Source organism: Microbacterium sp. STRO-2N (assembly GCF_057747775.1).
Map to the genome: position 1 here is coordinate 4,084,247 of NZ_CM173223.1, position 57,671 is coordinate 4,141,917.

A 57,671-nucleotide genomic window follows, 5' to 3' on the forward strand; every position below is an offset into this window, starting at 1 on the left:
ATGCTGGCGATCGGCATCTCCGGGATCCCGTTCATGGCGCGACTGGTGTACAACCTGGCGTCGTCGGTCTCGGGACGCGACTACGTCCGTGCGGCCCGGGTGGTGGGGGTGGGGCCCTTCGGCATCCTCGTCCGCCACATCCTGCCGAACATCGCCAACCCGCTCCTCGTCAACGCGGCGGCCACGGCGAGCGTCACGCTGCTCTCGTTCGCGGGGCTGTCGTTCCTGGGCCTGGGTGTCCAGCCTCCGGAGTACGACTGGGGCCGGCTTCTGCAGGACGGCATCACCCGGATCTACGTCAACCCGCTCGCCGCGATCGGGCCCGGCATCGCGGTGGTTCTCGCCGGCCTCGTGTTCACGTTCGTCAGCGAAGCGCTCGGCGACAACAGGGGCGCGGGATTCCGGGCGGTGGGAGCCCGCTCGGCGGGGGCGGCCCTGCCGCAGCGCGCGGCGTCGCGGGGCGCAGAGCCTGGCGCGCAGGGGGCCGGCGCACCGGTGGCCGGCACGGAGTCGGGGTCGGCACGCCCCGTCGCCGAGGTCCGCGACCTGCGAATCGCCTTCCCGACGCCGGAGGGTGGCACGGTCGAACGCGTGCACGGGGTCGACGTGCGTGTGAACCCCGGCGAGATCGTGGGGATCGTCGGCGAGTCCGGATCGGGCAAGTCGCTCACAGCCATGGCTCTCGCGGGCCTGCTCGGCGGGGATGCGCTCGTGACGGTGGCGGCCCACCGGTTCGACGGCGTGGACATGACCCGGCCGATCTCGGCCTCCGATCGCTCGAAGCTGGGCATCGAGCTCGGCATGGTGTTCCAGGATCCGTTGACCTCGCTCAACCCCGGCCTCACGGTGGGACGCCAGCTCACCGAGGTGCCGGAGGTGCACCTGGGGATGAGCCGGGTCGAAGCACGCGATCGGGCGACGGCGGCACTCGATGCGGTCGGGATCGAGCACGCGCGCACCCGGCTGTCACAGTATCCGCACCAGTTCAGCGGCGGAATGCGCCAACGCGCGATGATCGGCATGGCGCTCACCGGGCGTCCGAAGCTCATCATCGCCGACGAGCCGACGACCGCGCTCGACGTCACGGTGCAGCGTCAGGTCCTGGGCGTCCTGCGCGCGGCGCAGCGCGACACCGGCGCGGCGATCATCTTCATCTCACACGACATCGCGCTCGTCTCGGCGTTCTGCGACCGGGTGCTCGTGATGAAGGACGGGCGGATCGTCGAGGAGCTCGATGCGCAGCGCATCCGTGAGGATGCCGTGCACCCGTACTCGCGCGCGCTCGTCGCCTGTCTGCCCGACATGACGTCCGACCGGACCCAGCCCCTTCCCGTCATCCCACCCGAACTGGCGGCGGCCGCCCTCGCCGAGGAGGTGAGCGTGTGAACGCGCTCCAGATCGACCGACTCACCGTTCGCTACGGCCGTGCGACCGTCGTGGACGACGTGTCCATCGCCGTCCCGGAAGGACGCACGGTGGGGCTGGTCGGCGAATCGGGATCGGGCAAGAGCACGATCGCCGCGGCGGCTGTGGGTCTGGTGCACCCCGCTGCGGGCGAGATCCGGGTCGGCGGAGTCGTCGCGTCGGGACGCGGCGCCGCCGCCCGCGAGGCTCGGCGGCGTCTTCAGCTGGTCTTCCAGGATCCGTTCTCGGCGCTCGATCCACGGATGTCGGTGGGTGACTCGATAGCCGAGGCGCTGCGTGCGACCGGCCGGCCGTGGAGCCGCGCCGACAAGGTCGCGCGCGTGCGCGAGCTGCTGGGTCTCGTGCACCTCGACCCGGATCGGGCTGACGAGCTTCCCGCCGCGTTCTCGGGCGGGCAGCGCCAGCGCATCACGATCGCGCGCGCCCTCGCCGGTGAGCCGTCCGTGCTGATCGCCGACGAGGTGACCAGCGCGCTCGACGTGTCGGTGCAGGGCGCGATCCTGAATCTCCTGCGCGAGCTGCAGGACCGGCTCGGACTGTCGATGCTGTTCATCTCGCACAACCTGGCCGTCGTGCGCTACGTGAGCGACGAGGTCTGCGTCATGCGGCACGGGCGAATCGTCGAATCGGGGCGAACCGAAGAGCTGCTCGCCGCGCCGGCAGAGACCTACACGCGGGAACTGCTCGAGGCGGTTCCGGTGCTGGGCGTGCGGATGGTCACCGGGTGACGGCCGCATCGTCGGCGCGGGGTGACGGCGCCGGCGAAGACGGACTGTCGCGGTGCAGCGTCTCGGGGAGGAACGCGATGCCCACCAGCCCGATGACGCTCAGGCCCACGAGGTAGCCCGCGACCAGCCACGGTGTGCCGCCGCTCGCGGCAACGAGCGCTGTGGCCACGAGCGGGGCGGTGCCGCCCACGAGCGCCGCCGGGATCTCGCGTGAGATCGCGATGCCGCTCCAGCGCATGCGCGTGGGGAAGAGCTCGGCGAGCATCGCGGCGCTGACCCCGATCGTCGCGCCCTGGATCACGGCGAGACCGAGGATCAGCCCGGCGGCGACCAGGAGCGAGTTCTCGGTGTTGAAAAGGACGAACATGGGGAACGCGAACACGACGCCGAAGATCGCGGCGCCCAGGAGCACCGGCTTGCGGCCGATCCGGTCGGCGAGCCGGCCGAAGAGCAGAGTCGCGGGGATCGTGAGCAGCTCGGCGACGATGAGGGCGATGAGCGCGTGGGTCGGATTCACCGACAGGGTGCCGGTCGTGTACGAGAGCGAGAAGGTCTGCACGACATAGACCCACGGCAGGGCGAAGACGAACAGCGCCATCCCCGGGAGCAGGAACCGCCAGTGCGTGCGGACGGCCTCGGCGAGCGGCGCGCTGGCCACGGCGCCTGCGCGCTCGGCATTTTCGAACGCCGCCGTCTCCTTGACACGGAGCCGGAAGTACAGGGCGAACGCCACGATGACCACGCTCGCGATGAAGGGAACTCGCCAGCCCCACGACAGGAACTGGTCCGCCGGGAGCAGGCTGATGAGCGCGAACGCGGTCGTGGCCAGTGCCATGCCGACGTACACCGACGCGCCCGGGAAGCCCGCGATGAACGCCCGGTTCCGGTTGGGCGCCGACTCGCTGGCCATCGTCATGGCCCCTGCGAACTCTGCACCCGCGCCTGCGCCCTGGAACAGCCGCAGCACGATGAGCAGGATGGGCGCCCAGATGCCGATCGCCTCGGCCGTCGGGAGCAGGCCGATGAGCGTCGTCGCGGTGCCCATCATCAGCAGCGTCACCAGGAGGGTCGTCTTGCGGCCGACGCGGTCGCCGAAGTGGGCGAAGATCAGGCCGCCGATCGGGCGGGCACCGAAGCCCACCGCGAAGCCGGCGAATGCGCCGAGCAGACCGGCAAGCTCGCCGGCGCCCGGGAAGAAGAGCGGCGCGAAGACGAGCGCCGATGCGAGCCCGTACAGCGTGAAGTCGTACCACTCGATGACCGTTCCCACCGAGCTGCCGATCACCGCTCGCCGGCGTTGCTGCGAGCTGTCCAGTCCGGATCGGTCGATCTCGTCGACGCTGTCGTCGTGCATGACACTCCTTCGTGCGGGTTGGTGCTGGGTGGTGCGGGTGGTGCGGTGACTCAGCTCCGGCGACGCCGTGCGAGTCCGTGTGCCCGGTCAAAGCTACGGGCTCAGCGCCACGTGCCGGATGGACGATGACCACGCGGATGCCTGGGAGTGCTGGGTGATGACCACATACGTCGTCATCCGAGGGCGACGCCCGGCAGCCGCCGATTTCCCGGCGACCAGAAACACGGCGGAAACGTGTCCGACCTCCCGGTGTCGGAATCGGCCGTCGTGCGTGTGCTCCACACATTCCCGCGCCTTCAACATGGGACATCGGCCCATAGGCGGCGATTCCGCGGCTCCCGCACACTGACAGGCAACGAGCCGGTGGTGCGCATCGGCCGCGCGAGAAGCGGAGCATCATGGAGTCTTTCGAGGTGGCTGTCGTCGGCATGGGGGCACTCGGCAGTGCAGCCACGTACCAACTCGCGCGCCGGGGTGCGAAGGTGGTGGCCTTCGAGCAGTACGAGCTGGGCCACGTGCGAGGCGCCTCGCACGACACGTCGCGGATAGTCCGGACCTCGTACGGAGCCCCCGAGTACGTGCGGCTCGCGCAGTCCGCGTACCGCGACTGGGCCGATCTCGAGCGGGAGTCGGGCGAGCGGCTGCTCACGATCACCGGCGGTGTGATCTTCCTCCCGACCGACGGCCCCTACTCGGCCTCGGACTTCACCTCGGCGCTGAGCGAGTGCGGCGTCGAGCACGAACTGCTCAGTCCCGCTGAGGTGCAGGCGCGCTGGCCGCAGTTCCAGGTGCCCGAGAACGTCGAGACGGTTTACACCGCCGACACCGGCATCGCCCACGCGTCCCGGACCGTCGCGACCCTGCAGATGAGGGCCCGCGTGCACGGCGCCGACATCCGCGACCGCACGGCTGTGGAGTCGCTCACGCCGGACAGCGCCGGGGTGATCGTGCACACCTCTGGAGGCGACATCCGTGCCCGCAAGGTGATCCTGGCCACCGACGCGTGGACGAACACGCTCCTCGAGCCGCTGGACGCGGCCATCCCGCTGGATGTGATGCAGGAGCAGGTCACCTACTTCCGCCCGTCGGCGCCGCATGACTACGACCCCGCGCGGTTCCCGGTGTGGATCTGGGAGGACGACGAGTGCTACTACGGCTTCCCCACGTACGGCGAGCCGACCATCAAAGCCGCACGCGATGTCTCGGAGAACCGGATGACGCCCGCACTGCGGTCCTTCGTCCCCTCACCGGAGCTCACTGCACAGCTGTCCGGCTTCGTGACGGGGCTCATCCCCGGTGCCGGGTCCGAGCTGCGCACGATCACGTGCCAGTACGCGCTCACCAAGGACCGCCGCTTCGTGCTCAGTGCGCTGCCGCAGCACCCCGACATCATCGTCGGTCTCGCCGCCGGGCACGGCTTCAAGTTCACCCCGGCGCTCGGCCGCGTGCTCGCCGAGCTGGCGCTGGAGGGCGAATCCACCGATGACCTCAGCGAGTTCGGCGCCGTCGCAGCGATGGCCCAGTGAGGCGTCGCGGCGCCGGCCACCGCGTACGGACCCGCCCACAACCCGTCCCTGCTATGGAGGATTCGCCCATCATGCGACCGTTCCCGTGGGGCGCCGCACCGTTCAGGCGGCTTCACACGCTCAGTAGCGTGACCGCCATGTCACCGACGACACCCTCCGTTCTCGCCGCCCATGCGCGGGCGAGCGCGGACGAAGGTCGTCGCTCGCCGAGCGCTGGGGAGTGATCGGACGTGACCCGATACATCCTCTCTCGGCTGCTGTCGTCGCTGTTCGTCCTGTTCGTGCTGTCGGTGCTGGTGTTCTCGATGGTGCGTGTCATTCCGGGCGACCCGCTGGCCGCCTTCGCCGATCCCGCCAACCCCGACCCGGCGAAGCTCGCCGCCCTGCGCAGCGAGCTGGGTCTCGACCAGCCGTGGATCACGCAGTACTTCGTGTGGCTACTGGGGGTGGTTCAGGGCGATTTCGGCCGTGCGATCACCGTGCCGGGCGAGGTGTCGGACCTCATCGCGTCCCGGCTCCCGTTGAGCCTCACTCTCGCAGTCATGGCGACGGTGTTCGGCACGGTGATGGGCATCCCGGCCGGGGTCCTCGCCGCGACGCGGTGGCGGCGTCCTTCCGACCACGCGGTGCGCGGACTGTCGTTCATCCTCCTGGCGACGCCGCCGTTCGTCCTCGGCACAGTGCTCATCCTGATCAACTCACTGACGCTGCGCTTGCCGCTGGTCGGCTACTCGGGAGCGGCCTCGGATCCGCTGCGCGCATTCGGGGTGCTGCTTCTGCCCGCGCTGCTGATCGGGATCGTGCTCGCCGCGATCATCGCCAGGTACACGCGCGGAACGCTGCTGGACACACTGGGGCAGGATTTCGTCCGGACTGCCAGGGCCAAGGGCGCCTCGCCGGGTCGACTGGTCGTGCGTCACGCACTGCGCAACGCACTCATCCCGGTCGTCACCGTGATCGGCATCGAACTGGCAGCCCTTGTCGGCGGCACCGTGGTCATCGAGGCGGTGTTCTCCCTGCCCGGGATGGGCTCGCTTCTGCTCACCGGCATCCGCTCGTCGGACTACCCGATCATCCAGGCCACGGTGCTCCTCATCGGCGTCGTGTACGTGCTGATCAACTTGGTCGTCGACCTGCTCTATCCACTGATCGATCCCCGAGTGAGGGTGCACACACGATGACCGTGACAAGGGAGCTCACCCTCGCCAGGGCCGCGGGGAGCCGTCCACGCCGCCGGCGCCTCGGCCCGGCGTTCTGGAGCGGGGCCGGCATCCTCGGCGGCATCCTGATCCTCGCGGGCTGGATGACACTGTGGCCGCCGTACGACCCGTTCGTCGCGTCCGGCCAGCCCATGGCCGGCCCCAGTGCCGAGCACCTTCTGGGCACCGACAACCTCGGCCGCGACACGTTCACGCGTCTCGTGCTCGCCGCCCGGACCAGCCTCGTGATCTCGGGTGCCGCCGCCCTCCTCGGTGCGGTCATCGGCACGTTCTTCGGGCTGATCGCCGGTTTCGTCGGCGGCCGAGTGGATGCCGTCATCATGCGGATCGTCGACGCGATCCTGGCCCTTCCTGCCATCCTGGTCGCCCTGGTCGTCGGCGTCATCGTCGGCAACGGCGCGGGGCCGCTCATCCTCGCGCTGGGGCTGGTGTTCGCTCCCGGCTTCGCCCGGGTCATGCGCGCCCCCGTCATCGCGCTCCGAGAGCGGGACTTCGTCCTCGCCGCCACCCTCAGCGGCGTCCGTCCCACCCGGGTGATCGCCGAGCACCTGCTCCCGAACGTCCTCACGCCGCTGTGCGTGCAGTTCGCATCGGTCGCCTCGCAGGTCGTCTTGATCGAGGCGGCGCTCAGCTATCTCGGCCAGGGCGTGCAGGCGCCCGAGCCCTCCGCCGGCCGGATGATCAGCGAGTTCACCCGCTTCATGCAGGTGCAGCCGCTGCTCATCATCCTCCCCTCCATCGTGATCATCCTCCTGTCGGCCGCGTGGAACCTCCTCGCCGACGGGTTGCAGGACTACCTCGCTCCCCGACGCGAGCCGGCGTTCTCGCTGGGTCGTCACCGCTCTCGTCGCCGCGACTCTGCACCGGTATCCGACCGCACCACCACATCCACGAAGCACACACCAACGGAGAAGCAATCATGAACAGACGACACTGGGCGGGCGTGGCAGCGCTCGCCGTCGCGACCCTGACGATCGCCGGATGCACGTCCGGCGGCGCGACAGGCGCCGAGGAGGAGCCCGGTGAGCCGGTCGCAGGCGGCACGCTCACGTGGGGCGTGTCGGCGGAGCCCTCGGCGGGAGGCCTCGACCCGATGGTCGCGTCCGCCATCGCCGCCGAGGTCATCGACTCTATCGCCTACGACACCCTCCTCACCCGCGACGATGACGGCGACGTCGAGCCGGCTCTGGCCACCGAGTGGGAGCAGCCCGACGAACTGACCTGGGTGTTCCAGCTCCGCGATGACGTCACCTTCGCCGACGGCACGCCGTTCGACGCCGGCGACGTCGTGTACTCGTTCGAGACGCGAGCGGACGGCGGCTCCAACGCCACCTACCTCAGCAGCATGGAGAGCGTCGAGGCGACCGGCGACCACGAGGTGACGTTCCACTTCAGCCAGCCCGACGGCACGTTCCTCGACGCCGTCTCGGCCCGCCAGACCTTCTTCATCGTCAGCGAGGAGGCGTACGGGAACGCCACCGAGGAGGAACGTCAGACCCGCACCGTCGGCACCGGCGCATTCCAGGTGACGGACTGGGAGCAGGGCGTCTCCATCACGATGAAGAAGAACGAGGACTACTGGGGCGACGAGCCGTACCTCGACGAGATCGTGTTCGAGCTGTACCCCGACGAGAACACTCTCCTGGCCGCCGTGCAGCAGGGCAGCGTGCAGGCGGCGTCGTTCATCGACGGGAGCCTCGCCCAGCAGGCGGAGGCATCGGGCTTCACCCTCGGCGACGCCGCGTTCCGTCAAAATCTTGCGATCTACATCAATCCCGAGTCCGGCCCGCTCGCAGACGTCGACGTCCGTCGTGCGTTCTCGCTCGCCCTGGACCGCGAGGCCCTCGTCGAGACCGCGATGCTCAGCAACGCAGGCGTCTCCTTCGTTCCTCCGGCCGGCGACCCGGGTGCTCCCGATGCCGCCGACCTGCCGTACTACACGCGGGATGTCGACGAGGCGAAACGGCTCCTCGAACAAGCCGGCCAGCCCAACCCCGAGATCACCCTCAGCTACATGGGTGACGTCGCGGCGGCGCACCACCCGGTCTACGAGATGATGCAGCAGCAGCTCGCGGAGGCGGGTATCACGCTGAACCTGAAGGCCACCCCGCTGGCCGAGATCTCGCCGATCTTCACCACGGGCGAATCCTGGACCGATCTGGTCGCGATCCCGGGCAGCCCGAGGGCCTCGGCCGTGTTCTACCTCGAGCCGGTCCTGCTCGAAGGGGGCGTCTACAACCACTGGGACGGAAACCCGGATGCCGCCAAGGCGCGCGAGCTCCTGCAGCAGGCCAAGGCCGCGACCTCGCCCGAGGAGTACGCCGACCTCGTCGACCAGCTTGCCACCGAGGCCGCCGAGCAGGCGCTGGAGTTCGTCCCCGCCGCAGTTCCGGTGTACTTCGAAGTGTGGGACAGCAGCAAGCTGCACGGCTATGAGAGCGACGCGTTCTACTCGCGTTCCGCTCTCGACACCAGCTGGCTCTCGCAGTGACACGCGCCCGGGCGCTTCCCCTCGGGAGCGCCCGGGCGCTCATCCCGGCCCCACCAGACCGAAAGAGAGTCGCGCATGACCGATGACGCAGACGCCCTCCGCGTCGACGACCTGACCATCGCCTACGGCGCCGCGCCCCCGTCCGTCTCGGGTGTGTCGCTGCGTGTGCGCGAAGGGGAGATCGTCGGCGTCATCGGCGAGTCCGGCAGCGGCAAGTCCAGCGTCGCCCTGGCGATGATGGGCCTGCTGCCAGACTCGGCACGCATCACGGCCGCGAACATGGAGATCGCGGGCGTCGACATGAAGGGAGCCACCGAGCGCGACTGGGCCGAGGTGCGTGGCGTGAAGGCGTCGATGGTGTTCCAGGAGCCGATGTCGGCGCTCAACCCGTGCATGCGGATCGGCGCTCAGATCGCCGAAGTGCTGCAGATCCACGGCAAGGCGGACAAGGAGGGCGCGCGCGCCCGGGCACTGGAGATCCTCCGGCTCGTGCAGATGCCGGACGCCGAGAAGCGTCTGCACTACTACCCCCACCAGCTCTCCGGAGGTCAGCGTCAGCGCGTGGTCATCGCGATCGCCGTCGCCGCCGGGCCGTCGCTCCTCGTCGCGGACGAGCCGACCACAGCGCTCGACGTCACCGTGCAGGCCCAGATCCTCGACCTCATCAAGGGTCTGCGCGACGAGACCGGCATGGGCGTGCTGTTCATCAGCCACGACCTCGGGGTCATCGGCCAGCTGTGCGAGCGCGTCGCGGTGATGTACCGCGGCCGGGTCGTCGAGTCGGGGTGGGCGCGCCGGGTCCTCGAGGATCCGCAGCACCCGTACACGAGGGCATTGCTCGAGAGCATCCCGCGCCCATCTGTTCCGGTGCGTTCGCCGCTTGCCGTGATCCCGGCCGTCAACGACTTCGCCGAGATTCCCGCGGTCTTGGAGGACGTCGCATGAGCGACGATGTCCTGCGGGTGAAGAACATCACCCAGCGTTTCGGCCATGGCGACAATGCGATGACCGCGCTCGACGACGTGAGCCTGAACGTGCCGCGCGGCGAGACTCTCGGCCTCGTCGGAGAGTCCGGGTCGGGCAAGAGCACCCTCGCGCGCGCGATCCTGCTGATGCGCAGACCCACCGCGGGCACCATCGAGTTCGACGGTGCCGACGTCACGGGCCTGCGTGGCAGCGCGCTGCGCCGCCACCGGCGCCGCGTGCAGATGGTGTTCCAGGACCCGAACGACTCGCTCGATCCGCGCTTCACGGTGGGCCGCTCGATCGCCGAGCCCCTGGTCGCCGCCGGCATCGGTCAGAAGGAGCGTCGCCGACGGATCGCGGATTCACTCGATCGGGTCGGCCTGCCGACCGACGCGGGCGCACGCTACCCGCACGAGTTCTCGGGTGGCCAGCGTCAGCGCATCGCGATCGCCCGAGCGATGGCCGCGGACCCCGAGTTCGTGGTGCTCGACGAACCCACCTCGGCGCTGGACGTGTCGGTGCAGGCGCAGGTGCTGAATCTGCTCGTGCAACTGCAGAACGACACGGGCGTCACGTATCTGTTCATCACGCACAATCTCTCCGTCGTGCACCACATCGCCCATCGCGTCGCCGTGATGCACCGCGGCGAGGTCGTGGAGGAGGGAACCGGTGATCAGGTCATGAACGCGCCGCAGCATCCGTACACGCAGCGCCTGCTGGAGTCGATGCCGGTCCTCTATCGCACCTGAATCGCCACGCCGTCCAACCGAGGAGGATCAGCATGCGAGTGCAGAAGCGCGGCGACAACGCCCACGAGTGGGAGCTCTACGACGGTGCGGGAAGCATCGGCATCGAGTGGTACTTCAAGGAGACCACGGCGCTGCCCGTCTCGGTGATGCGGTATCAGCTGATGCCGGGCGCCGAGGAAGGCCAGCATCATCATCTGGCGGGCGACCCGGACAGCTGTTCCACAGACAGCTCCGACGAGATGTACGTCGTCACGCGTGGCGAGGTCGTGGTCACCTCTGGGACAGAGCGTCGGGTGCTGCATGCCGGCGATGCGTTCTACGCGCCGGAGGGCATGCGGCACGGCGTGCGCAACGATTCCGACATGGTCGCCGAGCTGATCCTCGTATTCGGCCCGCGCGGGCGCCACCCGTTCTCCCAATCGGGGACGGAGGGGTTCGACGCCGACGCCGCCCGCTGAGCGCGTCCGTCACCCGCGGCGGGCCTCCAGCCGCTCACGGAGCTCGTCGAGGCGGACAGCGATCCCGATGCGGAACATCCGCTCGTCATCGCGCCAGTCCGCGCCCAGTACGTGGTCCAGGCGATCCAGGCGCTGCAGGATCGTGTTGGTGTGGAAGTTCAGCGCCCGTGCGGTGCGCGTGGGGCTGGCGTTGTTGCGGACGAACGCCCGGAGCGTGCCGAGCAGGTCGGCGTTGCGTTCGGTGTCGTACTGCCGCACAGGGCCGATCGTGTCGCGGAGGAACGCAGCCAGCCCCTGCGAGTCGGAGTCGAGCACGGCGGAGTAGGGGAGGAAGTCATCCACGTGCGCGGTGAGGTCGGACAGATCGAGTGCGGCAAGCAGCCGTGCGGTCCGCATAGCCCCTTCGAACGACGCCGGCAGCGATCCCATCGTCGGGCGCGGCACCACGACGGTGACGGGATGCTGGATGGATGCCGCGATGTGGGCGCGAAGCTGCTCCGGTGCGATCTCACCCCCGCGGCTGGACTGAGCGGCGACGACGAAGCCGCGATACTCGCCGACGAGGGCGCGGTCGTCGAGCTGGCGTGCCAGCGCCCGTGCGGCGGACGTCTGCTGATCGCCGGGCACCGCCACGAGCAGCAGGGAATCGAGCTCCGCGAGGTCGACGCCGAGGCGCCGGGCCCGCCGGTCCACATCCGACCGCCGTTCCGGCACGTCGTCCAGGAGGTCCGCCATGAGCTCGCTGCGCACGCGGTGGTCGGCGCCCGCCGCGGCCTCCTGCTGCAGCTCGAGCAGGGCGCCGACCTGAGCCGCGCGCTCCACCGTCCGGAAGTCGACGGCGCCGAGCTCGAAGTCCCCGTCGCCGAGCAGCAGCGCGCCGAACTGCCGACTTCCTGCGGTGAGCGCCGCGACCGCGCGGACCCCAGGACCCGCGACCGCGACGCAGTGGCCGTGACGTCGGCTCTCCTCCAGTGCCGCGCGTACCGGTTCGTCGAGCGAGAGCATGACGGGCGGGAGCGGCAGACCCGCGGCGGCGATGATCCGCTCCTGCGCGTCGACGATCGCCACCGCCCGCCCGAGCGCGGAGGCGAGCGTCTCGGCCACCGGGGCGAACCCGCCGCCGGCGAGCACGGCCTGCACGAGCTCCTGGTGCACGGTGTTGGCCCGGTCGCGCTCGACCAGGTGCGCGGTGAGGCTCGCGAGCGTGCGCCTGCTGGCATCCTCGGACTCCTGCAGGTCTCGCAGCGTCTGGGTGGTCTGGAGGATGACGGACGCATGGTCGGCGAGCGCCGACAGCAGGGCGACCTCATCGGGGGAGAAGGTCTTCTCGGTCCGGTTCGCGACGAACAGCACGCCGAGCACGTCGTCGCTGGTGAGCATCGGCACCCCCAGCAGTGACACCAAGCCTTCGGCCGAGACCGCGTCGTCGATGCCGGCGTCGTGCCGTTCCTGCGCGTACCCGGTGTAGTCGGCCACCCAATGTGCTGTGCGGGACTCCACGACGACGCTCGCGAGCCCGCGGCCCGGCGGCACGCGGAGCGTCTGGAAGGACGCACTCACTGATCCGCTGGTCTCGCGGACGCGCAGCTCACGCGTGTCGGGATCGAACTCCGACAGGTAGGCGAGATCGACCCCCATCATCTCGTGGGCGCGCTGCACGAGCCGGGCGAGCACGGCGTCGCTGTCCCGCAGCTCCGCGAGCTCGCGGGCACTGGAGAACAGGGCCGACAGCTCGTGCTCCCGTCGCCGCAGCCGCGACAGCTCGCGCTGCGCCCGGCCGACGCGCTCGACCAGCGCTGCGGCATCCATCTCGGTCGCTCCCAGTCGAAGCAGCGCATCGCTGACACCGGTCGGACCGACCCGTTCAGGGTCGTATGCGGCATCCAGGAGCGCGGCGATGGGCTCGGTGTTCTCGGGCATCGGGTTCCGAGTCTAGGTCGCGCCGACGTGCTTCACGGTGTGCCATCCGCCTACAGAGGGGCCCTGGTGCTGAGTGTTCCACCCATCGTGGGGCACGCCCGCCGCTCCTAATGTCGTCCTTGACCGCAGCGCCGAGGACCCGGTGGCTGTTCCGAAGGAAGGTGGCCGATGCCGATCAACAGCCGAATCTCAGGTCTGCGCGACCACACCCCCGACGAGCGGCTCACCCTCGTCGCAGAGCGTGCCGGTCTCGACTCGGACGTGCTGGAGGCGCTGCGGCCCGACGCCGGACTCTCGCTCGCCCAGGCCGACCACATGATCGAGAACGTGGTGGGCCTGATCGGGATCCCCGTCGGCATCGCCACGAACTTCACCATCGACGGTCAGGACCGGCTGGTCCCGATGGCCACCGAGGAGCCGAGCGTCGTCGCCGCGGCCTCCAACGCCGCCCGGATGGCCCGCGGGCACGGCGGCTTCACCACCTCGTACACCGGCGACGTGATGATCGCGCAGATCCAGGTGCTCGACGCGGTCGAACCGCACGGCACCCGCTTCGCGCTGCTCGAGGCGCGCGACGAACTGCTCGCCCTCGCGAACGAGCAGGATCCGCTGCTCGTGTCGCTCGGCGGCGGCGCGTTCGACGTCTCCGTCCGGGTCCTGCGTACGCGGGCCGGTACGCAGGTGATCCTGCACCTGCACGTCGACGTGCGCGACGCCATGGGCGCGAACGCCGTGAACACGATGGCGGAGGCGATCGCCCCGCGCGTGGCCGAGCTCGCCGGCGCCCGCACCCTGCTGCGCATCCTGACCAACAAGGCCGAGCTGCGACTCACCCGTGCGCGCGCGGTGTTCGACGCCGAGCTGCTGGGCGGCGCGCAGGTCGTGGACGACATCGTCGCCGCCAGCGCCTTCGCCGAGGCAGACCCCTACCGCGCCGCGACGCACAACAAGGGCATCATGAACGGCATCACCGCCGTCGTCCTCGCCACCGGCAACGACACGCGCGCGGTGGAGGCGGGCTGCCATTCGCACGCCGCCCGCTCGGGCAGCTACGCCGCCCTGTCGCAGTTCGAGAAGGATGCCGACGGCAACGTCGTCGGCACGCTCGAGGTGCCTCTCGCCGTCGGTCTCGTCGGCGGCGCCACACGTGCGCACCCCACGGCACGGGCGGCGGTGACGCTGCTCGGAGTGCAGACGGCCCGCGAGCTCGCCGGCGCGATCGCCGCCGTCGGGCTCGCGCAGAACCTGGCCGCGTGCCGCGCGCTCGCCGCCGAGGGCATCCAGCGCGGGCACATGACGCTGCACGCCCGGACCATCGCCGCCAGCGCCGGCGCCGATGTGGACGAGATCGGGCCGGTCGCCGCGCGGATCGTCGCGGAGCGCCGGATCCGCGTCGAATACGCAAGGGAGGTTCTGGCCGAGCTGCGCGGGGACGGGGCGGGCGCATGACGCGCACCCCGCCCGGACCGCGCGTGCAGCGGGAGCCGGGGCTGCCTGCGCGAGTCACGGTGTTCGAGGTCGGCCCGCGGGACGGCCTCCAGGCCGAGACCGACATCATCCCCGCCGCCGTGAAGACGGAGCTGTGCCGCCGGCTCTACGCGGCCGGCACCCTCAACCTCGAGGTGACCAGCTTCGTGCCGCCGACATGGATTCCGCAGCTGGCGGACGCCGAGCAGGTGGTGGCCGCGCTCGACGTGCCGGACGGGGCTCGGGCCGTGGGTCTGGTGCCGAACCTCCGCGGGCTCCAGCGTGCCCTCGATGCCGGCATCAGGGAGGTGTCCGTCGTGGTCAGCGCCACCGAGGCGTTCGCGCAGGCCAACCTCAACACCACCCGTTCCGGTGCGATCGACCGTGCAGTGGAGGTCGTCGCCGCCGCGACGGCGCAGGGCATCCCGGTGCGCGGCTACGTCTCGATGGCGTTCGGCGATCCCTGGGAAGGGGCGGTCGACACGGCTGCCGTCACCGAGGCGGCGGCCGTGCTGCACCAGGCGGGGAGCCGCACCGTCGCCCTCGGCGACACCATCGGCGTCTCTACCCCCGGTTACACGGCCGCGGTCATCGCCGAGACTCTTGCGGCAGGCATCCCCGTCGAATCCCTCGCGCTGCATCTGCACGATACTTACGGTCAGTCGCTGGCGAACGTGCACGCCGCGCTGCGCCTGGGTGTCGCGGAGTTCGACTCCTCGGTGGGGGGCCTCGGTCGCTGCCCGTACGCCAAGGGCGCGACGGGTAACCTCGCGACAGAGGACCTGGTGTGGATGCTGCACGGCCTCGGAATCGAGACCGGGCTCGATCTCGACGCCCTCGCGGCCACCACGCTCTGGCTCTCCCGGATCCGCAACGTGCGTGCCTCATCCAACGTGGCTCGCGCGCTCGCTGCGGCTGGGCTCGACACACCGGATCCCGTACTGGAGGCACCGTCCGCATGACCCTCAGCCCGCTCCCCGCACCCGGTGCGCTCGCCGGTGTCACCGTGCTCGACTTGTCCCGAGTGCTCGCCGGCCCGTACGCCGCGCAGATGCTCGCGGATCTCGGCGCCACGGTGATCAAGATCGAGAATCCACGCGATCCCGACGTTTCGCGCGGCTTCCCGCCCTACCTCACCGACGGCGAGGAGGAGTTCAGCGCTTACTACGCGCAGTACAACCGAGGCAAGCTCGGCGTGGGACTGGACCTCGCCACGCCGGAGGGCGTGCAGGTGCTCAAGGATCTCGTGCGCTCGGCCGATGTGCTCGTCGAGAACTTCCGGCCCGGCACGATGGACAAGCTCGGCGTCGGCTACGACGTTCTGAGAGAGGTGAACCCGAAGCTCGTGTACACCGCCATCTCGGGCTACGGCCGGACCGGTTCGCGCAGCAGACGCCCCGCCTTCGACAACACCGCACAGGCCGCCGGCGGGATCTGGTCGATGAACGGCTACGCCGACCAGCCGCCGGTGCGGGTCGGGGTCACGATCGGCGACCTCTCCGCCACCCTCTTCGCGGTCGTCGGAACGCTGGCCGCGCTCCGGCACGCCGAGACGACCGGGGAGGGCCAGGTCGTCGACGTCGCGCAGGTCGACAGCATCGTCGCCCTGACCGAGACCGCGGTGGTCGACTACACCGTCAACGGCGCGGTGGCCTCGCCCCAGGGCAACGCCCACGCGTGGGTGCGCCCCTACGAGCTGTTCGACTGCGCCGACGGCCAGGTGTTCTTCGGCGCGTACACCGACAAGCTGTGGAACGCGAGCTGCGACCTGTTCGGCACCCCGGAGCACAAGGACGACCCGGAGCTCGACACGATGCGCAAGCGATTCGACGCCGACGTGTACGAGCGTCGCGTCAAGCCCATCGTGGCGGGGTGGCTCGCGACGCGCACGAAGCAGGAGCTCGAGGACCTCGCCGGCGACATCGTGCCCCTCACCGCGATCAAGACGATCGGCGAGGTCGTGGACGATCCCGGCACGGCCGAGCGCGACATGATCGTGTCCGCCGACTACGGCGATCTGGGTGTGCTGCGGATGTTCGGCCAGCCGATCAAGCTGTCGGCCACGCCCGCGACCCCGGCGCGTACGGCCAACCGGTTCGCGGAGCACGCCGACCAGGTGCTCGCCGAGTTCGCCGGGTACGACGCCGAGCGCATCGCCGAGCTGCGGGCGGCGGGAGCTCTGCCGTGACCGTCGTGCGCACCGAACGGATCGGGGAAGCGGTCGTCGAGGCCTATCGCGGCACGTTCGCCGTCGCCGACGCCCCGGGACGCGACGGCCACGAGCTGCCCCCCGCGTGGGAGGGCGTGTTCTTCCCGTACACGGCCGCGCTCGCCGATCTGCGCCCCGACGGCTCGCCCGCTCGAGACGGGGTCGTGCCCGAGGTGGACCTGCCGCGCCGCATGTACGCGGGCGAGACGACGGAGTTCCTCCGGCCGATCCGCATCGGCGACGACGTGACGCAGACCACGAGCCTCGGCTCCGTCGTCGAGAAGGCCGGCTCGCGTGGCCGGCTGATGTTCGTGGACGTCGAGCGCGAGTACGCCGTGAGCGGCGAGACGGCGGTGCGCAGCGTCTGGCACGATGTGTTCCTTGAGGCCGCCGATCCGGCCGCTCCGGCGCGACCGGCGCGGCCCGATCCCTCCGCCGCGGCGGACGCCGATTGGGTCGAGGAACTGACGCCGGACGCCCGGCAGCTGTTCCGTTTCTCGGCGCTGACGTTCAACACACACCTCATCCACTACGACCGCGCGTGGGCACGCGACGTGGAGGGTCTGCCCGACCTCCTCGTGCACGGTCCGCTCACACGCATGCTCCTGATGGACGCCGCGCGCCGAAACGTGCCCGGCCGCCGGCCCGCACGTCTGGACGTGCGCGCGATCGCGCCGGTGCTCGTGGATCGCCCGCTGCGGATCGTCGGGCGCACCGAGGGCGACGCGACTCGCGTGACCGCCGTGGACGAGGAGGACGTCGTCCTCGCGACCGCCGACGTGGACTGGGCGTGAGAGCACTCCACGGCCCCGACATCCGCGCCCTGATCGCATTGGAGTCATCATGAGACCGAACCCCGACTACGCGCTCGACGACATCGACGCCATCCGCGCGCTCGTGCGCGAGCATCCCTGGGCGACGATCGTCAGTCACGTGCCGGGGGGAGGCCTCGTCGCGTCGCACTATCCGGTCCTTCTCGACGAGAGCGCGGATGGCGTCGTGCTGCTCAGTCATGTCGGTCGTCCGGATGAGCGACTGCACCGGCTGGGCTCGCACGAGCTGATGGTGATCGTCTACGGTCCGCAAGGCTATGTCTCGCCCGGCTGGTACGAGACGCCGACGGCCGTCCCGACCTGGGACTTCGCCGTCGCGCACCTGTTCGGGACTCCGGAGATCCTTTCGGACGAGGAGAACCTGCAGGTGCTGGAGCGCCTCGTCGCGCGGTTCGAGAGTGCGCTGCCCGAGCCGTTCCTGATGAACAGGACGCTGGAGAACGCGGACTACGCTGCGCGGATCGTGCACGGCACGGTCGGGTTCCGGATGCGGGCGGAGCGCATCGAGGCGAAGGAGAAGATGAGCCAGGACAAGCCCGCCGAGGTGATCGCACGAGTCGTCGAGGCCCTGCGCAGACCGGGCCCGTATGAGAACCCGGAGCTCGCCGACCGGATCGCGACCGTGAACGGACAGGAGGTGCCGACATGACCGCCTTCGTGGGCGTCGCCGACATCGTGCAGTGGATCTCGCGCCGCGGCGCCGAGGCGATCTTGGCCGAGCTGACCGACGTCATCGAGGCCGACTTCCGTCGCTGGGAGTCGTTCGACAAGACGCACCGGATCGCGAGTCACACGCCGTTCGGCGTGATCGAGCTGATGCCGATCAGCGATCCGGACGTGTACGCCTTCAAGTACGTCAACGGCCACCCGTTCAACCCGGCCCGGGGCTATCAGACGGTGACCGCGTTCGGCGTGCTGGCCGACGTGCACAACGGCTACCCGGTGTTCCTGGCCGAGATGACCCTGCTCACCGCGCTGCGCACCGCCGCCACCTCGGCGATGGTCGCCCGGCACCTCGCCCGCGCGGACTCCACCACGATGGCGATGATCGGCGCCGGGAGCCAGGCGGAGTTCCAGGCCCTGGCCTTCCGTGCCGTGCTCGGAATCGACCGGCTCCGGGTCTACGACGTGGACCCCGCGGCATCCGCCAAGTTCGTGCGCAACCTCGCGCCGCGCGGCTTCGACATCACCATCTGCGCGTCCGCGTCCGAAGCGGCATCCGGTGCCGACGTCGTCACGACCTGCACGGCCGACAAGGCGGTCGCGCAGGTGCTCACCGACGCCGACGTCGCGCCGGGCATGCATATCAACACCATCGGCGGCGACTGCCCGGGCAAGACGGAGCTAGACCCGCGGATCCTCGGGCGCGGCCCCGTGTTCGTGGAGTACGCACCGCAGACCCGCGTTGAAGGAGAGATCCAGAACGTCGCGCCCGATTTCCCCGTCACGGAGTTCTTCAGGGTGGTCACGGGGGCGGCCAGGGGCCGCAGCTCGGCCGACGAGGTGACGGTGTTCGACTCCGTCGGATTCGCGATCGAGGACTTCTCGGCCCTCCGCTACCTCCGTGCCGATGTCGCAGGCACGGGCCTCGAGAGGCACATCGACCTCGTCGCCGCGCCCGACGATCCGAAGGATCTCTTCGGCTTCGCGACTGCACCTGTTCCCGCCTTCTGACGTGTCCCCGCCACGAGAACCTGTGCCACATCGCGCACCGCTGCCACTTTCCTGATCGGAGCATCATGATGGAGCCCGTGACTCTCCGGGGCGCCCGCCCTTTCGACGGCGGCGAGCCCGTCGACCTCGTCCTCCGCGACGGTGTCATCGCCGAGATCGCGCCTCTCGGCACTGCGGACGCCTCCGGCGAGGTCGTCGACGTCGACGGTCGCTGGATCGGGCCCGGGCTGTGGGATGCGCACGTGCACTTCACGCAGCATGTGATCCGCCGCCGCCGGCTCGATCTCACCGAGACCCGCACGGCGGACGACGTGCTCGACGTCGTCCGGCGTGCCGGCGCCGCCGACGCGCCGCTGACGAACGGCATCCTCATGGGCTACGGCTTCCGCGACGGCCTGTGGCCCGTGCCGGCGACGCTCGCGGCGCTGGACGAGGTCGTGCCGGATGTGCCGGTCGTGCTCGTCAGCGGCGACCTGCACTGCGGGTGGATGAACAGCGCAGCCGCCCGGCGCTTCGGCGTCGAGCTCGACGCCACCGGACTGCTCCGCGAGGGCCCGTGGATCAGCCTGCTGCACTCGTTCGACGAGGCCTCCCAGCTGCCGCTGAGCGCCTACCGCGAGGCGGCAGACGCCGCTGCGGCACGGGGCGTGGTCGGAATCGTCGAGTACGAGAAGACCGACAACGTCGCCGAGTGGTCGTCGCGCACTGCGGGCGGGGTCACGAGCCTCCGCGCCGACATCGCGGTATGGCCCGACCTGCTCGAGTCGGCGATCGCCGCCGGACGCCGCACGGGCGACGCCGTGGACGACCAGGGGCTCATCAGGTTCGGACGCCTCAAGGTCGTGGTGGACGGCTCGCTCAACACCCGCACCGCGTGGTGCTGGGACCCGTACCCCGGCATGGATGCGCGGCACCCGCACGCGTGCGGAATCGAGAGCGTGCCCATCACCGAACTGCGGCGCCTGCTCGAGCGGGCTCGCGACGCCGGCATCGAGGCTGCCGTGCACGCCATCGGCGACCGCGCGAACACCGAGGTGCTCGACACGTTCGAAGCGCTGGGCATGAAGGGCGTGATCGAGCACGCGCAACTCGTCCGCGACGACGACTTCGCCCGGTTCGCAGAGCTCGGCCTGATCGCGAGCGTTCAGCCCGAGCACGCCATGGACGATCGCGACGTGGCCGACCACCACTGGGCCGGCCGTACGGGCCGTGCCTTCGCATTCAGGTCACTGCATCGCGCCGGCGCCGCCCTGCGCCTGGGCTCCGACGCCCCGGTCGCGCCGCTGGACCCATGGATCTCGCTGGCCGCGGCCACCGCTCGCAGCCGCGGCGACCGGGAGGCGTGGCATCCCGAGCAGCGGCTGCCGCTGAATGTCGCGCTCGCCGCCTCGGTGCGCACGTCTCTGGCGATGGGCCAGCCCGCCGACCTCGTGCTCACCGAACGCGACCCGTATGCGAGCGACCGCGACGAGCTGCGCGCGATGCCGGTCGCCGCGACGTTGCTCGGCGGCCGGTTCACCTGGCGGGAGGTCTGAGACGGCCATGACGACGACGACCTTCACCAACGCTCGGGTGTTCACGGGCGAGTCTGAGACCGCATTCGCTTCGGCCTTCCGGATCACGGACGGCCTCGTGGACTGGGTCGGGGAGGCGGCGGATGTCACCGAACCGGGGGCCATCGACCTCGGCGGCCGGACGGTCGTGCCCGGGCTTCTGGACAGCCATACCCACCCGGCGCTGCTGGCAGGGACCGCGGCGGCGGTGGAGTGCTTCCCGCCTGCCGTGACGACCATGGACGCGCTGGTCGACACGCTCCAGCGGCACGCCGGGACGGTGACCGGCCCGGACGCGTGGGTGCTCGGCCGCGGGTTCGACGACACGAAGTTCCCGGACGGCCGCATGCCGACCGCGGCGGATCTCGACCGCATCGCCACGGACCGTCCCGTGCTGGTCTGGCGCTGCGACGCCCACTCCGCCGTGTGCAACTCGCGCGCCCTGGAGCTCGCCGGCATCACCGCGCACACGCCTGACCCGGACGGCGCACGGTTCGAACGGGACGCGGACGGCAACCCCAACGGCGTGCTCACGGAGATCGCCGCGGTCGACGCGGTGGCGAAGTTCATCCCTGCGCCCACGCGGGAAGAACAGCTCGCCGCCATCGGGTCGATCGGCGACGAGCTGGCCTCGCGCGGCATCGTCGCCGTGTGCGACCTGCTGTCCACTCGGATCGATGATCCGCTCGCGACATTCCGTGCCGCCGCCGAGCGCGGTCTGCGCACGCGGGTCGCGCTCTACCCGGGCTGGGATCCGGCGGCTCCGCTGGCCGACCTCGATCCAGGTGATCGCGAGGGGCAGATCCGCGTGGCAGGCGTGAAGGTCGTGCTCGACGGCGCCTATTCCAACCGCACGGCCTGGGTGCATGCGCCCTACCCGGACTCGTGCGACCACGGCCTGCGCCTGGTCGACGACGAGGACATTCTCGCCGCGGGCGACTGGGCCCGGCGCAACGGCGTGCAGCTCGCGGTCCATGCCATGGGCGACCGGGCGCTGGATCGCGTGGTGGAGCTCTTCGAGGATGCCGAGCCCTGGCTCGACGGCATCCCCTCGGTGCGGATCGAGCATGCCACGATCGTCAGCGACGCCTATCTGGAGCGCCTGACCTCGGCGCGGATGTCGTTCGGCGTCGCGACGCACACCGTGTTCTTCTTCGCCGAGTACGACGGCTACGAGAAGGCCCTGCGCGTGGAGCAGGTGCCGGATGCCTATCCGATCGCCCGTCTGTACGACGGTCTCGGCCCGCTCGCGCTGTCGTCCGACCGACCCGCCACCGCCTGGAGCGGCGCCGACGACGTGATGCTGTCGGTCGAAGCGGCCGTCCGCCGTCGCACCTACAACGGCGTGGAGTTCGGCCCCGAGGCCGCGATCACGGTGCCGCAGGCGCTGCTGCTGTACACCTCGCGGGCGGCGTCCCTCTCGCCGCTGACCGGCGTGGGCACGATCGCGCCCGGCTTCGACGGCAGCTTCGCCGTGCTCGACCGCGACGTCTTCACCGTGCCGGTCGAAGAGATCGCCGCCGTCCGCATCGCCGAGACGTGGATCCGTGGCGAGCGGGTCTTCGTCCTGGTCTGATCGGCACGACGACAGCGAGGACTCACGCATGACCGACGACATGAACGGGGCGTTCCGGCCGCTCTCCGGCATCCGCGTTATCGACTTCACGCGACTGCTCGCAGGTCCCTACGCCACGATGACGCTCGCGGAGCTCGGTGCCGACGTGATCAAGGTCGAGCAGCCCGGCATCGGCGACGAGACGCGGCACTGGGGTCCGCCGTTCGTGCACGGCGCGAGCGCGTACTTCCACGCGATCAATCGCGGCAAGCGCAGCATCGCACTCGACCTCGCCGATCTCGCCGACCGCGACGTCGCCCACCGACTCGTCGGCTCGGCGGACGTGCTGGTGGAGAGCTTTCGCCCCGGCGTCGCCGACCGGCTCGGGATCGGTGCTGCGGCGATGCGCGAGCGGTTCCCGCGGCTCGTGTACGCCTCGATCAGCGGCTTCTCGCAGCGCGGGCCGCTCTCGGCGGAGCCGGGCACGGCGGTGACGGTGGAGGCGGAATCCGGGCTGATGCACGTCACCGGCTACGAGGGCGCCGATCCGGTGCGCTCGGGCGTCGCGATGGTGGACATCGCGACGGGCATGTCGATGATCAACGGGGTGCTCGCCGCGCTGCTCGAGCGAGAGCGCACGGGGTTCGGCCGCCGACTCGAGTTCTCGCTGTTCGCCACCGCGCTCAGTTCACTCGGCACGGTCATCGCCGCGGCCTCGGCCGGCGCGCCGCCGTCGAAGCCGTGGGGCAGCTCCCATCCGTCGATCGTCCCGTACCGCGCGTTCGCGGCGGCCGACGGGTACGTGGTGCTGGGAGCGACGAATGACGCCATGTTCGCCCGGCTCGTCGCCGCGCTCGATCTCGGCGACGAGGTCGGCGCTGCACGCTGGGCTCGCAACCGGGACCGGGTGGAAGGACGAGACGAGCTCGAAGCCATCCTCGCCGCGCGGATGGCCGAGCTCCCCGTCGACGCCGTCGTCGAGACATTGAAGGCTGCGCGCGTGCTGGTCGCCCGGGTGCGCAGCCCCGAAGAGGCCGCTCGGGACCCGCAGGCCGACGCGCTGGGGCTCATCGAGCACGACGACGGCGTCTCGATCGCGCGCTCGGCGCTGGGGACCAACGGCACCCGGCATCTCCCGCGCGCACCGCAGCTCGATGCGGACGGTGCGCAGCTGCGCGCCGAGCTGGGGCTCTGATGACGGGATGCCGGGGGCCTGGGGATCCGGTGAAGCCGCGCTGGCGAGTCAGAGCGACGGACATGGATCGGGGTCGCTCGGCGAGATCCCGACACACGCAGAGAGGACGGATTCCGGATGAGGGCACAGTTCGAGGCCGCGGCGGAGGAGCTTCGCGACGACCTGGTCGCGGTGCGGCGTGAGCTGCACGAAGCGGTGGAGGTGGGTCTGGATCTCCCGCGGACGCAGAGGATCCTGCTGCGGGAGCTGGACGGGCTGGGGCTCGAGATCAGCCGCGGCGAGTCGCTGTCGTCGATCACCGCGGTGCTGCGCGGCGGACGTCCGGGTCCCGTCGTGTTGCTGCGCGGCGACATGGACGGGTTGCCGATCGCCGAAGCGACCGGCCTCCCGTTCGCCTCGACCTCGGGCGCGATGCACGCGTGCGGACACGACCTGCACATGGCGGGAGTCCTCGGGGCCGCCCGGCTTCTCGCCGACCGGCGCGAGGAGCTGCCCGGAACCGTCGTGTTCATGTTCCAGCCGGGCGAGGAGGGGCAGGCCGGCGGTCGCCTGATGATCGATGAGGGCGTGCTCGATGCGGCGGGCGAGAGGCCCGTAGCGGCCTACGCGCTCCACGTCGACAGCGCCACCCCGCGCGGCCGGCTGGTCACCCGCGAGGGATCGATGATGGCCAGCGCCAGTGCGCTGCGGATGACCCTGCGCGGCACCGGCGGCCACGCCGCGTTCCCTCAGCTCGCGATCGATCCGGTGCCGGTGGCCGCGCAGCTCATCCTCGCCGTGCAGGCGTTCGCCGCGCGCCGCCTGCCCGCGACGGACCAGGCCGTGCTCTCGATCACGCGGCTCCGCAGCGACTCGGAGGCCGGCAATGTGCTGTCGGCGACCGTCGACATCGAGGCGAACATCCGCACACTGTCGACGGCGACGCTCGAGACCGTGCGCGAGCACCTGCCCGCCCTGCTGACCGGCATCGCCGAGGCGAACGGCTGCACTCTGGACACGGAGTTCATCGCGTCCTACCCCGTGACCTACAACGACCCCACCGAGACCCGAGAGGTGCTCGCCGTACTCGATGAGCTGGTGGGGGCGGAGCGCGTGACACGGCTGGAAGCGCCGTCGATGGCATCCGAGGACTTCTCGTACGTGCTGCAAGAGGTGCCGGGCACGCTGGTGTTCGTGGGCGCGGCCCCCGACAGCGGCCCGCTGCCGCTGCACTCCGAGCACGCCCTCTTCGACGACGCCGTCCTCCCGCTGCAGGCGACGGTGCTCGCCGAGCTCGCGTGGCGGCGGCTCGAGCGCGGCTGACCAAGGAACAGAGGGGGAGGCTGCAGCAGCCATATCCTCGCTCATGAATGTGGCTGGCGCGCACATACTCCGATGCGACGCGCCCTGACAGGCTGGGGCCGAGCCGTCGTCAGTGGTGACGCGGTGGAAGGGATTCACCATCATGACCTCGGCATCCACCGGGACCCTCGCCTCGCCGGAGAGCTCCGCGCCGTCCGATACCGCCGCCTCCTCGCAGATCCGTACGATCGTCGCCTCGAGCGTCGTCGGCACCACGGTGGAGTGGTTCGACTTCTTCGCCTACTCCACGGCTGCCGCGCTCATCCTCAACTCGCTGTTCTTCCCGGAGTACGACCCGCTCGTCGGCACGATCCTCGCCTTCGGCGGCATCGCCGTCGGCTACTTCGGACGACCGCTCGGATCCATCGTCTTCGGCCACTTCGGCGACCGGATCGGCCGCAAGCGGATGCTCGTGCTGTCGCTGGTGACGATGGGCATCGCCACCTTCCTCATCGGCCTCCTGCCGACGTACGCCGCGATCGGGGTCGCTGCCCCGATCCTCCTCATGGTGCTGCGTTTCGTGCAGGGCTTCGCTCTCGGCGGCGAGTGGGGCGGTGCGGTCCTGCTCGTCGTCGAGCATGCCGCACCGCGGCGGAGAGCGTTCCTGGGCAGCTTCCCCCAGGTGGGCCTCGCGCTCGGACTCACGCTGTCCACTCTTGTCTTCCTGCCGCTGGTGGCGCTCCCCGGCGACGCGTTCGCAACGTGGGGTTGGCGGATCCCTTTCCTGATCAGCGCCGTCCTGGTGCTGGTCGGTCTGTTCATCCGGCTTCGCATCACCGAGACGCCCGAGTTCGAGGAGATGCGCAGCGCGGGGCAGGCCGCGCGCGTGCCGCTGTGGGACACGCTCAAGACGCACACCGCTCAGGTGCTGCTCGCCGCGCTCAGCTTCGCCGTGATCGGCGCGGTCTTCTACATGCTCTTCACGTTCAGCCTCACCTACGGCACCGAGTTCATCGGACATGACCCGTCGCAGATGCTGACCATCGCGACGATCTGCTCCGTGCTCGCCCTCGGCGGTCTGCCGCTGGCCGGCCGGCTCGCCGACCGCTTCGGCGTCGCCCGGGTGTTCGGTGGCGGAACAGTGCTCTCGATCGTCCTCGCCTTCCCGGCGTTCTGGCTGATCGACACCGGCAGCCTGGCCGCGGCATATGTCGCCTATATCGCCATGACCATCGGCTTCTGCGCAACGTACGGCACGCTCGGTGTGCTGTACGCGCAGGCGTTCGCGGTCCGCATCCGCTACACCGGGATGTCGCTGGCCCTCGGTATCGGCACCATCGCCGGATCGGCGTTCGTGCCGATGATCTACCTCGAGCTGCTGTCGGTGTTCGAGGGTTCGTGGGCGATCGCGCTCTACATCGTCGCGGCCGGCCTCGTGACGCTCGTCTCGTCGGCGCTGCTGCACCGCCTCACCGCTCGCGCCACGCGCCGTGCCGAGGCATCCGTCCCCGCCCTCTCGAAGGGATCCGCTCGATGATCGACGCGACCGCCCACGGCCCGATGCTGGACGCCTGGGAGGAGGTCGACGCCGCGCGCGGGTCGCTCGCGGGTGTCGTCGTCGTCGACGTGACGCGCGTGGTGGCCGGACCGTACTGCTCGATGATCCTCGCCGACCTCGGCGCGACGGTGATCAAAGTGGAGAACCCGGACGACCCGGACTACACACGCACCTTTCCCCCGCTCCTGCCGCGAGAGGGAGCGGAGCCGCTGAGCGGGTTCTTCGCCCAGTACAACCGCAACAAGCTCGGCATGACGTTGAATCTGAAGAGCCCGGACTCCGCCGACGTGCTCGACCGGCTCGTCGCGCGGGCCGACGTACTGGTGGAGAACTTCCGCCCTGGCACCATGGATCGGCTAGGACACGGCTACGAGCGGCTGCGGCAGGTCAACCCGCGCCTCGTCTACGCCGCGCTCAGTGGCTACGGGCAGTCCGGCCCGTACCGCAGCAGGCCGGCCTATGACAACAGCGCCCAGGCGACCGGGGGCCTGTGGTCGATGAACGGCCCGGCCGGCGGGCCGCCTACTCGCGTCGGGACGATCATCGGCGACCTGGCGGCGAGCCTGTACGGGGTGATCGGGGTGCTCGCCGCACTCCGGCACGTCGAGCGGACCGGCGAGGGCCAGTTCGTGGACGTCTCGCAGCAGGACTCGGTGCTCACCCTCACCGAGAACGCCGTGGTGTCGTACACCGCCGAGAGCAAGGTTCCCGAGCCGCTGGGAAACGCCCACCCCTTCGTCCGTCCCTACGAGCTGTTCCCGTGCCGCGACGGCTACGTCTTCTTCGGCGGCTACACCGACAAGTTCTGGCGGATCTCGTGCGAGACGTTCGGGAGCGCCGCCGACTGGGACGCGCACCCCGACCTCCACGCCATGGCGACCCGTTTCGACGGCGACGTTTACCGCGAGCAGGTGCGGCCGATGATCGAGCGCTGGTTCGCGCCCCGCACGAAGGCCGAGCTCGAGGCGCTCGCGGGCGATCTCGTGCCGTTGAGTGCGGTGAAGGATATCGGCGAGGTCGTCGAGGATCCTCAGATCGCCGCGCGCGACATGATCGTCGAGGCCCAGTACCCCGGGCACGGCGCGCTGCGCACGTTCGGGTCGCCGATCAAACTGGACCGCACGCCGCCGCGAACGGGAGGCCTGGCCCCCGAGATCGGTCAGCACACGACGGATGTCCTGCGCGATCTGCTCGGCTTCACCGCCGACGAGGTCGACGCCCTGCGCTCGGGCGGGACCGTCTGATGGGCAGGGTCCGGCTGGAGCGCTCCGGCGGCATCGGCGTCATCACGATCGACCGACCCGACAAGCTCAACGCGCTCACGCTGGCGATGTACGACGAACTGGGCGAGGCGTTCGCCGAGGTCCGCGACGACCCTCGAATCGGTGTGGCGGTTCTCACGGGCGCGGGCGACCGGGCGTTCTGCGTCGGCGCCGACCTGGCCGAATCCATCCCCGCGCTCACCGAGGAGCACTTCGACATCAGCGAGTGGGATGCGGCGCACCAGAAGCACTCCACGCTCGAGAAGCCGGTGATCGCGGCCGTCAACGGGCTGTGCTTCGGCGGCGGGTTCGAGATCATGCTCTCCACCGACATCCGGCTGGCTTCTGCCGATGCCGTTTTCGCGCTGCCTGAGACCGGCGTCGGGGTCGTGCCGGCGGGTGGGACGCTGGTGCGGTTGATCCGGCAGATCCCCTATGCGTTCGCTATGGATCTGATGCTCCGCGGCACTCGCATCGACGCCGACATCGCGCTGCGGTACGGGCTCGTCAACAGGGTCGTGCCGGGGGCGGAGCTGTACGCCGAGTCGATCGCCGTGGCCGAAGAGCTGCTGTCCAAGAGCGGCACCGCCATCGCGACCGTGAAGCGGGCGGTGCGCGCGCTGGCAGATCTGCCCGAGGACGAGGCGTTCCGGCAGGAAGCGGTGCTCGGCCAGCAGGCTTTCGCGAGCGACGACGCCCGCGAAGGACTCGCGGCCTTCGCCGCGCGGCGCCCCCCGGTGTTCCCGTCGCACGTCGGCGCCGGGGTGGCATGACCGGCGGGCGTCGCTCCTAGACTGCTGTCAGTCTCATCGCCGCTGCCCGAGGAGGTGCGTTGGCCGACACGCCACGTGCACGCCCGCGCTCCGCGGCGGCGGCGCTCGTTCGCGAGGTCGTTGTCGCAACGCGCGCCGAACCCGGTGGCGGGATGGCTGCGCTGGCTCAGCTCTTGGCCCACGCGGACGTCGCGGCGACCGAGGCCGAGGAGCTCCTCGCGTCGGTGCGGGAGTCGCAGCAGTTCACGGCGCGCCTGCGCCGTCGCGCCGCAGAACTGGAGGCGCTGTTCTCCACGGCCCGCGAACTGGTGCGTCTGCAGGATGTGACCGACGTGCTGCGCCGCCTGGTGGAACGCGCTCACGAGCTGATGGGCACGGACGTCACCTACCTCTCGGAGGTCGACAACGAGCGCGGCGATCTGCGTGTGCGGTATTCCGCAGGCACCGTGACGCCCGAGTTCAGGGACCTGGTGGTTCCCGCCGGGTTCGGCCTCGCCAGCATGGTCGCGAGCACGCGTGAGTCGGCCTGGGTGAGGGAGTATGCGCGGATGGGGGAGGCGCCGCACGACCCCACGATCGACGCCGCCGTCGAGCGCGAGGGACTGGTGTCGTTCCTCGGTGTGCCGCTCGCCGTGGGGGACCAGGTGCTCGGCGCCCTGTTCGCGTGCAACCGGTTCGCGCACGACTTCACCCCCGACCAGGTGCTGCTTCTCTCGGCTTTCGCCGACCACGCCGCGAGCGTGCTGCACAGCGCTCGAGTGCTGGCCGAGAGCGCGGCGGCTCGTGCGCGTGCTGAGGACGCATATCGGGAGCTGGAGAATCATGTCGCCGCGACCCACGTCGCCAGCAGCGTCCATGAGGAGCTGACCGCTGCGGTGATGTCGGGCGGTACTGTCGTCGACCTCGTCGCGACCGTATCCGACCGGTTGGGGCGCCGGGTCTGGGCGCTCGACGAGACCGGGCGTCCGCTCGACGCCCCGAGCTCAGGCCTGCCGTCCCGGCGCGCGCTCGCCGATGCGATGCGGCAGAGTCAGGCGAGCGGGCACGCCGCCACGATCGTCGTGGATCGGCGGCGTTGGATCGTCGTGGCGATCCTCGGCGCGGACCGCGTGCTCGGAGCGATGGTCGCGGAGGAAGGCGATGCGCCAGCCGACGCCGTCGCACGGCCGACGCTCGAGCGCGCGGCGCACGTCGCCGCACTGGTGTCGTTCAAGCGCGATGCCGTGACCGCATTGCGCGTCCAGCGGCGCGCACGTCTCCTGCTCGGGCTTCTCGATGCGCCGGAAGGACGGCTGTCCGAGCTCTCGGCCGAGCTCGCGACGTCGATCACCGCGTGCGCGGTGATCGACGTGCGTGGCCGTGACCGGGCACTTCCCGTGGCGGCAGACGCGGTGGGAGACGATGGCTTGGTGGCGCAGCGCGAGCACCACCTGATCATCGCGTGGGCCGTGCCGGATCCCGCGGCAGCCACCGAGCGGGTCCGGCGCGCGCTCGCCGACCATCTGCGCGACTCGGATGTGACCGCGGTGGTCGGCCCGGACCTCGCCGGCGTTGCAGAGCTGCACAATGCCGTGGACCGCGCGGCAAGAGACCTTCGCTTCCTGGCCCCGCTGGGGATCACGGGCGCGACCGTCCGCTCGGACGCGTTCGCGCCGTACCACGTGCTGACCTCGGCGGAGCCTGAGACGGCTGCGCGGTACGTGGACGACCTGCTCGGTCGCGTGCGGGCGTGGGACGCCCGACGCGGCACCGCGCTCGTGGACACCCTCGCGACGTACTTCGACAGCGGTGAGAGCCGCCAGGGTGCGGCAGCGGCTCTGCGTGTCCACACGAACACGGTGCAGCAACGCTTGGAACGCATCTGGTCCCTGATCGACGGCGACTGGAACGACCCCGAGTTCCGCTTCCGCGTCCAGGCCGCGGTGCGTCTCGATCGATTGCGCCGCGCGCTCGTCGGCGGCGACGAGACGCGCTCATTCGGCTGACCACGGGCGAGAGTGGAGGAAGCCGCCACATTTCGCTGGGATACCGAGCTGGACACGGAGCAGGTCAGGCGCTTGTTCAGCACCCTCCGTGAATGGTCCACTCATGAGGTTCGTGAGGCCGCCACTGCTGTCCATGCCAACGTGCGGACGCTCTCATCCGCTGACGATCGCGGAGGCCGGTCTACCCCAGCGCGACTGCCGGTTCCGGTCGGTGCACGCCGCGCGGTCGGTACCCCAGTGCGTGCGAGGCGCCGAGGAGGTCGGCGAGGTACCAGACGATCGCGAGCCACATCTCGGTGCCCTGGAGCCCAGGTTCGGTCTCGTCGATCCCGTGCGTGACGGCGCTCGGCTCGCGGAACGACAAGCCCGCGCCCGGAACCCACATCGACAGCGCATCCGACAGCAGCCCCGCGGCCAGCGCGCGTACCTCGTCGCCCCGGTACCCGGTGCCGCGTGTCAGCCACAGTGGGTGGACGACATCGAGCACGTTGCACGCATCACGCACGCCAGGGGCGAACCAACGCGGGTCGCGGGCGTGGCGCAGGACGGTGTCGATCACGGGCTCGGGGTAGGGGAGCGGCAGCCCGAACTGGGCGAAGGTGCCGCGCGATGCACGGTAGAAGCCGTTCACGACCGGGAGCAGTCCGCGGTCGGCGGTCGGCGAACCCCACATGCCCGTCTGCGGATCGGCGTGCGTGAGCAGCCAGCCGAACAGCGACTCCTCCACACCCACGGGAATCGGATGCCCCGCCCGCCGTGTCCACAGCAGGGCGGTGCCGAAGCCGTCGATGTGGTGCCCGGCGTTCCACGCGTCGGTGGTCCAGGGCAGTGTGTCGCAGAACGCGACCACCCGTTCGGGCGTCGACGCTGTCGCCCAGGTGAGAGGAGCCTCGAACGCCGACCCGAGCAGATCCAGCGCGTACCCGGCACTCAGCACGTGATACGCGACATCCTCGTGCGCGAATCCGAGGCCCGTGACTTGGAGTCCATCCGTGCCGAGCGGCGCCACGGCGCCGGTGGCGGCATCCTGCCACTCGCGAAGACGGCGGATCTGCAGCTCTTCCGGCACCTGCGGCGGTGCGGTGCCGAGCAGCAGATCGGCGATCTCGATCGCGTCGCACTGCGCCCGCACCGTTGCCGCCGCGCCGGGGCGGTCGGCGAAGAGCCCCAGGTCATCGCGCCAAGCGCGTTGCAGGACGACGGATGCCTCGGCCCGCGCGCGATCGGCGAACTCGGCGAGGCGCGACGCAAGCCCGACGGCGGGGTCGGCAGGGGGCGGGGTGGTCGGCCGGTCAGCGGCCGCGCCGGCGCCGGAGCGCTGCGCCTCGGACTCCGCCGCCCCCTGCGCGCCCACGGAGCCGTGCGTTCTTGCGGCGTCCGCCGTGTCCTGCGCTCCGGCGGCCGTGAGCCGCTGTACCGCGACCTCCGCGGGGCGCCAGGCTGCGGCATCCGTCACGCCCCCGGCCGGCTCCGGCTGCCCAGGTGCTCCGTCGGCGCCGCGCGCGGCGGCGTCTGCCGCGGCCCGCGGTTCCACGCCGGTGTCTTCGGGGGCGACGCGCCAGCGGATGAACTTCGCCGGGTTGCCGCCGACGATCGCGCCGTCGGGGACGTCTTTGGTGACGACCGCGCTCGCCGCGAGCACCGCGTGCGATCCGACGCGGACGCCGTCGAGGATCACGACGTGCGAGCCGATCCACACGTCGTCGCCGATCACGATGCCCTCCGAGGTGAGGGGCTGGCGGAAGACCGGCTCACCGGGCTCCATCGAGTGGTTGAACCCGAGGATCGACGTGTGTGCGCCGATGCGCACGCCCTCGCCCATCGTCACCGTGCCGCGGATCACGGTGTACGGGTTGATGCTGCAGTCCGCCCCGGCGACGAGCTCGCCGGTCAGGTACGCGCCCGCGGCGACGTAGGTGCGGTCGCCGAGGCGCAGCACGTCGTTGTCGACCGATGCGAGCTCCGACACGAAGCACTCGGCGCCGAGCTCGTGACCGGGCCGGCCGGCGATGACCGAGCGCTGCCACGCGAGCTGGGCTTCGCGGGCGTCGGCGTCTGCCTCGCGCCAGAAGTCCCAGGGCGAGAACTCGTGGGCGGCGACGGAACGTGACATGGAGAGGGGCTGACGGGAATCGAACCCGCGCTGTCTGCTTGGGAAGCAGAAGTTCTGCCATTGAACTACAGCCCCGGAGCCCGGCGAACCGGGCTCGCAGGCACCTGTTACGGCGCCCGGCCAGCATAACAGCACCGCCCCGATAGGCTGGCCCCGTGCTGCTGAGTGACCGCGACATCCGGCTCGAGATCGACGCGGGGCGCATCGGCCTCGACCCGTGGGAACCCGCGATGGTGCAGCCCTCGAGCGTCGACGTCCGCCTCGATCGCTACTTCCGGCTGTTCGACAACCACAAGTACCCGTTCATCGATCCCGCCGAGGACCAGCCCGAGCTCACGCGCCTCATCGAGGTCGACCCGGGCGAGCCGTTCATCCTGCACCCCGGCGAGTTCGCACTGGGCTCGACGTTCGAGCAGGTCTCGCTGCCCGACGACGTCGCGGCCCGGCTCGAGGGCAAGTCGTCGCTCGGCCGCCTGGGCCTGCTCACGCACTCCACGGCGGGCTTCATCGATCCCGGGTTCTCGGGCCACGTGACGCTCGAGCTGTCGAACGTCGCGACGCTCCCGATCAAGCTGTGGCCCGGCATGAAGATCGGCCAGCTCTGCTTCTTCCGGCTGTCGTCTCCCACCGAGAACCCGTACGGCTCAGGTCCGTACGGCAACAGGTATCAGGGTCAGCGCGGGCCCACGGCATCCCGTTCGTTCCAGAACTTCCACCGCACCGACGTGGGGGCGACGGATGCCGGGAGCCGCGGCGCCTGACGACGTCGATGCACATCGAGTCCGTCGATGGTCTGCCGGTGCGCCTGCGCGCACCGCACGAACTCTCCTTCCTCGCCCGGTGGGGTCGCGTGTTCCGCGTCTTCGACGAACAGGACTCCGGAAATCTGTGCTTCGGCGTGGAAGGCGAGGGCGGTCGCGTCTTCGTCAAGTACGCCGGCGCGCCCACGCTTCGCTACGAAGGGTCGACGCGTGAGGCGATCGAGCGCTCGCGCGCGGCGGCGGACATCTACAGGGCGCTGCCGCATCCTCGCCTCGTCCGGCTCCGCGAGAGTGTCGACCTCGGGGCCGGGCACGCGATGGTGTTCGACTGGACGGAGGCCGTGCCGCTCGGCCGCCAGTTCGGGCGAGCTCAGGTGCTGGCGAAGTTCGACTCTGCGTCGCGGGCACGGGCGGTGCAGCAGATCTACGACTTCCACGCGTACGCCGCGGCCGGCGGCTGGGTCGCCGTCGACCTCTACGACGGCTCGATCTTGATCGACCAGGAGACCGGTGACGTCACGTTGTGCGACGTGGACGTCTACGCCCGCGCTCCGATGGTGAACACGATGGGACGGATGTGGGGGTCGCGGCGCTTCATGTCGCCCGAGGAGTTCCAGCTCGGCGCGCCGATCGATGACGTCACGAACGTCTTCGCCCTCGGCGCGCTGGCGCACACCCTGCTCGGCGATGACGAGACGAAATCCCGCGGAGCGTGGGTCGGCACGGATGAGCAGTTCGGCATCGCGGCACGGGCGCTGTCCCCCTCACGGTCGGATCGCTGGCGCGGTATCGCGTTGCTCGCGGAGGCTTGGCGGGCGGCCGCCGCCTCCTGACCGAGGGACGCCGCACCGCTCGCACGAGCCGTTCACGCTCGGACGCCGGAGCGTCGCCCTCTGCTCTCTCAGCGTTCACTCAGCGAGGCCACAGTGAGGCGCGGACGCGCCCTCCCCAATCTCGGCGCGCCCTCATCGAAGACGAGGAAGGACGCGACCCCAGATGCGGCCGAGCAGCAGGCGCCCCCACGACGAACGCAGCGGCGAACTCAGGAGCCGGACGGGAAGGGCCGGGATCGCGGCGGCGGCGGTCGCCGGGGCCCTGGTGCTGTCCGCGATGACCGCGCCCGCGGCATCCGCTGCCCCCGGCGACGGCAAGGAGCCCACGCCTCCGCCCGCCGCGCCGACCCTGACGCCCGCCGACGGCGCGTACCTCGAGGGCGAGGTGACCATCGCGTCCGACGCGACCACGGCCGGTGACCCGGTCGTGGACCTCACGATCGACGGGCAGCCGATCGGTGCAGCCCCGACGCCGGGCATCTCGCACCTGACCTTCGACATCGGCAGCAACTCGGCATCCGTCGGCTATCACAACTACGTCGTCGTCAACGGCCACCGCATCGACCAGGACCGCACGTGGGTGTCGGAGCGGGTCGCGCTGCCGGTGCCCAACGACTGGCTCGTCACCGGCGAGAACATCGTCGAGATCTTCGCGGGCACGTCCGAGACCGCGTGCGGCGTGAACTACGACGACTTCGCCATCAGCGACGTCGGGCTCGAACTGCTCGGCGAGATCGCAGACGGCGAGGAGAACCCGTTCACCTTCTCGTTCGGCGACGGGGACTGCGGCACGCAGACCGGCGACATCGTGCACGCCGAGCTCTCGTTCTTCGTGCTCGGCGACCCTCTCGCGTCGCAGGGGCTCGCGGCGGACGTCGACACGACGACGCTCGCGAACGGCTCGCATCAGATCGTCGCGACCACGGCTGCGGGCGGCAGCATCACGCACTCGGTGACCGTCAACAACGCCCCCATCGGCGCGCCGACGCTCACGCCGGAGGACGGCACGCTGGTCCGCGGCACGCAGACGGTCACGGCCGCGCAGTCCGCGACGGGCGCGGGCGGCGTCGCGTCGCTCCTGATCGACGGCGCCGAGCCCGTGGCTGCGGAGAACCTCGGCACCGGATCGTCGACGTTCAGCTTCGACGTCGGCTCGAACTCGATCGAGAACCGCTATCAGAACCACCTGCTCGTCAACGGCCACAAGGTCGACATCCTCGGCGACTGGGTCAACCAGCGCGTCGACGTCCCGGTGCCGAACCGCTACCTGATCGCCGGTGACAACGTCATCGAGGTCGTGGCGGGCGACATCAGCTCGAGCTGCGGCGCGAACCTCGACGACTTCGCCATCTCGAACCTCGCGCTGACGGTCAGCGCGGGCACGGCCGCCGGGGTGTCGATCGCGCCGAGCTACGCGATGGGCGACGGCAACTGCGGCTCGTCGAGCACGGCACTCCCGAAGGCCGAGACCCACTGGACCGTGGACGCGCCGTCGGTGGCCGTGCTGCCGACGCTCGGCGCGGGCGAGGCGACGCTGAGCTTCACCGTGGGCTCGAACTCGATCGACTCCGCGTTCACGAACCTGCTCTTCGTCAACGGCATCCGCTACGTGCTGGGCGGTGACTTCGTGAGCGAGCGCGCGAACGTCGTCATCCCGAACGAGTGGCTGCTGCCCGGCTGGAACACCGTCGAGTTCGTCACGGGCACGACGGAGGCCGGCTGCAACCGCGACGACTTCACCATCTCGGACGTCGCCCTCCAACCCGCTTCCGGCGCGGCGACGCCGCAGCGCGCGAAGACGTCCTACGCGCTCGGCGACGGCACGTGCGGCTCGAACATCAACCTGTTCCGCGAGGTCGATCTCCACTTCCTCGTGACGGATGCCACGGCCCAGGGTCTGCGCGCCGAGCTCGACACCACGTCCGTCGCAGACGGCTCGCACGTGCTGGCCGCGGCATCCACCACCGGCGAGGTGGCGACGCGGACGCTCCTGACCGACAACTCGGCACCGGCGGTGACCGCGAGCACGCCGGCCGTGGGCACGACGATCTCGTCGGCGGTCGCGCTCGACGTGCAGCTGGACGACCTGACCGGGCTCATGGGCACCCCGGAGCTCACCCTCGACGGGCAGCCGATCGCGCTCGGCGCACCGGTCGGTCCGGGCCTCGGCGCGGGGGAGCACACCATCGCCGTCACCGCCGCCGACGCGCTCGGCAACACGGCGACGCGCGAGATCGTGTTCACGTCGGCGGGCATCCCCGACGCCCCGATCGTGGTCGCTCCGGCGGGAGGGACCACGGATGTCGCGGGAACCGTGACGCTCGAGGCCACGGTCTCGGAGCCTGACGGCGGAGACGTGACGGCGGAGTTCCAGCAGGCGGAGATCCTCACGCCGAACCAGGGCTGGCAGGGTTCCGCCACCGAGGTGCCGACGACGCTGACCGTGGCAGGCGAGACCAACGTGGGCAGCACGAAGGCCCTTGCGCCCGCTGACGGCGCGACCCTGGATTCGCCGGCGAGCCGAGAGGTCGCCTTCCAGCGGTTCGACGTCCAGGTCAAGGGACACGTCGGCGACCCGGTGCTGCGCTGGGAGGGCGTCATCGACCCGACCCGCGTGGTGTCGCTGCGGGCCTGGAACCTCGAGACCTCGACGTGGGACGTGCTGGCGAGCTCGCGCGGCGCGCTCGAGGGCAACACGCAGCTCACGGCGATGGTCGACGACCGCTTCCTCGACGGTCAGCAGGTGCACGTCATGATCACGGGCGAAGACCCCTTCGCCGACGAACTCGATCCCGGCGCGGAGGGCTTCGCCGACCCGGCGTCGTACGACTTCTCGATCGCGCACTTCACCGACACGCAGTACCTGTCGGAAGGTGCCGTCGAGCAGGAGACGGCGGCCGAGCGGGCCATCTGGGAGAAGGCGTACGGCGACACCACGCGGTGGATCGCCGAGAACGCCGACGAGCGGAAGATCGAGTACGTCGCGCACACCGGCGACATCATCGAGAACAACATCCGCACACCTGCGACCGACGCCATGATGCAGCAGGTGATCGGCGAGTTCGAGGTGTCGTCGCGACAGCAGAAGATCCTGGACGACGCGGGTGTGCCCAGCCAGGTGATCGCGGGCAACCACGACAACCGGTCGGGCACCGAGAACGGCCCGGGTGCGATGTACAACCAGTACTTCGGCCCCGACCGCTACGCGACCGCCGACGACGAGTGGATCAACGCCGAGTACGGCGGTCCGTGGCGCGAGGGTGACAACCAGAACAACTACACGCTGTTCTCGGCGGGCGGCATCGACTTCGTGTCGGTGGGCCTCTCGTACGGTGTCACGCGCGAGGAAGCCGCCTGGGCCGACTCGATCTTCAAGCGGTACCCAGAGCGCAACGGCATCGTGCTGACGCACGACTATCTCGCGGCGAGCCCCCAGCGCGACGGCCGCAACTCGGGATACGCGGCGCCTGACGGATCGATGCTGTTCAAGACCGTCGTCGAGGGGAATCCGAACGTGTTCCTCATCCTCGCCGGCCACGTGCACGGCGTCGGCACGAACGTCAAGCCGGAGGTCGGCGAGGTCGCTCACGGCGTGGTCGAGATGCTCGCGGACTACCAGGCGTACACGGTCACCGCGGAGGAGCTCGGCCTCACCGAGATCGGCGGGTACGCCCCGACCGACCGCCTGCGGTTCGGCGCGAGCTACCTGCGCCTGCTGCAGTTCGACGTCGACCGCGGCGAGATGATCGTGGACACGTACTCGCCGTTCCTCGACGACTTCGGGGCCGGGGAGTACGACCCCGCGCTGCGGTACGACCCGCAGGCCGACAACATGGTCCTGCCGGTCGACCTCACGTCGCGCACGACGAGCTTCCGCACGGACTCGCTGGCGCTGTACAACCCGGTCGCCGTCATCGGCGAGTCGACGGTGCCCTCGGGCGGCGTCGCCTCGGTCGAGTGGCGGAAGCTCAAGCGCGGCACCGCGTACGCGTGGCTCGTCATCGCCCACTCCGAGGGCGGCGGACGGACCGCGTCGCTGCCGAGCGTCTTCGCGACCAGCGGCGCCAAGCCGGGCACGGTCACGCCCGAGCTCGAGCCGTACGCGACGCCGACGCCCACGCCGACGCCGACGCCCACGCGGAGCGCGCCCCAGCCGACGCCGCCGGCCGGCGAAACGCCGAGCACGCCGAGCGCGCCCGAGCCGACGGAGACGCCGTCGGGGCAGTGACCGCGACCGGCTGACCCGGAGCGCCGTTCCGGTCCCGTACGGGGCCGGGGCGGCGCTCGGTCGTTCAGGGCGTCGCGCCCGGGGCCGGGGCGGCGGCGTAGACCCGCACCTGCGAGCCGTCGAGCACGAACTGCAGGGCGGTGCCCGGTTCGAAACGTTCGAGCACCTCGGCCGGTGACTGCTCGGTGACGAGGATCGCCGCCGTCGCGGGGAACGTGCCCGCACTGCACCCGGCGCCCATCATCCCGTTCGAGGGGGCGAGAAGCACGTACAGGCAGTTGCTCAGTGTGCTGTCGGGTCCCATCTGCTGCGGGACGCGGACCGGCGTCAGCCCGAGGAAGTCCTCGAACATCGCGCCCCCCTCGGGAGGCGGATCGAAGAAGCCTTCGGGCCACGTGCGGTCGGCGTCCTCCGTGAGCACAGCGACCTGGCCCGCCCAGATCGTCTGCATCGACAGGGCGGCGCCGGCGCCGAGCAGGGCTGCCACGACGACCGAACCGGCCCAGAGCAGCGGCATCCGTCGGCGCCACCAGGGCGGAGCCGCTGCCTGGACGGGGATCGCGACGCCTTCACCCGCGTCCGAGCCCGCAGCGCTCGAGGCGTCCGGGGAGTCGGGCTCGGCATTCGCGGCCACCGCTTCGGGATCGGATGCCGTGTCCCCCGCGTCCAGTGACCGGTCGCCCGTCTGCGCGGAAGCGGCGTGACCGACGTCGTCCGGGATCGCGGGGCGGTCGACTCGTCGGGGCGCGCCCGCCGCGTCGTCGAACCGCCCGCGCCTCGCATCGATGTCGGGCGCGGCGGCGGCTGCGGGTCGCACGCGCTCGCCGTCCTCGAGTTCGCGCAGGCGCTGCATGGCCGCGGGGTCGTCGTGGATGTCGGCATCCGGCCCGTACGCGCGCTCGCGCAGTGCGCGCAGCTCGGCGCCCGGGTCATCGGCGATCGCAGACATCGAGGCCATCCTGCCTCATGCGGTGCCCGCCGGGCCGGGAGAGGGTCGTCGCGTGCGCCGAAATCGCCGGACCCGCGGATCAGTGCGCGGTGCGGACGCCGACGGAGTCGTGGACGATGACGGCGGCCGCACGAGCGCCCTGCCCCGCCGCGACGATGAGCTGCTGCGGACCGGGGGACGCGGCATCCCCTGCGGCGTAGACGCCGGGCACCGACGTGCGTCCGGAGCGATCGGTCACGAGGTTGCCGTACCGGTCGCGCTCGAGGTCGAGCCCGCCGATGAAGTCGAGAGCGGGATGCCACTGCGGCCGCACGAACCCGCCGTCGATCGCGATGCGCTCGCCGTCCGCGAGCCGCACGGCCGACACCGCGCCGCGCTCGCCCTCGAGGTCGTCGATGACGCGGCGCTCGACCACGATTCCGGATGCCGCGAGTTCCGCCTCCTCGACGGTGTCGACCGCGTCGGACCCGTTGGTGAACACCGTGAGCCGGTCGGTCCAGCGCGCGATCAGGCGTGCGCGGGCGGCGAGGTCGGGCGTCTCGCCGATGAGGGCGAGCGGCCGGTCCTGCAGCTCCCACGCGTCGCACGCGGCGCAGCTGAAGATCGTCATGCCGTAGTAGGCTCGCAGGCTCGGGATGTCGGGCAGCGTCTCGCGCAGCCCGGTCGCGATGAGCACCGACCTCGCCGCGACGGCGGGAGGGATGCCCGCACCGCGGCCCTGGAGTGCCACGACGAAGCGCATGCCGCCGACGGAATCCGCACCGAGGAGACCCGTCACGGCGGTGCGATCGAACACGCGGACGTTCGGGTAGGCGGTGAGCTCGGCCCGTGCGAGCTTGCGCAGCTCGAGCGGCGGGATCCCATCTCGCGTGAGGAAGCCGTGCGAACGAAGCGTCGCGGCGTTGCGCGGCCGCCCCGCGTCGACGACGACGATCGATTCCCTGGCGCGGCCGAGATTGAGCGCCGCAGAAAGCCCAGCGGGCCCGCCGCCGACGATCACGACGTCGACCGCGGTCGGCGCAGCCTCGGCCGAGGTCTCGATGTATGCCGGATCAGCCATGCTCGCCTCCCTGGGGCGGGAGCGCCGCGATAACCGGGTGGTCCTTCGCGATCACGCCGGTCTTCGCGGCGCCGCCGGGAGAGCCGATGTCGTCGAAGAACTCGACGTTCGCCTTGTAGTAGTCCTGCCACTCGTCGGGAAGGTCGTCTTCGTAGTAGATCGCCTCGACGGGGCACACCGGCTCGCACGCGCCGCAGTCGACGCACTCGTCCGGGTGGATGTACAGCGACCGCTCGCCCTCGTAGATGCAGTCCACCGGGCACTCGTCGATGCAGGCGCGGTCCTTCACATCGACGCACGGCAGGGCGATCACGTACGTCACCGGACGAGCGCTCCTGAACGTGCGATCCCGACCTGCTCGTCGCGCGGCACGACCTTGACACGCTCGCGCGTGTGCACATGGGTCGCCCCGAGCTCGCGCTCGTGCGCATCGAGCGCGAGCCAGCCGTCCCACGTCGTGTAGGCGACCTCGCGCTCGTCGAGCAGCTCGAGCACGTCGCCGTCGACGAGGGGCGCCGCAAGCGCTCCGGCCTCGACGTCGGCCACGAGGTGCGCGATGGTCTCCATCGCGTCGGACTTGGTGTGGCCGATGAGACCGACCGGTCCGCGCTTGATCCAGCCCGTGGCGTAGAGCCCGGCGATCACCGGCGCGTCGAGGTCGCCCGTGGTCGAGGCCTCCCGCACCCGCCCCTCGACGTTCGAGACGACGCCGGCCTTCGCGTCGAACGGCGCGCCCACGACGGGCGTGCCGTAGTAGCCGACCGCGCGGTAGACCTGCCGCACCGCGATCTCGCGGAACTCGCCCGTGCCGCGGACCGTGCCGTCGCCGACGGGCTCGGTGCGCTCGAAGCGCACACCCTCCACGGCATCGGTGCCGAGGACTTCGACCGGCGCGTGGTAGAAGTGCAGGTGCAGGCGGCGGCTCGCGCCGGTGGACTCGCGCGTGCGCCAGCTCTCGAGGATGCGGAGCATCACCTTCAGCTGATTGTTCGCCGGCGTCACGCCCTCCAGATAGGCGAAGTCCTCGTCGTGCACGACGATGTCGACGTTCGGCACCTCGCCGAGCTCGCGCAGCTCGATGGGCGTGAACTTGATGTCGCCCGGCCCACGTCGACCGAACACGTGCACGTCGGTGACCGCCGACGCCTCGAGCCCCGCGAGGACGTTGTCGGGGATCTCGGTCGGTCGCAGGTCGACGGCGTGCTTCGCGAGCACGCGCGCGACGTCGAGCGCGACGTTGCCGTTGCCGATGACCGCGACCTCGCGCTGGTCGAGCGGCCACTCGGCGGGCACGTCGGGGTGGCCGTCGTACCAGGCGACGAAGTCCGCGGCGCCGTACGAGCCGGGCAGATCGATGCCGGGGATGTCGAGGGCGGCGTCGCGGATGGCTCCGGTCGCGAGGATGACGGCGTCGTAGCGCTCCCGCAGCTCGTCGAGGGCGATGTCTCGCCCGATCTCGACGTTGCCGATGAACCGCGTCGTGCCCGCGTCGAGCATCTCGTGCAGCGAGTTCACGATGCCCTTGATTCGCGGGTGGTCGGGCGCGACGCCGTAGCGGATCAGCCCGTACGGCGCGGGCAGGGACTCGAAGAGGTCGATCGCCACCGAGCCACCGGCCTCCGCCACGGCGTTGGTGAGGATGTTGCCCGCGTAGATGCCGGCGGGGCCTGCGCCGACGATCGCGACGCGGAGGTTGTCAAGGTTCGACGAGGTCACTGGGCAGGGGCCTTTCGCAAGCGCTCGGAAGCGAGCGGGTCGTACTGGGAGAGATCGAGGGCGGCCCAGTCGGCGGGCGCGTACGGGCTGAGCCGCACGACATCGCCGACGACCACGACGGCGGGTGAACGGATGCCGCGGGCCGCGGCCTGGTGGGCGATCGTGGCGAGCGTGCCCACCGTGACACGCTGGCGCTCGCCGTATCCGTCCTCGACGACGGCCACCGGGCAGTCGGCTCCGCGCTCGCCTCGCGCCAGGGTGATCGCGGAGTGGGCGAGCGTGCCCACTCCCATGAGCAGCACGACGGTGTGGTCGCGTCCCCCGCCGAGGTCGCGGATCTGGTCGTGGCCCGTCGCGACCGTGAAGGCGGTGGCGACGCCGCGATGCGTGAGCGGGATCCCGGCGATCGCGGGCACCGAGATGGCGCTCGTGATGCCGGGCACGACCTCCACCGGGATGCCGGCATCCCGGCATGCCGCGAGTTCCTCGCCGCCACGTCCGAACACGTAGGGGTCGCCGCCCTTGAGCCGCACGACGCTGTTGCCTTCGCGTGCGAGCTGGACGAGGAGCGCGTTGATCGCGTCCTGCGGCACGGCGTGGTGCCCGGGCCGCTTGCCGACGTCGACGACCTCGGCGCGCAGCTCGACGCCGTCCGCCGCGAGCCCGTCGAGCACGGCGCGCGCGCCGAGCCGGTCGGCGACGATCACGTCGGCCGCCTCGAGCGCGCGCAGGCCTTTGACGGTGAGGAGTCCCGCGTCACCAGGCCCGGCCCCGACGAGCCATACCTTCCCCGTCGCGGAGGCGGTCATCGGGCGCCTCCCGTGACGAGGAGGCCGCGACGCTTCAGCATCCGTCGCTCCAGCGGGCCGAAGAAGACGAGCTCGATCAGGATGCCGATCGCCAGGATCAGGATGATCGTCGCCAGGACGCCCGCCATGTCGGCGAGCTCCCGTGACTGATCGAGCATCGAGCCGAGGCCGAAGCCGATCGAGCCGCCGGTCGCGATGATCTCGGCCGCCATGAGCGAGCGCCACGAGAACGCCCAGCCCTGCTTCAGACCGGCGAGATAGCCGGGCAGCGCGGCCGGCAGGATCACCGAGGTCGCGAGCTGCCAGCGTGTCGCGCCGAGCACCGTGCCGACGCGTCGCAGCTGCGGCGGCACCTGGTCGATGCCGGCGATGAGCCCGTTGACGATCGAGGGGATCGCACCCATGAGGATCACGAAGTACACGGTGGCGTCCGACAGGCCGAACCAGATGATCGCGGCGGGCACCCACGCGACCGAGGGCAGCACCTGCAGACCCGAGATGATCGGGCCGACGGCGCGGCGGATGGGGCGGACCTCGGCCAGCAGGAGCCCGATCGGCGTGCCGACGACGATGGCGATCAGGAAGCCGACGACGCCCCGCTCGAGGCTCGTGGTCACGGCCTCCTGCAGGCGCCCGGTGTCCCACGCCAGGCCCAGGGCATTCCACACGTCGAGAGGGCTCGGCACCTTGTCGGGCCGCGGCTGCGCGATGACGACATACAGCTGCCAGGCGACGATCAGCAGCAAGACGAAGACGATGGGGGGTACGACGCTCGCCGCGAAGCGGCGCCAGCGACCCGCCTCGCGATCCGTCGTGGTCTGGAGGCTGTCGAGTCCGGCTTCGAGCGAGCGCAGGTCGTCGGCGTGTGCGGATGCCGCGGCATCCGTCTTCGCAGCGGTCAGGCTCTCAGGCGGCATTGCGGCGGATCTCCTTCCGCAGCTGGTCGGTGATCTCGACCGAGAGCGCGGCGACCTCGGGCGACTCGATGCGGCGCCCCGTGGTCTTCGCGATGGTCCACTCCTGGACGATGCGGCCCGGGCGGCTTCCCATGAGCACGACGCGCTGGCCGAGGCGGGCGGCCTCGCGCACGTTGTGCGTGACGAACACGATGGTGCGACCGGTGGCCCGCCACACGCGCTCGAGCTCCTCGTGGAGCAGGTCGCGCGTGATGGCGTCGAGCGCGGCGAAGGGCTCGTCCATCAGCAGCACCGGGCGGTCCTGGGCGAGGGCGCGCGCGAGAGCGACACGTTGGCGCATGCCGCCCGAGAGCTCGTGCGGACGCTTCTCGGCGGCATCCGTCAGGTTCACCGCGTCGAGCAGGGCGAGCGCCTTGTCGCGGCGCTCGCCGCGGGGAAGGCCGCGCAGACGCAGCGCCAGCTCGACGTTGCGGCGCGCCGTGAGCCAGGGCATGAGCGCGGACTCCTGGAACATCACGGCCGACCCGGCGGCCGGCGTCTCGATGCGCCCCGACGTGGGCCGGTCGAGGCCCGCGATGAGGTTCAGGAGCGTCGACTTGCCGCAGCCCGACGCGCCGAGGAGGCACACGAACTCGCCGGGCGCGATGTCGAGCGTGACGTCGTCGAGCACGACGGGCCCGGTGCCGAACCGCTTCGACACGCTCTCGATGCGCACCGCCGGCGGGGGAGCGGGCGCGGGCGCGCGCACCGGCGCGAAGCCGTCGAAGCTCGGGCCGAGCGGAGTGGACGCCCCCGCGCCCGGCGTCGCCTGGGCGGCACCGGACGCGGGAGCGGGAGCGGAGCTCATGTCAGTCCTCACCGAGTCCTGCCGCCGACACGGTGTCGGCGCCGTCGGACTCGAGCAGCTCGTTCAGCAGACGCAGGTCGAACAGGCCCTCGATCGAGCCTTCTTTCTGCGTGCCCGCCGCGACGCCGTCCTCGACGAGCGCCTCGAACGTGTCGGCGTGCGGGTCGACCGAGAACGTGACGTGGTCGAGCGCCCGCGTGATGACCTCGTCGGCCAGGGGCTTGCCGGTCTCGGCCTCGATCGCGCCGTTGATCACGGCGGGGGCGTCGGCCGGGTTGTCGGCGATCCACTGCACGGCAGCGGCGTGACCCTCGAGTAGGTCGGCGACGACCTCGGGGTGCTGGTCGAGGAACTCCTTGCGCACCAGCAGCACGGTGGTCGGGAACTCGCCGTCCTCCCACAGGTCGGCCTCGTCGACCAGCACGTGCGCGCCGGCGTCGACGATGAGCCGCGACACCCACGGCTCCGGAAGCCACGCGCCGTCGAGCTCGCCCTCCTGGAACAGGGTCAGCGTCTGGGCGTTCTCGGTCGGCGTGATCTGCACGTCGCCGCCGCCCGAGGTGTCGGTCTCGTAGCCCTCGTCGGCGAGCCACGTGCGCAGCGCCACGTCCTGCGTGTTGCCGAGCTGCGGCGTCGCGAGTGTGGTGCCCTCGAGGTCGGCGGCGTCGTCGATGCCCTCGCGCACGACGAGTGCGGCGCCGCCGGTCGCGGCACCCGCGACGATGCGCGCGGACTCGCCGCCGGACTGGATGAACGTGTTGATGGACGGGTTCGGGCCGATGTAGGTCGCGTCGATCGCGCCCGCCGAGAGCGCCTCGATCGCGGCGGGACCGGCGTTGAACACCTGGGTCGTGACATCGACGTCACCGAGGGCGTCCTCGAAGAGACCCTCCTCGAGCCCGACCAGGGCCGGGGCGTGCGTGACGTTGGCGAAGTAACCGAGTCGCAGCTCACTCACCGGCTCGCCGGTCTGACCTGGATCAGCCGAGGCGGCGGCGCACCCCGACATCATGGCGGCGACGAGTCCCAGGGTTGTGATCGTCGTCGCGGTGCGGATGTTGTTCACGGTGTCGCCTCCTTAGGTGAGTGGTGCTGGTGGGTGGTGCAGTGCGCCGGACTCAGCGCACGATGCCGGCGGCGAGCGTCGCGCCGTCGGACGGATGGATCACGAGGAACGAACCCCCGTGGCGGCTCGTGCCGTACGGCTCGAGCGGCAGGTCGGCCGCCAGGCGCAGCCGCACGCGGCCGATGTCGTTGGTCGCGAGCGTCTGCGCGGGCAGGTGCGTCAGCTCGTCGAGGTCGTAGCGCGACTCGATCTGGGCGACGATGGCCTGCACCGTCGCGGTGCCGTGCTTGACGAGGACGCGGATGCCGGGGGTCAGCGTGCGAGCGTCGAGCTGGAACAGCTCGGCGTCGAACTCGCGTCGTGCCGGCGGAAGGGTGCCGGCGGCGGCCACGAGCGCGCCGCGCGCGGTGTCCACGTCGTCGGCGAGCTCGAGCGAGACCGACTGCGGAGCCGCAGCCTCGTCGACCTCGACACCGGCCGAGCGGATGCCGGTGACCGTGGTCGCGATGCCCGAGGGGAAGATCTCGACCCGGTCGCCCACGCGCACGGCGCCGCTCGAGATCCGGCCGGCCACGGCGCGGTAGTCCCGCAGGCGCTCGGCTTCGGACGGGTCGGCGGCGATCTCGGGCGCGAGGCCGCCCTGCGGGCGGAGCACGAGCTGCACCGGCAGGCGCAGCGGCTCGACCCCGGCGTCCCGCTCGTCGGCGCCGGGGAGCGTCTCGAGCAGCTCGAGCAGCGCCGGACCGTCGTACCACGGCGTCCGCTCGGAGCGGTCGACGATGTTGTCACCCTCGAGGGCCGAGACCGGCAGCACGTGCAGGTCCTCGATGCCGAGCTCGGCCGCGACCACCGCGGCGTCCCGTGCGACGCCCGCGAAGGCATCCGCCGAGAAGCCGACCAGGTCGATCTTGTTGACGGCGAGGATCACGTGCGGCACGCGGAGCAGGGCGACGACGGCGAGGTGACGCCGCGTCTGCTCGACGACGCCCTTGCGCGCGTCGACGAGCACGACCACGGCGTCGGCGGTCGTCGCGCCCGTGACCATGTTGCGCGTGTACTGCACGTGTCCTGGGCAGTCGGCGAGGATGAACGACCGGGAGCCGGTCGAGAAGTAGCGGTAGGCGACGTCGATCGTGATGCCCTGCTCGCGCTCGGCGCGCAGGCCGTCGGTCAGCAGCGCGAAGTCGAACTCGCCGTGCGCGAAGCCGCGGTCGGCCGAGGTGCGCGCGACCTGCTCGAGCTGGTCGGCGAGGATCGCCTTGGAGTCGTGCAGCAGGCGCCCGACGAGCGTCGACTTGCCGTCGTCCACCGAGCCCGCGGTGGCGAACCGGAACAGCGTGCCGACGTGGGTGAGGGTCGCGGACATCAGAAGTACCCGTCCTTCTTGCGGTCTTCCATCGCAGCCTCCGACAGCCGGTCGTCGGCGCGCGTCGCACCGCGTTCGGTGAGGGTCGACAGGGCGACCTCGGCGACGATGTCAGCGACGGATGCCGCGGCCGAGTCGACCGCGCCGGTGCAGCTCATGTCGCCCACCGTGCGGTACCGCACCGTGCGCACCTCGACGGGCTCGTCGTCGCGCGGCGGCGAGAACGGTCCGACCGGGCGCCACATGCCGTCTCGGCGGTACACCTCGCGCTCGTGCGCGAAGTACAGGGGCGGCAGCGCGATGCCTTCCCGCTCGATGTAGCGCCATACGTCGAGCTCGGTCCAGTTCGAGATCGGGAACGCGCGCACGTGCTGCCCGGGCGTGTGGCGGCCGTTGTACAGGCTCCACAGCTCGGGCCGCTGGTTGCGCGGATCCCACTGCCCGAACTCATCGCGCAGCGAGATGATGCGCTCCTTGGCGCGGGCCTTGTCCTCGTCGCGTCGCGCTCCGCCGAACACGGCGTCGTGCCGGCCCGCCGCGATCGCGTCGAGCAGCGGCACGGTCTGCAGCGGGTTGCGCGTGCCGTCCGCACGCTCGTGCAGGCGGCCGTCGTCGATGTAGTCCTGCACGCGGGCGACTTCGAGACGGATGCCGAGACGCTCGACGGTCTCGTCGCGGAACGCGAGCACCTCGGGGAAGTTGTGGCCGGTGTCGACGTGCAGCACCGGGAACGGCACCCTGCCGGGCGCGAACGCCTTGGTCGCGAGGTGCAGCACGACGACGGAGTCCTTGCCGCCCGAGAACAGCAGCACCGGCCGCTCGAACTCGGCGACGACCTCTCGGATCACGTGGATCGCCTCGGCCTCGAGCAGGTCGAGCGTCGACAGCCGCGTCTCGGCCTCGGCGGGTGCGGTGAGTGTCTCGGTCATACGTGGAGTCCGCATTCCGTCTTCGAGAGGCCGGCCCAGCGGCCGGACCGTGGGTCTTCACCGGGGGCGACCGGCTTCGTGCACGGCTCGCAGCCGATGGAGGGGTAGCCGTTCGAGACGAGGAGGTTGACGGGCACCTGGTGGGCGCCCGCGTAGTCGAGGAGGTCGTCGAACGTCCACGCGGCGACCGGGTTGACCTTCACCAGGCCGTTGCGCTCGTCCCATGTCACCAGCGGGGTGTTCGCGCGGGTCGGCGCCTCCTCGCGGCGGACGCCGGTGAACCACACCTCGTATCCGGCCAGCGCGTCCTTGAGCGGTGCGACCTTGCGGCGTGCGCAGCACAGCCCGGGGTCGCGCTCGAAGAGCTTCGCGCCGAACTCGGCGTCCTGCTCGGCGACGGTCTGCTCGGGCAGCACGTCGACGATCCGCACGTCGAGCACGCGGCCGACCTCGTCGCGCGTGAAGCGGGTCTCGGCGAAGTGGTACCCGGTGTCGAGGAACAGCACGTCGACGCCCGGCAGCTGCTCGGCGACGAGGTGGGGCAGCGCGGCGTCGGCCATCGAGCACGCGACGGCCGCGGCATCCGTCGAGAAGTTCCGCGCGACCCACGCGACCACGTCGGCGGGGGATGCCTCGTCCGCGGAGAGGCTGCGCAGCTCTCGCTCGCCCTGTTCGGCGAGCGTCTTGAGCTCTTCGCGCGAGCGCTTGGCGGCGATACGCGGCGCGAGCGACACGGTCACTGGAGACTCTCCTCGTCGGCGCGGTGGGCCCATTGGGCGAAGGTCTCGTCGGCTGCGACGTCGCGCTCGGCGAGGAACCGCCGCACCACGCGGTCGACGTAGTCGGCGATGCCGTCTGCGGCGACCTTCAGGCCGCGGACGGTGCGGCCGAGACCCGGCTCGTCGCGGTCCTGCGACGCGAGGCCGCCGCCGAGGTGCACCTGGTAGCCCGGCACCTGCTCGCCGTCGATCATGACGAGCTGGCCCTTGAGCCCGATGTCGGCGGTCTGGATGCGCGCGCACGAGTTGGGGCATCCGTTGACGTGCAGCGAGATCGGGTGCGGCAGGTCGAAGCCCTTCAGGCGCTCCTCGAGGTCCAGCACGGCCGCCGTCGCGTTCACCTTGGTCTCGACGATCGCGAGCTTGCAGAACTCGATGCCGGTGCACGCGATCGTGCCGCGGCGCAGCAGGCTCGGCCGAGCCTGGAGGCCGAGCGCGTCGAGGTCGGCGATGAGCGGCTCGACGTCGTCCTCGGGCACGTCGAGGATCACGAGCTTCTGGTGCGGCGTCGTGCGCAGACGCGTCGAGCCGTGCGCCTCGATGACGTCGGCGAGCTTCGAGAGCGTGGGGCCGGACACCCGCCCGACGATCGGGGTGACGCCGATGTAGAAGCGGCCGTCCTTCTGGCGGTGGACGCCGACGTGGTCGCCGTGCGTCTTGGGCTTGGCGGGCGCCGGCCCGTCGGGCAGCGCGTACCCGAGGTACTCGTCCTGCAGCACCTGGCGGAACTTCTCGGTGCCCCACTCGGCGAGGAGGAACTTCAGCCGCGCCTTGTTGCGCAGCCTCCGGTAGCCGTAGTCGCGGAAGATCTGCGTGACGCCGTGCCAGGCATCCGCCACCTGATCCGGCCGGACGAAGACTCCCAGGCGCTCGCCGAGACGCGGGGTCGTCGACAGCGCGCCGCCCACCCACAGGTCGTACCCGATGCCGAGTTCGGGGTGTTCGACCGCGACGAACGCGACGTCGTTGATCTCGTGCACGACGTCCTGGCTCGGATGCCCCGTGATGGCCGACTTGAACTTGCGCGGCAGGTTCGCGAGCGAGGGGTCGCCGATGAAGCGCTCGGTGATCTCGTCGATCTGAGGCGTCGGGTCGAGGAGCTCGTCGGCGGCGATGCCCGCGACGGGGGAGCCCAGGATGACGCGCGGCACGTCGCCGCACGCCTCGGTGGTCTGCAGTCCCACGGCCTCGAGCCGGCGCCAGATCTCGGGGACGTCCTCGACCCGGATCCAGTGCAGCTGGATGTTCTGGCGGTCGGTGATGTCGGCGGTGCCGCGGCCGAACTCGGTCGAGATCCCCGCGATCACGCGCAGCTGCGCGGTGGTCAGCTGGCCGCCGTCGATGCGGACGCGCAGCATGAAGTACTCGTCCTCGAGCTCTTCCGGGGTAAGAGTCGCGGTGCGGCCGCCGTCGATGCCGGGCTTGCGCTGCGTGTACAGGCCCCACACGCGGAAACGCCCGTGCAGATCCGTCGGGTCGATCGACGCGAACCCGCCCTTCGAGTACGTGTTCTCGATGCGCTCGCGCACGCTGAGGCCGTCGTCGACCTGCTTCCACTCCTCGTTGCCGTTGAGAGGCGTGGTGCCGTCGATCTTCCACTGGCCGTTGGGCTTGGATGACGGCCGGGGCGGGCGAACGGCAGCGCGCGGCCGCTCAGGCGTGCTGAGCGCTTCGGTGTCGCTGATGGTCACGGTGCCTCCGGGAAAGCCGGGCGTCGCCCGGGCGGACTCGGTCGAGCCCATCCGTGAGGCTAGAAGCGTGGGCGCCGTCGGCCTACCCGCGTGTCAAGCGGCGTTAACCGGCGTAATCGTGCGTCACACAGTTGCGCGGTGCGCGGGACGCGGCTCCGGCGCGGGGTGTGGCTCAGGACGGTGGCGAGCACGACACCGTTCGGTCATCCGTCGGACAGCGCTAGAACGTGTGCGACGCTCCGCGCGTTCATCCGAGCGCCCGAAGGTCTGACGTGGCGGCGGGGTCGCCGCCATGGGGATTGCGCCGTGCGGCGCGGAAAGAGAAGCGTGATGACGGACGTCGTCGCGATCGAGGGTCCGGGGTATGGGGGCCCACGCATCACCTTCACCGTGTTCCGGTCGATGGAGGACCCGATGCTGCGCTCTTGGGTGCGGTTCCGTTCGCCACTGGTGGGCGCATCCGTCGCCGACGAGCTGCAGGCGCTCGGCCGCGAGGACACGCCCCGCCGCGGACGCCCGGCCGACGTCGCCGAGCCCGGGTTCTGGCGACTGCTGGCGTCGAACAACCGCGAGGTGGGGCGCAGCTACCTGCTCTATCGCGGCTTCGACCACGCCCGCTCCCATGTGCAGCAGGTGCAGGCCGAGCCGGACGCGCTCGCGGTGGCGTTCGTCTCGGGTCCGCGCAACGGTGCCCGCGGGTGGGTCGTGACGTTCCACGGCACGCCTGTCATGACGTGCGCGCGATGGTACGACTCGACCTCCGCGCGCGCCTCGGCTGCCGCGGGCGCGCTGGCGGCGCTGCCCACGGCGCACGTCGCCGAGGTGCCCGACCGCAGCGGTCCCTCCGGACGTTTCCTGCGGCGCACCGAGCAGGGCGCCGGCATCGCCTGAGCCTCCGCGCTAGGCGGCGGGCTGGACGTCGAGGAGGTCGGCGACGAAGACGACCGTCTCGCCGGTGAGGTCCTCGTCGTTGATCTCGCCTTCGCCGTACGCGAACCGCGGCGGGATGACGACGAGCACCTGCGAGCCGATGGTCTGGCCCTCGAGCGCCTGCTGATAGCCGGGCACCGCGTCCGTCGTCACGAGCGTCACCGGTGCTCCGGCGGCCCAGCTCGAGTCGAAGACCGATCCGTCCGACCAGCGCACTCCCGTGTGATGCAGCATGACGGTGTCGCCGGCCTCGATGACGTCGCCGTCGCCCTTCTTCAGCACCGCGACCTCGGTCTCGGTGGGTGGCTCCGCGTCGGGAATCGTCACGGTCGGAGCCCCGTTCTCGGAGAGATCGACCGCCGGCATCCCGTCGACGGGATCCTGTTCGGCTCCCGAAGCCCGCGCGGCGCTCGCTCCCAGCACGTCGAGCACCCACACGCTCGCGGCTTCCTGGTCGGTCGCGGGCACGGCGACGACCAGGCGCGAGCCGACCGTGGCACAGCCCAGGAAGGGGGCGATGGCGGCCGCGGGGATCGGCAGTCCCGCTTCGCCGTCGTACCCCTGCGCGCGTACGAGCGCGCCGGTGCCGGCGTCGAACACCGTCGCCGCGTAGTCGACGAGGCTCGCGCCGTCGACCGGTTCCCCGTCGCCCTCGACGACGACGGTGCGCTCGGTGGCTGCGATGGCGAGCGGACCCGCGAAGGTGACGGATGCCGGAGTCCCCACCTCGCCCGCGACCACGATGCCGTCCGACACCGTGCCGGAGGGTGCGGCCATCGCGCACAGGTCGACCGGGAGCGCCGTCTCGGCCTCGCTCGGACCGTCGGTCGTCGCGGTGCAGCCGGCGAGGAGCGCCGCCGTGACGACGGCGACTGCAAGGCTGGCGAGGGCTCGGGAACGCACGCGGGACCTCCGGGCGGGGTCATGGGGTGGGAGGGCGAGGACGGGTGGACGCACGTCGCTCATCCGATCGAGTACAAGACGGCGCCGCTCCCGTCGAGCACGACGGCGTCGATCGGTCCCGGCACGTGCACGTCGTACGCGAACCGGGTCCACACGCGGTCGGTCACCCGCGTCACGCCGAGCACCCCGTCCTCCGCGCTCAGGGCGACGGGCCAGCCACCGCCCTCGTACGCGGCGGCCAGCGGCCCACCCGCCGTCAGGCCGGTGGAGTGTGCCTCCCACGCGACGTCACCGCGGGTGATCCGGAACACCTCGCCGTCGATCGCGGTCATGGCCTCGGGGGCCGATCCGTCGAGGTACACCGCGTCGGTGTGCGCTCCTCCCTCGAGCCGCGTGTCGGTGATGTTCCAGAGCCCGCCCTCGGCCGGCGAGAGGTGGTAGAGGTAGCCGGCCTGCTGCAGCATCGCGTGCAGCCCGCTCCCCTGCACGGCGACGGCGCTCACCGTGCCCGAGAACTCATGCCCGGTCCAGGTCTTGGTCCATCCGGCGCCGTCGTGGACGATGTGGAACAGCTTGCCCGCCTCCACCGCGAAGAGCTCCGGGTATGCGCCCCCGGTGTCGGCGCCCGAGACGCTCGTCGCCTCGAGCGCGAGCCCGGTGGGGGTCTTCGTCCAGGCGCCGTCGACGACGGCGATCCGGCTCAGCATGCCGTGCTCGCTCACCATGACGGTGGCCGTCTCGCCGCCCATGTCGATCGCGGTGAAGACATCGGATCCGACGGTGACTCCCGTCGAGATGGACGCGTATCCGTCGTCGCCCGTCTGCCGGATCTCGTACAGCGTGCGGGTATCGGCCGCCGTGACAGCCGCCGCATCTGCCGAGGCTGCGGGATCGGCGATGCTCGCGCCGCTCAGGAACGCGATGGGGTCGATGTGCTGCCCGTCCTTCGTCACCTCGAAATGCAGATGGCGGTCGAGCCGGTCGAGGTCGCCGCGCTGGCTGCCGCCCATGTAGCCGATGAGCTGACCCGCCTCGACGTGATCGCCGAGCTGGACGAGCGGCGCCGACGCGAAGTGCGCGTACCTCGTTGCGAAGCCGTCGGCGTGCTCGATCCGCACCTGATTGCCGTAACCGTGACGATCGCGCGTGCTCGTGCCCCACGTGCCGTCGACGACGGTGCCGGCCGCCACCGCGAAGATCGGCTGATCGACGCCTCCCTGCGCGTCGATCCCCATGTGGAGGCGGGCTACGTGGCCGTGTTCGTCCGTCCGGGCATCGAGGAAGCGGGTGCCGGGCAGGTGGTTGTAGATCCAGGGGTTCGTCGGATAGGCGCGCCCGAACGCGGCGGGCGCGGGTGTGAGCACGAGCGGGGGGAACGGCGGGGGCGGCGCGAGCGGCCCGGCCCCGGGCGCGGGGGCCGGGGGGAACGGCGTCCATGGTCCCGGCGCGGGTGCGGGCTGCGTCGGCGTCGGCTGCGGCGGGACGGATGCCGAAGGCTCGGGCGTCGGCTTGGACGGCGCGTGGCCGCTCGGCGTGGGGTCGGGCGTGGGTTCGGCGGGATCGACGGGAGAAGTCGGGGTCGGTGCCGGCTCCGACGGAGTCGGGTCGCCCGGCTCCGCGTCGTCAGGCGTCGTGGTCGCGCTCACGGCGTGCGTGTACGCTGTCGCGGCGGAGGGGACCCCCGCACCGATCACGCCGGCCGAGACGCACATCGTGCAGACGAGGAGCAGGGCGCGCCGCGCGGCCCATCGACGCCGGGGAACCAACACGACGTCACCCTTCAAGCCCAAGGTGACGTTCAGGTGACGGGTGTGCACTGTAGGGATGTATCGGGGAGCACATGTCTGAACGCGACGGGACGCGCGCCGGCACGGCCGCCACTCGCGGCGCCTCAGCCACCTGGGTGGTGATCGCCGTCGTCGCCGCGTTCGCGGTGCTGGCCGGCTGGATCGTCGTGGGCGCCCTGCAGGCCCCCGACCCCGAGGGCTACCTCGTCGCGCCGCCCGCGACTGCGGCTCCCGCCGTCGCGGACCCCGATCCGGGAGATTCGGCGGCATCCGCACCGCTCGCCTCCGGCAACGCCGACCGGGTCGACGCCGAGTGGGCCGCGCGTACGGCGGCGTCGACCGGCATCCCGCTGCGGGTGCTGCGCGGGTACGCCGGAGCCGAGCTGGCGATGACCGCCGAGGCGCCGGCCTGCGGCATCCGCTGGAGCACGCTCGCGGCGCTCGGTCGCATCGAGTCCGGGCACGGCACCCACGCCGGCTCGGCGATCGGCGACGACGGCGTGACCCGCCCCGGGATCTTCGGCATCGACCTCACCGGCGAGTCGAGCGCCCGCATCGAAGACACCGACGGCGGCGCGTGGGACGGCAAGGCGGACATCGATCGCGCGGTCGGTCCGCTGCAGTTCATCCCCGCGACGTGGGAGGCGTGGGGAGCCGACGGCAACCGCGACGGCGTGAACGACCCGCAGCACATCGACGACGCCGCGCTCGCCGCGGCTCGGTACCTGTGCCACCACGGCGACCTCTCGCAGCCGGCCACGTGGCGCACGGCGATCTTCGCCTACAACCACCTCGAGTCGTACGTGAACGCGGTGGCGCAGGCGGCGAACGACTACGCGGCCCGCGCGCCGCGGACCTGACCTCCGCTGCCGCGGCCTCGGCCATGTGCCGGTAACCCGCCCGACAGATCTCCATCCGGCTCCGGTGCGTCCGCCGTTCACCGGGCGACCGGACACTCGCGGGGGTGGGCGGCACCTCGCGCGTCATCGCGGGCCGGTTCCGGCTCGGTGAGCTTCTCGGCACGGGCGGCTCGGCATCCGTCTTCGCCGCCGTCGACGAGCGCACCGGGCTGAGTGTCGCGCTCAAGGTCCTGCATCCGCACCTCTCGGAGAGACCGGCGGCGCGTGGGGCCTTCCTCGCCGAGGCGCGGCGCGCGCAGCCGCTGCGGCACTCGCACATCGTGGGCGTGCTGGGGGTGGGGGTCGATCACGGGGCCGACGCGCCGGTCGCGTGGATCGCGCTCGAGCGGGCGGCCGGGTCGAGCCTCGCACAGGACGTCTCGCGGCACGGGCCGTTGTCGCCCGCAGAGGCGGTCGTGGTGATCGACGGTGTGCTGCAGGCGCTCGAGGCCGCGCATGCGATCGGCCTCATCCACCGCGACGTCTCGCCTTCGAACGTGATGGTGGCTCGGGATGCTTCGGGTGCCGTCGCGGCGGATGGCGTGCGGCTGCTCGACTTCGGGCTCGCCGACGCCGCAGGCAACGCCGCGCTCGGCACCGACGACCTGCTCAGCGTGGAAACGCGGGGTCGCGCGGGCGTGATGGGCAACGTCAACTATATGTCGCCGGAACAGGTGCGCGGCATGCCTGTCGATGCACGCGGTGACGTGTACCAGGCCGGCGCGCTGCTGCACTTCGCGCTCACGGGGAGACCGCCGTTCCCGCGCGGGTCGACGGGACAGACGCTGCGTGCTCACCTCGAGACCCCGCCTCCGCTGCCGTCGGCTTCGGACGGGGGCATCCCGCGAAGCCTCGACCGCCTCGTGGTGCGCGCGATGCTCAAGGATCCAGCCGACCGCTTCCCCTCGGCCGCCGCGATGCGTGCCGCGGTCGCCGAGCTCGGAGCCTCCGGGTGCGGGGGCCCCGCCGCGACCGCGGCCATCGCGCCAGTCGGGGCCGTTCCGGCGGGGGTGAACGACGGCGTGCCCGTCCCGCCGACGGAGCCCGACGGCGTCACGCGCGTGCTCGGCCGCACCGTCGTGCCGCCCCGGCGTGAGGCATCCGTCGTCTCGTCGTCCGGCAAGCCGCGCCGCGTGCGCTCGGGCGCCGGCGCGTGGTTCGCGGCGGTCGGCGCCGTGGCGGTGTTCGCAGTCGTCGTGGTGCTCGCGGCGATCAGCCCGCCGGTCGCGTCGGTCGCGGGCCCCACCGTGCCGCCGACGCCTACTCCGTCCTCAGTCGTCCCCGATTCGACGCCGGAACCCGATCCTGATCCGGTGGAACCGGTGGTGTCGCTTCTGACCGTGCCTGAGGTGAGAGGGCTCTCGGTCGATGACGCGATGCGCGTGCTCGCAGACAGCGGGTTCGCCGTCGGAGAGGTCACGCATGCGGACTCGCCGCACCCGCGCGACGTGGTGCTCGAAGCGAGCCCGGGGTCGGGGCGCCGCGTCGCCGTGGGAGCCGCAGTCGCCCTGACGGTCGCGTCGGGCTGGAACGTCGTGCCGGACGTCGTGGGCCAGAGTCGCGAGGCAGCCATGGCAGCCGTGGCCGCGGCGGGATTCTCGGTTTCGTTCGCGACGCGACCGGCCGCGGCGGGCACCGAACCCGCGTCGATCCTGGGGACGGCACCCGGCGCGGGCACGGCTGCCGCGGTCGGGGGCACGGTGACCATCATCGAGGCCGCTCCCGAGGAGCCACGGCCCACGCCCACTGCGACCCCGACGCCCCGGCCGACGCCGACCCCGACACCGCCGCCCGAGCGCCGGCCGTGAGCCGCGCCCACGCTCCTCAATACGCCCGACAGGCGTCCTTGACCCGGCGGACGCCCGCCGTTCACATTGCGCGCTCACGCTGACGGAGGCCGTGGGGAGCCACACCCGACTCTCCGCCGTCATCACCGGCCTTCCCGCAAGCTGCACGAGGAGACGCATGACCGCTTCGTGGTGTCGCGAGGTGCGCGGATGAGTCTCGACGCACCGACCGGCCCGACGCGCGGCGCCGACGCGGCGACCGCGGTGCTCACCGACGAGACGACGATCCTGCCGCCGCTGCACGACGCCGACGTCGCGCCGCGCGCCCGGGAGCTGAAGAGCGCGCCGACTGCGGCCGACACGATCTTCCGTCGCACCGCGTACGCGGCGGGCGGGATCACCGTGGCGATCATGCTGGCGGTCGGGGTGTTCCTCGCGCTGCGCGCGGGGCAGGCGCTGCTTCCGCCCGACGGCGTGGGGCTGAGCTTCCTCACGACGCAGGAGTGGTCGCCCGAGACGGGCCAGTTCGGCATCGCCGCCGTGCTGTTCGGCACGTTCACGATCGCGATCATCGCGATCTGCATCTCGCTTCCGCTGGCCCTCGGCACCTCCCTCCTCATCTCCGAGGTGCTGCGCGGGCGCCTGAAGCAGTGGTCGATCACGCTCGTCGACCTCATGGCCGCCGTGCCGAGCGTCGTGTTCGGGCTGTTCGGCGTCTACTTCCTGCAGGAGGCCATCATCCCGGTCTCGCGCTGGATCTCGACATACTTCGGCTGGATCCCCGTTCTGGCGGTGACGGATGCCGAAGGCCACGCGTTGACGGATGCCTCGGCGTTCACCTCCTCGGCGTTCATCGCCGGCATCGTGGTCGCGCTGATGGTCGTGCCGACGCAGACCTCGATCATGCGCGAGGCGTTCATGCAGGCGCCGGCGGGCGAGCGCGAGGCCGCGTACGCGCTCGGATCGACCCGGTGGGGCATGATCGGCGCCGTCGTGCTCCCGTTCGGCCGCGGTGGCATCATCGGCGGCACCATGCTCGGGCTGGGGAGGGCCCTGGGCGAGACGATCGCCGTCTACATGATCATCTCGCCGATCTTCGCGATCAACTGGCAGGTGCTC

At 71.2% G+C, this 57,671-nt stretch carries 46 protein-coding genes, 1 tRNA gene and 1 pseudogene (2 of these 48 running past the window's edge); 30 read left to right on the forward strand and 18 right to left on the reverse strand.

What is annotated here, in order from left to right; translation table 11 throughout:
- Both AC3ANN_RS18790 and AC3ANN_RS18795 read left to right on the forward strand, forming a co-directional pair.
- A protein-coding gene (locus tag AC3ANN_RS18790) for a dipeptide/oligopeptide/nickel ABC transporter permease/ATP-binding protein (RefSeq protein ID WP_488338890.1) crosses the window boundary here: on the forward strand, positions 1-1,386 show its 3' portion. 414 nt of this gene lie to the left of the window's left edge; 1,386 of the gene's 1,800 nt are visible here — the last part of the coding sequence; its start codon lies off the left edge, out of view; the stop codon is at positions 1,384-1,386.
- Positions 1,383-2,153 carry an ABC transporter ATP-binding protein gene (locus AC3ANN_RS18795; protein ID WP_194409971.1) on the forward strand — a complete coding sequence of 257 codons (771 nt, stop codon included), beginning with the start codon at positions 1,383-1,385 and terminating at the stop codon, positions 2,151-2,153. The genes AC3ANN_RS18790 and AC3ANN_RS18795 overlap by 4 nt, the downstream gene beginning before the upstream one ends.
- On the opposite strand, the gene AC3ANN_RS18800 is transcribed toward AC3ANN_RS18795, so the two are convergent.
- The gene (locus AC3ANN_RS18800; protein ID WP_488338891.1) at positions 2,143-3,507 is read right to left on the reverse strand and encodes an MFS transporter; all 1,365 of its coding nucleotides are present in this window, start codon (positions 3,505-3,507) and stop codon (positions 2,143-2,145) included. The two genes, AC3ANN_RS18795 and AC3ANN_RS18800, sit on opposite strands and share 11 nt — an antisense overlap.
- Positions 3,508-3,905: 398 nt before the next feature.
- On the opposite strand from AC3ANN_RS18800, the gene solA reads away from it, so the two are divergent.
- The 7 genes from solA (at position 3,906) to AC3ANN_RS18835 (ending at position 10,917) form a co-directional block, all read left to right on the forward strand.
- Positions 3,906-5,033: an N-methyl-L-tryptophan oxidase gene (gene solA, locus AC3ANN_RS18805; RefSeq protein WP_488338892.1), complete on the forward strand. Its 1,128-nt coding sequence runs from the start codon at positions 3,906-3,908 to the stop codon at positions 5,031-5,033.
- Positions 5,034-5,263: 230 nt separating this feature from the next.
- A complete protein-coding gene (locus AC3ANN_RS18810; RefSeq protein ID WP_488338893.1) occupies positions 5,264-6,214 on the forward strand; it encodes an ABC transporter permease in 951 nt (316 codons plus the stop codon).
- The gene (locus AC3ANN_RS18815; RefSeq protein ID WP_488338894.1) at positions 6,211-7,176 is read left to right on the forward strand and encodes an ABC transporter permease; all 966 of its coding nucleotides are present in this window, start codon (positions 6,211-6,213) and stop codon (positions 7,174-7,176) included. The genes AC3ANN_RS18810 and AC3ANN_RS18815 overlap by 4 nt, the downstream gene beginning before the upstream one ends.
- Positions 7,173-8,744 carry an ABC transporter substrate-binding protein gene (locus AC3ANN_RS18820; protein WP_488338895.1) on the forward strand — a complete coding sequence of 524 codons (1,572 nt, stop codon included), beginning with the start codon at positions 7,173-7,175 and terminating at the stop codon, positions 8,742-8,744. Before AC3ANN_RS18815 ends, AC3ANN_RS18820 begins: the two co-directional genes overlap by 4 nt.
- A gap of 75 nt (positions 8,745-8,819) precedes the next feature.
- The gene (locus AC3ANN_RS18825) at positions 8,820-9,689 is read left to right on the forward strand and encodes an ABC transporter ATP-binding protein (RefSeq protein WP_488338896.1); all 870 of its coding nucleotides are present in this window, start codon (positions 8,820-8,822) and stop codon (positions 9,687-9,689) included.
- A complete protein-coding gene (locus tag AC3ANN_RS18830; RefSeq protein WP_488338897.1) occupies positions 9,686-10,459 on the forward strand; it encodes an ATP-binding cassette domain-containing protein in 774 nt (257 codons plus the stop codon). Before AC3ANN_RS18825 ends, AC3ANN_RS18830 begins: the two co-directional genes overlap by 4 nt.
- A 32-nt stretch (positions 10,460-10,491) precedes the next feature.
- Positions 10,492-10,917 (forward strand): cupin domain-containing protein, encoded by a 426-nt coding sequence (locus AC3ANN_RS18835; protein ID WP_488338898.1) that lies wholly within the window; start codon positions 10,492-10,494, stop codon positions 10,915-10,917.
- 9 nt (positions 10,918-10,926) lie between these two features.
- On the opposite strand, the gene AC3ANN_RS18840 is transcribed toward AC3ANN_RS18835, so the two are convergent.
- Entirely contained in the window at positions 10,927-12,837 is a 1,911-nt protein-coding gene (locus AC3ANN_RS18840) for a GAF domain-containing protein (RefSeq protein ID WP_488338899.1), read from the reverse strand.
- A gap of 168 nt (positions 12,838-13,005) precedes the next feature.
- Here AC3ANN_RS18840 and AC3ANN_RS18845 point away from each other — a divergent pair, with 168 nt between their 5' ends.
- The 14 genes from AC3ANN_RS18845 to AC3ANN_RS18910 all read left to right on the forward strand — a co-directional run bounded on the left by AC3ANN_RS18845 (position 13,006) and on the right by AC3ANN_RS18910 (position 30,182).
- Positions 13,006-14,286: a hydroxymethylglutaryl-CoA reductase, degradative gene (locus AC3ANN_RS18845; RefSeq protein WP_488338900.1), complete on the forward strand. Its 1,281-nt coding sequence runs from the start codon at positions 13,006-13,008 to the stop codon at positions 14,284-14,286.
- The gene (locus tag AC3ANN_RS18850) at positions 14,283-15,266 is read left to right on the forward strand and encodes a hydroxymethylglutaryl-CoA lyase (RefSeq protein ID WP_488338901.1); all 984 of its coding nucleotides are present in this window, start codon (positions 14,283-14,285) and stop codon (positions 15,264-15,266) included. The genes AC3ANN_RS18845 and AC3ANN_RS18850 overlap by 4 nt, the downstream gene beginning before the upstream one ends.
- Positions 15,263-16,492 (forward strand): CaiB/BaiF CoA transferase family protein, encoded by a 1,230-nt coding sequence (locus AC3ANN_RS18855; RefSeq protein WP_488338902.1) that lies wholly within the window; start codon positions 15,263-15,265, stop codon positions 16,490-16,492. Before AC3ANN_RS18850 ends, AC3ANN_RS18855 begins: the two co-directional genes overlap by 4 nt.
- Positions 16,489-17,307 (forward strand): FAS1-like dehydratase domain-containing protein, encoded by an 819-nt coding sequence (locus AC3ANN_RS18860; RefSeq protein ID WP_488338903.1) that lies wholly within the window; start codon positions 16,489-16,491, stop codon positions 17,305-17,307. Before AC3ANN_RS18855 ends, AC3ANN_RS18860 begins: the two co-directional genes overlap by 4 nt.
- Before the next feature lie 49 nt (positions 17,308-17,356).
- Positions 17,357-17,995, forward strand: coding sequence for an FMN-binding negative transcriptional regulator (locus AC3ANN_RS18865; RefSeq protein WP_488338904.1), 639 nt, complete (start codon positions 17,357-17,359; stop codon positions 17,993-17,995).
- On the forward strand, positions 17,992-19,020 hold the full coding sequence (gene ocd / locus AC3ANN_RS18870; protein WP_488338905.1) for an ornithine cyclodeaminase: 1,029 nt from the start codon (positions 17,992-17,994) through the stop codon (positions 19,018-19,020). The genes AC3ANN_RS18865 and ocd overlap by 4 nt, the downstream gene beginning before the upstream one ends.
- A 68-nt stretch (positions 19,021-19,088) precedes the next feature.
- Entirely contained in the window at positions 19,089-20,555 is a 1,467-nt protein-coding gene (locus AC3ANN_RS18875) for an amidohydrolase (protein ID WP_488340878.1), read from the forward strand.
- 7 nt (positions 20,556-20,562) lie between these two features.
- Positions 20,563-22,149, forward strand: coding sequence for an amidohydrolase (locus AC3ANN_RS18880; protein WP_488338906.1), 1,587 nt, complete (start codon positions 20,563-20,565; stop codon positions 22,147-22,149).
- Positions 22,150-22,177: 28 nt separating this feature from the next.
- Complete coding sequence (locus AC3ANN_RS18885) at positions 22,178-23,323, forward strand: CaiB/BaiF CoA transferase family protein (protein WP_488338907.1); 1,146 nt, start codon at positions 22,178-22,180, stop codon at positions 23,321-23,323.
- A gap of 117 nt (positions 23,324-23,440) precedes the next feature.
- The gene (locus AC3ANN_RS18890; RefSeq protein ID WP_488338908.1) at positions 23,441-24,625 is read left to right on the forward strand and encodes a M20 metallopeptidase family protein; all 1,185 of its coding nucleotides are present in this window, start codon (positions 23,441-23,443) and stop codon (positions 24,623-24,625) included.
- Positions 24,626-24,767: 142 nt separating this feature from the next.
- On the forward strand, positions 24,768-26,141 hold the full coding sequence (locus AC3ANN_RS18895; RefSeq protein WP_488338909.1) for an MFS transporter: 1,374 nt from the start codon (positions 24,768-24,770) through the stop codon (positions 26,139-26,141).
- On the forward strand, positions 26,138-27,406 hold the full coding sequence (locus AC3ANN_RS18900; protein WP_488338910.1) for a CaiB/BaiF CoA transferase family protein: 1,269 nt from the start codon (positions 26,138-26,140) through the stop codon (positions 27,404-27,406). Before AC3ANN_RS18895 ends, AC3ANN_RS18900 begins: the two co-directional genes overlap by 4 nt.
- The gene (locus AC3ANN_RS18905) at positions 27,406-28,197 is read left to right on the forward strand and encodes an enoyl-CoA hydratase/isomerase family protein (protein ID WP_488338911.1); all 792 of its coding nucleotides are present in this window, start codon (positions 27,406-27,408) and stop codon (positions 28,195-28,197) included. Before AC3ANN_RS18900 ends, AC3ANN_RS18905 begins: the two co-directional genes overlap by 1 nt.
- A gap of 152 nt (positions 28,198-28,349) precedes the next feature.
- A complete protein-coding gene (locus AC3ANN_RS18910) occupies positions 28,350-30,182 on the forward strand; it encodes a helix-turn-helix domain-containing protein (RefSeq protein WP_488338912.1) in 1,833 nt (610 codons plus the stop codon).
- Positions 30,183-31,737: 1,555 nt separating this feature from the next.
- On the opposite strand, the pseudogene AC3ANN_RS18915 reads toward AC3ANN_RS18910, so the two are convergent.
- Positions 31,738-31,899: pseudogene (locus tag AC3ANN_RS18915) on the reverse strand (DapH/DapD/GlmU-related protein); the annotation flags it as partial.
- Between the two features lie 400 nt (positions 31,900-32,299).
- A tRNA-Gly gene (locus AC3ANN_RS18920) sits at positions 32,300-32,370 on the reverse strand.
- Between the two features lie 80 nt (positions 32,371-32,450).
- Here AC3ANN_RS18920 and dcd point away from each other — a divergent pair.
- The 3 genes from dcd (at position 32,451) to AC3ANN_RS18935 (ending at position 38,117) form a co-directional block, all read left to right on the forward strand.
- Entirely contained in the window at positions 32,451-33,056 is a 606-nt protein-coding gene (dcd, locus tag AC3ANN_RS18925; RefSeq protein WP_488338913.1) for a dCTP deaminase, read from the forward strand.
- Positions 33,057-33,064: 8 nt separating this feature from the next.
- A complete protein-coding gene (locus tag AC3ANN_RS18930) occupies positions 33,065-33,889 on the forward strand; it encodes a protein kinase family protein (protein WP_488338914.1) in 825 nt (274 codons plus the stop codon).
- Between the two features lie 277 nt (positions 33,890-34,166).
- Complete coding sequence (locus tag AC3ANN_RS18935; protein WP_488338915.1) at positions 34,167-38,117, forward strand: metallophosphoesterase; 3,951 nt, start codon at positions 34,167-34,169, stop codon at positions 38,115-38,117.
- 64 nt (positions 38,118-38,181) lie between these two features.
- On the opposite strand, the gene AC3ANN_RS18940 is transcribed toward AC3ANN_RS18935, so the two are convergent.
- The 12 genes from AC3ANN_RS18940 to AC3ANN_RS18995 all read right to left on the reverse strand — a co-directional run bounded on the left by AC3ANN_RS18940 (position 38,182) and on the right by AC3ANN_RS18995 (position 50,297).
- Positions 38,182-39,066: a hypothetical protein gene (locus AC3ANN_RS18940; RefSeq protein WP_488338916.1), complete on the reverse strand. Its 885-nt coding sequence runs from the start codon at positions 39,064-39,066 to the stop codon at positions 38,182-38,184.
- A 79-nt stretch (positions 39,067-39,145) separates the two neighbouring features.
- Positions 39,146-40,126 (reverse strand): NAD(P)/FAD-dependent oxidoreductase, encoded by a 981-nt coding sequence (locus AC3ANN_RS18945; RefSeq protein WP_488338917.1) that lies wholly within the window; start codon positions 40,124-40,126, stop codon positions 39,146-39,148.
- The gene (fdxA, locus tag AC3ANN_RS18950; RefSeq protein ID WP_488338918.1) at positions 40,119-40,448 is read right to left on the reverse strand and encodes a ferredoxin; all 330 of its coding nucleotides are present in this window, start codon (positions 40,446-40,448) and stop codon (positions 40,119-40,121) included. Before fdxA ends, AC3ANN_RS18945 begins: the two co-directional genes overlap by 8 nt.
- On the reverse strand, positions 40,445-41,842 hold the full coding sequence (locus tag AC3ANN_RS18955) for an FAD-dependent oxidoreductase (protein WP_488338919.1): 1,398 nt from the start codon (positions 41,840-41,842) through the stop codon (positions 40,445-40,447). The genes fdxA and AC3ANN_RS18955 overlap by 4 nt, the downstream gene beginning before the upstream one ends.
- Positions 41,839-42,651, reverse strand: a complete 813-nt coding sequence (gene cobA, locus AC3ANN_RS18960; RefSeq protein WP_488338920.1) for a uroporphyrinogen-III C-methyltransferase — start codon at positions 42,649-42,651, stop codon at positions 41,839-41,841. Before cobA ends, AC3ANN_RS18955 begins: the two co-directional genes overlap by 4 nt.
- Entirely contained in the window at positions 42,648-43,568 is a 921-nt protein-coding gene (locus AC3ANN_RS18965) for an ABC transporter permease (protein WP_488338921.1), read from the reverse strand. The genes cobA and AC3ANN_RS18965 overlap by 4 nt, the downstream gene beginning before the upstream one ends.
- The gene (locus AC3ANN_RS18970) at positions 43,558-44,415 is read right to left on the reverse strand and encodes an ABC transporter ATP-binding protein (RefSeq protein ID WP_488338922.1); all 858 of its coding nucleotides are present in this window, start codon (positions 44,413-44,415) and stop codon (positions 43,558-43,560) included. Before AC3ANN_RS18970 ends, AC3ANN_RS18965 begins: the two co-directional genes overlap by 11 nt.
- 1 nt (position 44,416) lies before the next feature.
- Positions 44,417-45,481 carry an ABC transporter substrate-binding protein gene (locus AC3ANN_RS18975; RefSeq protein WP_488338923.1) on the reverse strand — a complete coding sequence of 355 codons (1,065 nt, stop codon included), beginning with the start codon at positions 45,479-45,481 and terminating at the stop codon, positions 44,417-44,419.
- Between the two features lie 52 nt (positions 45,482-45,533).
- Positions 45,534-46,847: a sulfate adenylyltransferase subunit 1 gene (locus tag AC3ANN_RS18980; protein WP_488338924.1), complete on the reverse strand. Its 1,314-nt coding sequence runs from the start codon at positions 46,845-46,847 to the stop codon at positions 45,534-45,536.
- The gene (gene cysD / locus AC3ANN_RS18985; RefSeq protein ID WP_488338925.1) at positions 46,847-47,776 is read right to left on the reverse strand and encodes a sulfate adenylyltransferase subunit CysD; all 930 of its coding nucleotides are present in this window, start codon (positions 47,774-47,776) and stop codon (positions 46,847-46,849) included. Before cysD ends, AC3ANN_RS18980 begins: the two co-directional genes overlap by 1 nt.
- A complete protein-coding gene (locus AC3ANN_RS18990) occupies positions 47,773-48,516 on the reverse strand; it encodes a phosphoadenylyl-sulfate reductase (protein WP_488338926.1) in 744 nt (247 codons plus the stop codon). The genes cysD and AC3ANN_RS18990 overlap by 4 nt, the downstream gene beginning before the upstream one ends.
- Positions 48,513-50,297 carry a nitrite/sulfite reductase gene (locus AC3ANN_RS18995; protein WP_488338927.1) on the reverse strand — a complete coding sequence of 595 codons (1,785 nt, stop codon included), beginning with the start codon at positions 50,295-50,297 and terminating at the stop codon, positions 48,513-48,515. Before AC3ANN_RS18995 ends, AC3ANN_RS18990 begins: the two co-directional genes overlap by 4 nt.
- A 279-nt stretch (positions 50,298-50,576) precedes the next feature.
- On the opposite strand from AC3ANN_RS18995, the gene AC3ANN_RS19000 reads away from it, so the two are divergent.
- The gene (locus tag AC3ANN_RS19000; RefSeq protein WP_488338928.1) at positions 50,577-51,137 is read left to right on the forward strand and encodes a hypothetical protein; all 561 of its coding nucleotides are present in this window, start codon (positions 50,577-50,579) and stop codon (positions 51,135-51,137) included.
- 9 nt (positions 51,138-51,146) lie between these two features.
- Here the strand turns inward: AC3ANN_RS19000 and AC3ANN_RS19005 are convergent, their stop codons facing one another.
- Together AC3ANN_RS19005 and AC3ANN_RS19010 are read right to left on the reverse strand one after the other, a co-directional pair.
- Positions 51,147-52,079 (reverse strand): FKBP-type peptidyl-prolyl cis-trans isomerase, encoded by a 933-nt coding sequence (locus AC3ANN_RS19005; protein ID WP_488338929.1) that lies wholly within the window; start codon positions 52,077-52,079, stop codon positions 51,147-51,149.
- Between the two features lie 59 nt (positions 52,080-52,138).
- Complete coding sequence (locus tag AC3ANN_RS19010; RefSeq protein ID WP_488338930.1) at positions 52,139-53,848, reverse strand: M23 family metallopeptidase; 1,710 nt, start codon at positions 53,846-53,848, stop codon at positions 52,139-52,141.
- Between the two features lie 71 nt (positions 53,849-53,919).
- Between AC3ANN_RS19010 and AC3ANN_RS19015 the strand changes: the two genes are divergently transcribed.
- From AC3ANN_RS19015 to pstC, 3 genes are all read left to right on the forward strand, one after another.
- On the forward strand, positions 53,920-54,726 hold the full coding sequence (locus tag AC3ANN_RS19015) for a lytic transglycosylase domain-containing protein (RefSeq protein ID WP_488338931.1): 807 nt from the start codon (positions 53,920-53,922) through the stop codon (positions 54,724-54,726).
- 104 nt (positions 54,727-54,830) lie between these two features.
- Complete coding sequence (locus AC3ANN_RS19020; protein WP_488338932.1) at positions 54,831-56,573, forward strand: serine/threonine protein kinase; 1,743 nt, start codon at positions 54,831-54,833, stop codon at positions 56,571-56,573.
- A gap of 189 nt (positions 56,574-56,762) precedes the next feature.
- Positions 56,763-57,671, forward strand: the 5' portion of a protein-coding gene (gene pstC, locus AC3ANN_RS19025; RefSeq protein WP_488338933.1) for a phosphate ABC transporter permease subunit PstC. It continues 180 nt past the right edge of the window; only the first 909 of its 1,089 coding nucleotides appear in the window; it begins with the start codon at positions 56,763-56,765; the stop codon falls past the right edge of the window.

What these genes read in the sequence shown, in the direction of transcription:
- AC3ANN_RS18850 (WP_488338901.1), top strand. Translation starts at nt 14,283, where the DNA reads ATGACGCGCACCCCGCCCGGACCGCGCGTGCAGCGGGAGCCGGGGCTG.
- AC3ANN_RS18995 (WP_488338927.1), bottom strand. Translation starts at nt 50,297, where the DNA reads ATGGGCTCGACCGAGTCCGCCCGGGCGACGCCCGGCTTTCCCGGAGGC.
- solA (WP_488338892.1), top strand. Translation starts at nt 3,906, where the DNA reads ATGGAGTCTTTCGAGGTGGCTGTCGTCGGCATGGGGGCACTCGGCAGT.
- AC3ANN_RS18965 (WP_488338921.1), bottom strand. Translation starts at nt 43,568, where the DNA reads ATGCCGCCTGAGAGCCTGACCGCTGCGAAGACGGATGCCGCGGCATCC.
- AC3ANN_RS18835 (WP_488338898.1), top strand. Translation starts at nt 10,492, where the DNA reads ATGCGAGTGCAGAAGCGCGGCGACAACGCCCACGAGTGGGAGCTCTAC.
- AC3ANN_RS18900 (WP_488338910.1), top strand. Translation starts at nt 26,138, where the DNA reads ATGATCGACGCGACCGCCCACGGCCCGATGCTGGACGCCTGGGAGGAG.
- AC3ANN_RS18875 (WP_488340878.1), top strand. Translation starts at nt 19,089, where the DNA reads ATGGAGCCCGTGACTCTCCGGGGCGCCCGCCCTTTCGACGGCGGCGAG.
- AC3ANN_RS18945 (WP_488338917.1), bottom strand. Translation starts at nt 40,126, where the DNA reads ATGGCTGATCCGGCATACATCGAGACCTCGGCCGAGGCTGCGCCGACC.
- AC3ANN_RS18885 (WP_488338907.1), top strand. Translation starts at nt 22,178, where the DNA reads ATGACCGACGACATGAACGGGGCGTTCCGGCCGCTCTCCGGCATCCGC.
- ocd (WP_488338905.1), top strand. Translation starts at nt 17,992, where the DNA reads ATGACCGCCTTCGTGGGCGTCGCCGACATCGTGCAGTGGATCTCGCGC.
- AC3ANN_RS18815 (WP_488338894.1), top strand. Translation starts at nt 6,211, where the DNA reads ATGACCGTGACAAGGGAGCTCACCCTCGCCAGGGCCGCGGGGAGCCGT.
- AC3ANN_RS18865 (WP_488338904.1), top strand. Translation starts at nt 17,357, where the DNA reads ATGAGACCGAACCCCGACTACGCGCTCGACGACATCGACGCCATCCGC.
- AC3ANN_RS18830 (WP_488338897.1), top strand. Translation starts at nt 9,686, where the DNA reads ATGAGCGACGATGTCCTGCGGGTGAAGAACATCACCCAGCGTTTCGGC.
- AC3ANN_RS18905 (WP_488338911.1), top strand. Translation starts at nt 27,406, where the DNA reads ATGGGCAGGGTCCGGCTGGAGCGCTCCGGCGGCATCGGCGTCATCACG.
- AC3ANN_RS18930 (WP_488338914.1), top strand. Translation starts at nt 33,065, where the DNA reads ATGCACATCGAGTCCGTCGATGGTCTGCCGGTGCGCCTGCGCGCACCG.
- AC3ANN_RS19000 (WP_488338928.1), top strand. Translation starts at nt 50,577, where the DNA reads ATGACGGACGTCGTCGCGATCGAGGGTCCGGGGTATGGGGGCCCACGC.
- AC3ANN_RS18880 (WP_488338906.1), top strand. Translation starts at nt 20,563, where the DNA reads ATGACGACGACGACCTTCACCAACGCTCGGGTGTTCACGGGCGAGTCT.
- AC3ANN_RS18800 (WP_488338891.1), bottom strand. Translation starts at nt 3,507, where the DNA reads ATGCACGACGACAGCGTCGACGAGATCGACCGATCCGGACTGGACAGC.
- cobA (WP_488338920.1), bottom strand. Translation starts at nt 42,651, where the DNA reads ATGACCGCCTCCGCGACGGGGAAGGTATGGCTCGTCGGGGCCGGGCCT.
- AC3ANN_RS18845 (WP_488338900.1), top strand. Translation starts at nt 13,006, where the DNA reads ATGCCGATCAACAGCCGAATCTCAGGTCTGCGCGACCACACCCCCGAC.
- AC3ANN_RS18935 (WP_488338915.1), top strand. Translation starts at nt 34,167, where the DNA reads ATGACCGCGCCCGCGGCATCCGCTGCCCCCGGCGACGGCAAGGAGCCC.
- AC3ANN_RS18940 (WP_488338916.1), bottom strand. Translation starts at nt 39,066, where the DNA reads ATGTCTGCGATCGCCGATGACCCGGGCGCCGAGCTGCGCGCACTGCGC.
- cysD (WP_488338925.1), bottom strand. Translation starts at nt 47,776, where the DNA reads ATGACCGAGACACTCACCGCACCCGCCGAGGCCGAGACGCGGCTGTCG.
- AC3ANN_RS18970 (WP_488338922.1), bottom strand. Translation starts at nt 44,415, where the DNA reads ATGAGCTCCGCTCCCGCTCCCGCGTCCGGTGCCGCCCAGGCGACGCCG.
- AC3ANN_RS18910 (WP_488338912.1), top strand. Translation starts at nt 28,350, where the DNA reads ATGGCTGCGCTGGCTCAGCTCTTGGCCCACGCGGACGTCGCGGCGACC.
- AC3ANN_RS18895 (WP_488338909.1), top strand. Translation starts at nt 24,768, where the DNA reads ATGACCTCGGCATCCACCGGGACCCTCGCCTCGCCGGAGAGCTCCGCG.
- AC3ANN_RS18825 (WP_488338896.1), top strand. Translation starts at nt 8,820, where the DNA reads ATGACCGATGACGCAGACGCCCTCCGCGTCGACGACCTGACCATCGCC.
- AC3ANN_RS18855 (WP_488338902.1), top strand. Translation starts at nt 15,263, where the DNA reads ATGACCCTCAGCCCGCTCCCCGCACCCGGTGCGCTCGCCGGTGTCACC.
- AC3ANN_RS18840 (WP_488338899.1), bottom strand. Translation starts at nt 12,837, where the DNA reads ATGCCCGAGAACACCGAGCCCATCGCCGCGCTCCTGGATGCCGCATAC.
- AC3ANN_RS19015 (WP_488338931.1), top strand. Translation starts at nt 53,920, where the DNA reads ATGTCTGAACGCGACGGGACGCGCGCCGGCACGGCCGCCACTCGCGGC.
- AC3ANN_RS18890 (WP_488338908.1), top strand. Translation starts at nt 23,441, where the DNA reads ATGAGGGCACAGTTCGAGGCCGCGGCGGAGGAGCTTCGCGACGACCTG.
- AC3ANN_RS18980 (WP_488338924.1), bottom strand. Translation starts at nt 46,847, where the DNA reads ATGTCCGCGACCCTCACCCACGTCGGCACGCTGTTCCGGTTCGCCACC.
- AC3ANN_RS18820 (WP_488338895.1), top strand. Translation starts at nt 7,173, where the DNA reads ATGAACAGACGACACTGGGCGGGCGTGGCAGCGCTCGCCGTCGCGACC.